General features: G+C 49.4%; 54 protein-coding genes and 6 pseudogenes (1 of these 60 running past the window's edge). 51 read left to right on the top strand and 9 right to left on the bottom strand.

From position 1 onward, the window contains the following. The 4 genes from DWZ60_RS11370 to DWZ60_RS11355 all read left to right on the top strand — a co-directional run. Positions 1–748: the 3' portion of an NAD(P)/FAD-dependent oxidoreductase gene (locus DWZ60_RS11370; protein WP_117804071.1), read on the top strand. 500 nt of this gene lie to the left of the window's left edge; only the last 748 of its 1,248 coding nucleotides appear in the window; its start codon lies off the left edge, out of view; the stop codon is at positions 746–748. Positions 749–792: 44 nt separating this feature from the next. Beyond that, positions 793–1,458, top strand: coding sequence for a (d)CMP kinase (gene cmk / locus DWZ60_RS11365; RefSeq protein WP_022462337.1), 666 nt, complete (start codon positions 793–795; stop codon positions 1,456–1,458). Between the two features lie 32 nt (positions 1,459–1,490). Then, entirely contained in the window at positions 1,491–3,392 is a 1,902-nt protein-coding gene (locus tag DWZ60_RS11360) for a bifunctional 4-hydroxy-3-methylbut-2-enyl diphosphate reductase/30S ribosomal protein S1 (protein WP_118659150.1), read from the top strand. A 149-nt stretch (positions 3,393–3,541) separates the two neighbouring features. Continuing rightward, positions 3,542–4,615, top strand: coding sequence for a putative ABC transporter permease (locus DWZ60_RS11355; RefSeq protein ID WP_158576389.1), 1,074 nt, complete (start codon positions 3,542–3,544; stop codon positions 4,613–4,615). Positions 4,616–4,679: 64 nt separating this feature from the next. Here the strand turns inward: DWZ60_RS11355 and DWZ60_RS11350 are convergent, their stop codons facing one another. Next, entirely contained in the window at positions 4,680–5,768 is a 1,089-nt protein-coding gene (locus DWZ60_RS11350; RefSeq protein WP_117801021.1) for a ribonuclease H-like domain-containing protein, read from the bottom strand. Positions 5,769–5,940: 172 nt separating this feature from the next. Here DWZ60_RS11350 and ruvA point away from each other — a divergent pair, with 172 nt between their 5' ends. The 14 genes from ruvA to DWZ60_RS17540 all read left to right on the top strand — a co-directional run bounded on the left by ruvA (position 5,941) and on the right by DWZ60_RS17540 (position 15,924). After that, a complete protein-coding gene (gene ruvA, locus DWZ60_RS11345) occupies positions 5,941–6,555 on the top strand; it encodes a Holliday junction branch migration protein RuvA (RefSeq protein WP_117508999.1) in 615 nt (204 codons plus the stop codon). Between the two features lie 40 nt (positions 6,556–6,595). Beyond that, positions 6,596–7,606, top strand: coding sequence for a Holliday junction branch migration DNA helicase RuvB (ruvB, locus tag DWZ60_RS11340; RefSeq protein ID WP_022461905.1), 1,011 nt, complete (start codon positions 6,596–6,598; stop codon positions 7,604–7,606). A 130-nt stretch (positions 7,607–7,736) separates the two neighbouring features. Then, on the top strand, positions 7,737–8,168 hold the full coding sequence (gene zapA, locus DWZ60_RS11335; protein WP_055226374.1) for a cell division protein ZapA: 432 nt from the start codon (positions 7,737–7,739) through the stop codon (positions 8,166–8,168). Positions 8,169–8,225: 57 nt separating this feature from the next. After that, positions 8,226–8,768, top strand: a complete 543-nt coding sequence (locus DWZ60_RS18230; protein WP_243038305.1) for a peptidase U32 family protein — start codon at positions 8,226–8,228, stop codon at positions 8,766–8,768. After that, positions 8,669–10,438, top strand: coding sequence for a U32 family peptidase (locus DWZ60_RS11330; RefSeq protein ID WP_243038307.1), 1,770 nt, complete (start codon positions 8,669–8,671; stop codon positions 10,436–10,438). The genes DWZ60_RS18230 and DWZ60_RS11330 overlap by 100 nt, the downstream gene beginning before the upstream one ends. Before the next feature lie 26 nt (positions 10,439–10,464). Then, positions 10,465–11,355 (top strand): FtsW/RodA/SpoVE family cell cycle protein, encoded by an 891-nt coding sequence (locus tag DWZ60_RS18685; protein ID WP_279220335.1) that lies wholly within the window; start codon positions 10,465–10,467, stop codon positions 11,353–11,355. Positions 11,356–11,372: 17 nt separating this feature from the next. Beyond that, the gene (locus DWZ60_RS18680) at positions 11,373–11,978 is read left to right on the top strand and encodes an FtsW/RodA/SpoVE family cell cycle protein (RefSeq protein WP_279220334.1); all 606 of its coding nucleotides are present in this window, start codon (positions 11,373–11,375) and stop codon (positions 11,976–11,978) included. Continuing rightward, positions 11,926–12,216 (top strand): hypothetical protein, encoded by a 291-nt coding sequence (locus DWZ60_RS17120; RefSeq protein ID WP_147397742.1) that lies wholly within the window; start codon positions 11,926–11,928, stop codon positions 12,214–12,216. The genes DWZ60_RS18680 and DWZ60_RS17120 overlap by 53 nt, the downstream gene beginning before the upstream one ends. Beyond that, positions 12,177–13,391 carry a peptidoglycan D,D-transpeptidase FtsI family protein gene (locus tag DWZ60_RS11320; protein WP_442857799.1) on the top strand — a complete coding sequence of 405 codons (1,215 nt, stop codon included), beginning with the start codon at positions 12,177–12,179 and terminating at the stop codon, positions 13,389–13,391. Before DWZ60_RS17120 ends, DWZ60_RS11320 begins: the two co-directional genes overlap by 40 nt. A gap of 203 nt (positions 13,392–13,594) precedes the next feature. Continuing rightward, positions 13,595–14,071, top strand: a complete 477-nt coding sequence (locus tag DWZ60_RS11315) for an NUDIX hydrolase (protein WP_117508996.1) — start codon at positions 13,595–13,597, stop codon at positions 14,069–14,071. Further along, positions 14,055–14,339 carry a hypothetical protein gene (locus DWZ60_RS11310; RefSeq protein WP_119199120.1) on the top strand — a complete coding sequence of 95 codons (285 nt, stop codon included), beginning with the start codon at positions 14,055–14,057 and terminating at the stop codon, positions 14,337–14,339. The genes DWZ60_RS11315 and DWZ60_RS11310 overlap by 17 nt, the downstream gene beginning before the upstream one ends. 40 nt (positions 14,340–14,379) lie before the next feature. Beyond that, on the top strand, positions 14,380–15,363 hold the full coding sequence (locus tag DWZ60_RS11305) for a DUF2953 domain-containing protein (protein ID WP_119221643.1): 984 nt from the start codon (positions 14,380–14,382) through the stop codon (positions 15,361–15,363). A 3-nt stretch (positions 15,364–15,366) separates the two neighbouring features. After that, the gene (locus DWZ60_RS11300) at positions 15,367–15,771 is read left to right on the top strand and encodes a GerW family sporulation protein (RefSeq protein ID WP_022461897.1); all 405 of its coding nucleotides are present in this window, start codon (positions 15,367–15,369) and stop codon (positions 15,769–15,771) included. Positions 15,772–15,777: 6 nt separating this feature from the next. Continuing rightward, positions 15,778–15,924: a hypothetical protein gene (locus DWZ60_RS17540; RefSeq protein ID WP_167622772.1), complete on the top strand. Its 147-nt coding sequence runs from the start codon at positions 15,778–15,780 to the stop codon at positions 15,922–15,924. Positions 15,925–16,316: 392 nt separating this feature from the next. Here DWZ60_RS17540 and rpmB read toward each other — a convergent pair whose 3' ends face one another. Next, positions 16,317–16,502 carry a 50S ribosomal protein L28 gene (rpmB, locus tag DWZ60_RS11295; protein WP_119221642.1) on the bottom strand — a complete coding sequence of 62 codons (186 nt, stop codon included), beginning with the start codon at positions 16,500–16,502 and terminating at the stop codon, positions 16,317–16,319. A 244-nt stretch (positions 16,503–16,746) separates the two neighbouring features. Between rpmB and DWZ60_RS11290 the strand changes: the two genes are divergently transcribed. The 4 genes and pseudogenes from DWZ60_RS11290 (at position 16,747) to DWZ60_RS11275 (ending at position 21,660) form a co-directional block, all read left to right on the top strand. After that, the gene (locus tag DWZ60_RS11290; RefSeq protein WP_022461895.1) at positions 16,747–17,103 is read left to right on the top strand and encodes an Asp23/Gls24 family envelope stress response protein; all 357 of its coding nucleotides are present in this window, start codon (positions 16,747–16,749) and stop codon (positions 17,101–17,103) included. Between the two features lie 24 nt (positions 17,104–17,127). Continuing rightward, positions 17,128–18,806: pseudogene (locus tag DWZ60_RS11285) on the top strand (DAK2 domain-containing protein). An 18-nt stretch (positions 18,807–18,824) separates the two neighbouring features. Further along, a pseudogene (gene recG, locus DWZ60_RS11280) lies at positions 18,825–20,878 on the top strand (ATP-dependent DNA helicase RecG). Between the two features lie 263 nt (positions 20,879–21,141). Next, positions 21,142–21,660, top strand: coding sequence for a DUF6465 family protein (locus tag DWZ60_RS11275; RefSeq protein ID WP_119188458.1), 519 nt, complete (start codon positions 21,142–21,144; stop codon positions 21,658–21,660). Between the two features lie 112 nt (positions 21,661–21,772). On the opposite strand, the gene DWZ60_RS11270 is transcribed toward DWZ60_RS11275, so the two are convergent. Continuing rightward, positions 21,773–21,994: an alpha/beta-type small acid-soluble spore protein gene (locus DWZ60_RS11270; protein WP_022461891.1), complete on the bottom strand. Its 222-nt coding sequence runs from the start codon at positions 21,992–21,994 to the stop codon at positions 21,773–21,775. Between the two features lie 296 nt (positions 21,995–22,290). Here DWZ60_RS11270 and DWZ60_RS11260 point away from each other — a divergent pair, with 296 nt between their 5' ends. From DWZ60_RS11260 to DWZ60_RS11245, 4 genes are read left to right on the top strand one after another with little or no spacing between them, the layout of a single operon-like run. Continuing rightward, positions 22,291–22,692: a methylglyoxal synthase gene (locus DWZ60_RS11260; RefSeq protein ID WP_022461890.1), complete on the top strand. Its 402-nt coding sequence runs from the start codon at positions 22,291–22,293 to the stop codon at positions 22,690–22,692. 40 nt (positions 22,693–22,732) lie between these two features. Then, a complete protein-coding gene (rsmD, locus tag DWZ60_RS11255) occupies positions 22,733–23,311 on the top strand; it encodes a 16S rRNA (guanine(966)-N(2))-methyltransferase RsmD (protein WP_022461889.1) in 579 nt (192 codons plus the stop codon). Beyond that, positions 23,308–23,820, top strand: a complete 513-nt coding sequence (gene coaD, locus DWZ60_RS11250; RefSeq protein ID WP_055265195.1) for a pantetheine-phosphate adenylyltransferase — start codon at positions 23,308–23,310, stop codon at positions 23,818–23,820. The genes rsmD and coaD overlap by 4 nt, the downstream gene beginning before the upstream one ends. 11 nt (positions 23,821–23,831) lie before the next feature. Further along, complete coding sequence (locus DWZ60_RS11245; RefSeq protein ID WP_055265193.1) at positions 23,832–24,455, top strand: hypothetical protein; 624 nt, start codon at positions 23,832–23,834, stop codon at positions 24,453–24,455. Here DWZ60_RS11245 and DWZ60_RS11240 read toward each other — a convergent pair. Next, on the bottom strand, positions 24,429–25,379 hold the full coding sequence (locus DWZ60_RS11240) for a nucleoside recognition domain-containing protein (protein ID WP_055265191.1): 951 nt from the start codon (positions 25,377–25,379) through the stop codon (positions 24,429–24,431). The genes DWZ60_RS11245 and DWZ60_RS11240 overlap by 27 nt on opposite strands. Positions 25,380–25,455: 76 nt before the next feature. Here DWZ60_RS11240 and DWZ60_RS20060 point away from each other — a divergent pair, with 76 nt between their 5' ends. The 15 genes and pseudogenes from DWZ60_RS20060 to hisI form a co-directional block, all read left to right on the top strand. Continuing rightward, positions 25,456–26,187 carry a hypothetical protein gene (locus tag DWZ60_RS20060; protein WP_330422288.1) on the top strand — a complete coding sequence of 244 codons (732 nt, stop codon included), beginning with the start codon at positions 25,456–25,458 and terminating at the stop codon, positions 26,185–26,187. A gap of 50 nt (positions 26,188–26,237) precedes the next feature. Beyond that, entirely contained in the window at positions 26,238–26,915 is a 678-nt protein-coding gene (locus DWZ60_RS20055; protein ID WP_330422287.1) for a M20/M25/M40 family metallo-hydrolase, read from the top strand. Positions 26,916–27,073: 158 nt separating this feature from the next. Then, positions 27,074–27,885 (top strand): annotated as a pseudogene (locus DWZ60_RS11230) (GTP pyrophosphokinase). A gap of 24 nt (positions 27,886–27,909) precedes the next feature. Continuing rightward, positions 27,910–29,283 (top strand): RsmB/NOP family class I SAM-dependent RNA methyltransferase, encoded by a 1,374-nt coding sequence (locus DWZ60_RS11225; RefSeq protein WP_119221648.1) that lies wholly within the window; start codon positions 27,910–27,912, stop codon positions 29,281–29,283. Next, entirely contained in the window at positions 29,280–30,038 is a 759-nt protein-coding gene (locus DWZ60_RS11220; RefSeq protein WP_119221641.1) for a pseudouridine synthase, read from the top strand. The genes DWZ60_RS11225 and DWZ60_RS11220 overlap by 4 nt, the downstream gene beginning before the upstream one ends. 3 nt (positions 30,039–30,041) lie before the next feature. Then, positions 30,042–31,985 carry a YgiQ family radical SAM protein gene (locus DWZ60_RS11215; protein WP_055218016.1) on the top strand — a complete coding sequence of 648 codons (1,944 nt, stop codon included), beginning with the start codon at positions 30,042–30,044 and terminating at the stop codon, positions 31,983–31,985. Positions 31,986–32,036: 51 nt separating this feature from the next. Further along, positions 32,037–32,654 (top strand): DUF4191 family protein, encoded by a 618-nt coding sequence (locus DWZ60_RS11210; RefSeq protein ID WP_022461880.1) that lies wholly within the window; start codon positions 32,037–32,039, stop codon positions 32,652–32,654. 12 nt (positions 32,655–32,666) lie between these two features. Beyond that, on the top strand, positions 32,667–33,653 hold the full coding sequence (locus tag DWZ60_RS11205; RefSeq protein ID WP_055226359.1) for an RluA family pseudouridine synthase: 987 nt from the start codon (positions 32,667–32,669) through the stop codon (positions 33,651–33,653). After that, the gene (gene lepB / locus DWZ60_RS11200) at positions 33,650–34,228 is read left to right on the top strand and encodes a signal peptidase I (protein ID WP_119221640.1); all 579 of its coding nucleotides are present in this window, start codon (positions 33,650–33,652) and stop codon (positions 34,226–34,228) included. Before DWZ60_RS11205 ends, lepB begins: the two co-directional genes overlap by 4 nt. Before the next feature lie 25 nt (positions 34,229–34,253). After that, positions 34,254–34,802: a Holliday junction resolvase RecU gene (locus tag DWZ60_RS11195; protein ID WP_117509155.1), complete on the top strand. Its 549-nt coding sequence runs from the start codon at positions 34,254–34,256 to the stop codon at positions 34,800–34,802. Positions 34,803–35,073: 271 nt separating this feature from the next. Next, entirely contained in the window at positions 35,074–36,150 is a 1,077-nt protein-coding gene (hisZ, locus tag DWZ60_RS11190) for an ATP phosphoribosyltransferase regulatory subunit (RefSeq protein ID WP_334294883.1), read from the top strand. Positions 36,151–36,171: 21 nt separating this feature from the next. Further along, complete coding sequence (hisG, locus tag DWZ60_RS11185) at positions 36,172–36,810, top strand: ATP phosphoribosyltransferase (protein ID WP_022461875.1); 639 nt, start codon at positions 36,172–36,174, stop codon at positions 36,808–36,810. After that, positions 36,807–38,105 (top strand): histidinol dehydrogenase, encoded by a 1,299-nt coding sequence (gene hisD / locus DWZ60_RS11180; RefSeq protein ID WP_055226357.1) that lies wholly within the window; start codon positions 36,807–36,809, stop codon positions 38,103–38,105. The genes hisG and hisD overlap by 4 nt, the downstream gene beginning before the upstream one ends. A 54-nt stretch (positions 38,106–38,159) precedes the next feature. Further along, positions 38,160–38,696 (top strand): imidazoleglycerol-phosphate dehydratase HisB, encoded by a 537-nt coding sequence (gene hisB / locus DWZ60_RS11175; protein WP_242991106.1) that lies wholly within the window; start codon positions 38,160–38,162, stop codon positions 38,694–38,696. Between the two features lie 55 nt (positions 38,697–38,751). Further along, positions 38,752–39,063 (top strand): annotated as a pseudogene (hisI, locus tag DWZ60_RS11170) (phosphoribosyl-AMP cyclohydrolase); the annotation flags it as partial. Between the two features lie 101 nt (positions 39,064–39,164). On the opposite strand, the pseudogene DWZ60_RS11165 reads toward hisI, so the two are convergent. Beyond that, positions 39,165–40,579, bottom strand: a pseudogene (locus tag DWZ60_RS11165) (NCS2 family permease). A gap of 312 nt (positions 40,580–40,891) precedes the next feature. Here DWZ60_RS11165 and DWZ60_RS11160 point away from each other — a divergent pair. Further along, on the top strand, positions 40,892–42,553 hold the full coding sequence (locus tag DWZ60_RS11160) for a Na/Pi cotransporter family protein (protein ID WP_117508987.1): 1,662 nt from the start codon (positions 40,892–40,894) through the stop codon (positions 42,551–42,553). A gap of 118 nt (positions 42,554–42,671) precedes the next feature. Here the strand turns inward: DWZ60_RS11160 and DWZ60_RS11155 are convergent, their stop codons facing one another. Beyond that, positions 42,672–44,150 (bottom strand): S1C family serine protease, encoded by a 1,479-nt coding sequence (locus DWZ60_RS11155; protein ID WP_118640395.1) that lies wholly within the window; start codon positions 44,148–44,150, stop codon positions 42,672–42,674. A gap of 213 nt (positions 44,151–44,363) precedes the next feature. Here DWZ60_RS11155 and DWZ60_RS11150 point away from each other — a divergent pair, with 213 nt between their 5' ends. Both DWZ60_RS11150 and feoB read left to right on the top strand, forming a co-directional pair. Further along, positions 44,364–45,893, top strand: a complete 1,530-nt coding sequence (locus DWZ60_RS11150) for an ASKHA domain-containing protein (protein WP_119221639.1) — start codon at positions 44,364–44,366, stop codon at positions 45,891–45,893. A gap of 76 nt (positions 45,894–45,969) precedes the next feature. Further along, a complete protein-coding gene (gene feoB / locus DWZ60_RS11145; protein WP_118719030.1) occupies positions 45,970–48,315 on the top strand; it encodes a ferrous iron transport protein B in 2,346 nt (781 codons plus the stop codon). Positions 48,316–48,411: 96 nt separating this feature from the next. On the opposite strand, the gene DWZ60_RS11140 is transcribed toward feoB, so the two are convergent. Then, positions 48,412–49,107, bottom strand: coding sequence for a hypothetical protein (locus DWZ60_RS11140; RefSeq protein WP_243038304.1), 696 nt, complete (start codon positions 49,105–49,107; stop codon positions 48,412–48,414). Positions 49,108–49,556: 449 nt separating this feature from the next. On the opposite strand from DWZ60_RS11140, the gene pfkB reads away from it, so the two are divergent. The 5 genes and pseudogenes from pfkB (at position 49,557) to DWZ60_RS11115 (ending at position 55,380) form a co-directional block, all read left to right on the top strand. After that, on the top strand, positions 49,557–50,465 hold the full coding sequence (gene pfkB / locus DWZ60_RS11135; protein WP_055265175.1) for a 1-phosphofructokinase: 909 nt from the start codon (positions 49,557–49,559) through the stop codon (positions 50,463–50,465). A gap of 15 nt (positions 50,466–50,480) precedes the next feature. Then, a pseudogene (locus DWZ60_RS11130) lies at positions 50,481–52,393 on the top strand (PTS fructose transporter subunit IIABC). Positions 52,394–52,461: 68 nt separating this feature from the next. Then, complete coding sequence (locus tag DWZ60_RS11125; protein ID WP_022463097.1) at positions 52,462–52,719, top strand: HPr family phosphocarrier protein; 258 nt, start codon at positions 52,462–52,464, stop codon at positions 52,717–52,719. Positions 52,720–52,981: 262 nt separating this feature from the next. Then, positions 52,982–54,631: a phosphoenolpyruvate--protein phosphotransferase gene (ptsP, locus tag DWZ60_RS11120; protein ID WP_119221638.1), complete on the top strand. Its 1,650-nt coding sequence runs from the start codon at positions 52,982–52,984 to the stop codon at positions 54,629–54,631. Continuing rightward, the gene (locus DWZ60_RS11115) at positions 54,625–55,380 is read left to right on the top strand and encodes a DeoR/GlpR family DNA-binding transcription regulator (protein WP_119221637.1); all 756 of its coding nucleotides are present in this window, start codon (positions 54,625–54,627) and stop codon (positions 55,378–55,380) included. Before ptsP ends, DWZ60_RS11115 begins: the two co-directional genes overlap by 7 nt. An 89-nt stretch (positions 55,381–55,469) precedes the next feature. Here DWZ60_RS11115 and DWZ60_RS11110 read toward each other — a convergent pair whose 3' ends face one another. Both DWZ60_RS11110 and DWZ60_RS18675 read right to left on the bottom strand, forming a co-directional pair. After that, positions 55,470–55,916 (bottom strand): hypothetical protein, encoded by a 447-nt coding sequence (locus DWZ60_RS11110; protein ID WP_117760316.1) that lies wholly within the window; start codon positions 55,914–55,916, stop codon positions 55,470–55,472. Positions 55,917–55,975: 59 nt separating this feature from the next. Next, positions 55,976–56,101, bottom strand: coding sequence for a hypothetical protein (locus DWZ60_RS18675; protein ID WP_256359687.1), 126 nt, complete (start codon positions 56,099–56,101; stop codon positions 55,976–55,978). A gap of 203 nt (positions 56,102–56,304) precedes the next feature. Between DWZ60_RS18675 and DWZ60_RS18225 the strand changes: the two genes are divergently transcribed. Next, complete coding sequence (locus DWZ60_RS18225; RefSeq protein WP_243038303.1) at positions 56,305–57,126, top strand: transposase; 822 nt, start codon at positions 56,305–56,307, stop codon at positions 57,124–57,126. Next, positions 57,123–57,593, top strand: a complete 471-nt coding sequence (locus DWZ60_RS11100; RefSeq protein ID WP_119221636.1) for a hypothetical protein — start codon at positions 57,123–57,125, stop codon at positions 57,591–57,593. The genes DWZ60_RS18225 and DWZ60_RS11100 overlap by 4 nt, the downstream gene beginning before the upstream one ends. The last annotated feature ends 78 nt before the right edge of the window (positions 57,594–57,671 follow it).

Raw genomic sequence — 57,671 nt, 5'->3', positions numbered from 1 at the left:
CCAGACGACGGGGTCGGATGGAGACGGCTACCGTTTCGCAGAAGAGGCAGGACTTGCCGTCACTCCGCTCCGCCCGGCGCTGGTTCCGCTGGAAACAGAGGAAGCGTACATCCGTGAGCTGCAGGGACTCTCCCTGAAAAATGTGACGATGACGATTAAAAACGGCAAAAAGACGCTGTTCGATGGATTCGGCGAGATGCTGTTTACACATTTCGGAATTTCCGGCCCGCTGGGGCTTTCTGCGAGCTCCTACATCGGAAAAGCACTGGAACAGCAGCCGCTGAAAGGATATCTGAACCTGAAGCCGGCACTCACGGAAGAACAGCTGGATGCGCGGATCCTGCGTGAATTTGAGGAAAACCGGAACAAACAGTTCCGCAACGTGATCAACAGTCTGTTCCCGGCGAAACTGCTTCCGGTGATGCTCTCTCTTGGCGGGATCGACCCGTACAAACAGGTCAATGCCGTATCGAAAGCGGAGCGTCAGCACTTTGAAGAGCTGATCACGCATTTCCCGTTTACAGTAACCGGAACACGGGGTTTCCGTGAAGCAATTATCACACAGGGTGGTGTTTCCGTGAAAGAGATCCGTCCGGGCACGATGGAGGCAAAGAAAAAAGAAGGTCTGTACTTCGTAGGAGAAGTGCTCGATCTCGATGCACTGACCGGCGGCTTCAATCTGCAGATTGCCTGGGTAAGTGCCCATGCTGCAGCCGAAGAGATCCGGGCAAAGGAAGAACAGGAATAAAATATGGATCACAGATTTTAGAATTTTCAGGAGGAAGAGAGAAGATGAGATTTAATCTTGCAATTGACGGACCGGCAGGCGCTGGCAAAAGTACAATCGCAAAACGTGTGGCAAAGGAGCTTTCGTTTGTCTACGTTGATACAGGAGCAATGTACCGTGCCATGGGCATCTATTTTTCAGATCTTGGCATTGCACCGGAAGAGCAGGAAAAAATTGAGGCAGCCTGCAAAGATGTGAAAATTTCCATTTCCTACGAAAACGGAGAGCAGCAGGTTTATTTAAACGGCGTCAATGTCACCGGAAGACTGCGCACCGAGGAGGCTGGAAAGATGGCATCCGCGACAAGCGCCTATCTGGAAGTACGGAAAAAACTCGTGGAGCTGCAGCAGGAGATGGCGGAGAATACGGATCTTGTGATGGACGGCCGCGATATCGGAACTGCTGTTCTGCCGAACGCACCGTTGAAAGTCTATCTGACAGCAAGTGCCCATGTCCGCGCACTGCGCCGCTGGAAAGAGCTGACCGAAAAGGGACAGACAGCCGATCTTGCGAAAATCGAGGAAGATATCAATGAGCGTGATTATCAGGACATGCACAGAGAGCATTCCCCGCTAGTACAGGCAGAAGACGCCGTACTCGTTGACAGCTCTGAAATGACGATCGATGAGGTTGTGGAAAAGATCTTAAGCCTTGCCCGCGAGCGCATGTAAACGCGGCAGAGAAAAGAGGAGAAGAAAAACAGATGGAAGTAACTGTTGCAAAAAGTGCAGGCTTCTGCTTCGGCGTCAAACGGGCGGTCGATACGGTATACCGTGAAATTGAGAGCGGTGAAAAGCCGGTCTACACCTTCGGGCCGATTATTCACAACGAACAGGTTGTGGAGGATCTCGAAAACCGCGGCGTGCAGGTGATCCATTCGGAAGATGAACTAGAGGGGCTTTCCGGCGGAACCGTTGTGATCAGGTCGCATGGCGTGTCGCGGGATGTCTGCGAAAAGATCGAAGCGCGCGGCATGAAGATTGTAGATGCGACGTGCCCGTTTGTCAAGAAGATCCACCGGATTGTGGACGAGGAGGGCAGAAAAGGCCGCCACGTCGTCATCATCGGAAGCGCGGATCATCCGGAGGTACAGGGCATCATGGGATGGGCGAGCGGCCCGGTTACCGTGATGCATACCGCCGAAGAAGCGGAAATTTTTGTGCCCGAAAATGGAAAACCAATATCTATTGTGGCACAGACGACATTTAATTACAACAAATTTAAAGATTTAGTTGAAATTTTTTTGAAAAAGAGTTATGATAGTACTGTTTTAAAGACTATCTGCAACGCTACCGAGGAAAGACAGACGGAAGCGAGAGCAATTGCCAGGAAGGTTGATGCCATGTTTGTCGTGGGAGGCAGACATAGTTCAAACACGCAAAAGCTGTATGAGATATGTAAAGAAGAATGTAAAAATACTTACTTTATAGAGACACTCGTTGATTTGGAATCTAAGCCTTTTCAATCATTTGGTCGCGTAGGTATTACAGCTGGGGCATCCACCCCGAATAAAATAATTGAGGAGGTTCAAAAAATGTCAGAAATGAGTTTTGAACAAATGCTGGATGAATCATTTAAAACAATCAGAAACGGAGAAGTCGTTGAGGGTACTGTAATCGATGTCAAAGACGATCAGATTATCCTGAATATCGGATACAAAGCCGATGGTATTCTTACCAAAAACGAATATTCCAACGATTCTTCCATCGATCTTCACACCGTTGCACAGCCAGGTGACAAAATGGAAGTCAAAGTTCTGAAAGTAAATGATGGAGAGGGACAGGTCCTTCTTACTTACAAGAGACTTGCTGCTGAAAAAGGCAACAAGAGACTCGAGGAAGCATTCGAGAATCATGAAGTTCTGAAAGCAAAAGTAACACAGGTACTGAACGGAGGATTATCCGTAGTTGTTGAGGAGACCAGAGTATTCATTCCGGCCAGCCTTGTATCTGATGTATATGAAAAAGATCTGTCTAAATATGCAGATCAGGAAATTGAATTCGTTATTACCGAGTTCAACCCGAGAAGAAGACGCATCATCGGTGACCGCAAACAGCTCATCGTTGCTGAGAAGAAGAAACTGCAGGAAGAACTGTTCGCACGCATTGCAGTTGGCGATGTTGTAGAGGGAACTGTTAAGAATGTTACCGATTTCGGCGCATTCATCGATCTGGGCGGAGCTGACGGACTGCTTCACATCTCTGAGATGTCCTGGGGCCGCGTAGAGAACCCGAAAAAAGTATTCAAAGTTGGTGAGACTGTAAAAGTTCTGATCAAAGACATCAACGGCGACAAGATCGCTCTTTCCTTAAAATTCCCGGAAGAGAATCCGTGGCTGAACGCTGCTGACAAATACGCTGTAGGCAACGTAGTAGAAGGCTGTGTTGCCCGTATGACTGACTTTGGTGCATTCGTTGAGCTTGAGCCGGGCGTAGATGCTCTGCTTCATGTTTCCCAGATCTCCAGAGAGCACGTTGAGAAACCGTCTGATGCACTGAAAATCGGACAGGAAATCACTGCAAAAGTAGTTGATTTCAACGAGGAAGACAAAAAAATCTCTCTGAGCATGAAAGCTCTGGAAAACGAAGAGCCAGTAGAAGAGTAAGAATAATTTAACTTGCAGGTGCTGCAGTTGGATGATTAGAATGCCGTAGACAACCGGGTTTCCTGAACAGACAGGAAACCTGTTGCCTGCGGTATTTTCTTATCATCCTGTTTTTGGCACCAGAAAAGAAAAAGGGGATGAAAGTTTATGTGGGAGACGAAGATTCTGGGTGTGGATCTGTACCACGTTCTAGCATGGTTCTGGCTGTACAGCTTCTGCGGATGGATCTGGGAGAGTTCCTATGTATCGATCCGGCAGAAAAACTGGTCAACCGCGGTTTTGTCAATGGTCCGCTGCTGACACTGTACGGCACCGGCGCTGTTATGGTATACTTGATCCTGCGCCCGTTTGAAGCGAACGTCTGGGCACTGTATTTCGGAGGTGTCATTGTAGCGACGGTTCTGGAATATGTAACCGGCGTGCTGATGGAGACCATTTTTCATGCGCACTGGTGGGACTACAGCAATCAGAAGTTTAATTTTCAGGGAAAGATCTGCCTCAGCAGTTCGATTGCCTGGGGATTCTTTACACTGGGGCTGTTCTATATTCTGCAGCCGATTGCCGTGAAAGTAGTGAATCTTGTTTCGGATACTACAGGAGAGATCATTGTTTCCGTTGTTACCGTCTGCTATCTGGTAGATTTTGGATTTTCCGCAGCCGCAGCATTCCAGCTGGGACAGAAGATGCGCAGTCTGGAGAAAACGTGGGGAGAATTTATGAAATATCTGCAGAAATCCCGCTTTAACCAGCTTGCCGAGGAGATGAATGCGAAAGTACAGCAGTATCGTGCAGAGTATTCCAGAGATAAGATGAAAGAATATCTGGCCGAGAAACGCCAGACACTGTCTGAGGCAATGGAGCAGATGCAGAAGCTGGAGAAGGAGCGGAAAGAAGCCGAGGGAAGAAGAAATCCGCTTTCCGAGTCGAAGAACCGCCTGATGGAGTTCGGAGCAGAGCAGAAGGAACGCCTGACCGAGTTCGGAGCAGAGCAGAAAGAACGGTTTGCGGCACTTGGATTTGATGTGCGCAGCGATAAGATGCCGGATCTTAAAGAGCTGCTGGAGCGCTTTGACCAGATGACAAAACCGCAGCTTCCGACCAACTGGCTGATGCGCCTGACAACGAAACGTTATCTGCGCGCCTATCCGCATCTGCAGGGAACGCATCATGCTTCTCTGAAAAAGGAAGAAAAAAAGGTAGAAGAGAAAGAAGAGAAAAAATAAAGGACTGCTTGGAAAGGACAGTCCCGGAAAAACGGCCGTGCATGCAAAAACGTGTACGGCTGTTTTATTTTCTGGTTTTGCTATCGTATTTGAAAAAGAGCTGAAGCTCGGAACAGAGATACTCTTTCAGGAGATTTTCCTGCGAAAGAAAGGCATCGGACCACTCAAAATAGTAAGGGCGGCTTTTGAAATCCTCGCGGAAGGCCGGGGTGAAAAACTCTTTCTGCTGCGGAAGAAATGTACCGGTCCGCCGCTGATAGCAGTTGGCAGCCTTTGCTTTCTGACGGTGTTCCGGATCGACAAACGCGCCAACGCTCTTGTGAACAGCCTGATCCTCCAGCGGAAGATAATAGTAATTCTTATAGTCCGGGAAGAAATATTTCAGCTCCGCCGTATGCGTCTGCAGGGAGAGAGAAACCCGTGAACCAAAGGCTGTAAGAGAACCATCCGCGCAGACACGGGAGAGGAAAACCGGAACTTCCCGCTCGGGCTGCAGTGAAACTTCCAGTGTCTGTCCGGTAAAACGACACGACTGGACAGAAAAATCGCCGTGAAACAGGGCAGGAAGCGCGAGCAGTTCCAGAACAGAACCCATGCCGAGGACATCCTCATAATTGTGAAGGAAAAGCAGTTCCAGTTTCTTTTCATCCAGTGTCTGAAGATAGTCGTGGTAAACAGAAATCAACTGTTTTCCGTTAAGTTGATCCTTCCGTGGGAATGAGAGATACTGTTCCACATTTTTCTGTTTCATTGAAGAAAGTCCCAGGATTGACTGAAACGGGCGGAGTGCCTGATAAAGATCCAGGGATGCGATTGACGAAAGCGGATCTTCCATCTGATAAAACAGTGCTTTGTGTGTGAGGTAAGGAAGATCAAATGTCGTTCCATTAAAATGCACCAGCTGCTTCACGTCGGAAAGAAACGTGAAAAAAGAGACAAGCATCTCTTTTTCTTCGGTCGGTCGATCAAGAAACCACTGGCGCAGTGTGAAAGCATCCGCGGCCGGGTCAAAGAACAGCGCACCAATCAGATAGAGATGCGAGGTACGCCAGGAAAGGCCGGTCGTCTCAATATCGAAAAAGACATCGCCGTTTCTCAGATACATCTGAAGATTGGCAGAGAGAGCAGCGGGGGTAGAATCTATGATCTGCATAAGGTTTTTTGTCTCCTTTGAAAAACTTTTTTGAATCTAAAGATATTATAAGACGAAAAAATCTGACATGCAAGAAAGACAGCGACTAATCGTTGCGTGATGAGAAAAGTTCTGCTATAATAGAATGTGCGTTCGCTTTCGAAAAAAGAAAACGGCGCTTTGGAGGAAAAACATGATTGCATTTATCAAAGGAACTGTAGATTCTCTTTCGGAAGGAAAAATGATTCTCGAAAGCCATGGAATCGGCTATGAGCTGAATATTCCAGCGAGTATGTTCGACGCAGGCATCCGGGAGGGAGAAGAGTTAAAGATATATACCCATATGAGTGTGCGGGAAGACGGAATTTCCCTATTCGGCTTTCTGTCCCGTGAAGATCTTGAAATATACCGTATGCTGATCGGCGTAAGCGGCATCGGACCAAAAGCGGCGCTTGCGGTGCTGTCCACGCTTACTGCAGACAATCTGCGCTTTGCCGTCCTCTCGGAAGATGTCCAGGCGATTGCCAAAACACCGGGCATCGGAAAGAAGACCGCGCAGAAGCTGATTCTGGAATTAAAAGACAAATTCGACCTGCAGGAAGCGTTCGAGCAGAAGCTGGCAGGAAATCAGGCGGCTGCGGCGGTACGGCAGACAGGCGAACCGGATGCCTTCCAGGATGCGGTACAGGCGCTGACTGCGCTTGGCTACTCCGGAACGGAAGCACTGCAGGCAGTAAAGAAAGTCGAAATCACCGAAGGCATGGACAGCGAGGCTGTGCTGAAAGCGGCATTGAAGCATATGTTTTAGCAGCTGGTCCTAAATTGTGGAAGAAGGAAACCTTATAACGATGGAAAGAAGAATTATCACAACTGACGTTCTCGAGGAGGACGTGAAAATCGAAGGTTCGCTCCGTCCCCAGCACCTGGACGACTACATCGGACAGGAAAAGACGAAAAAGAACCTGAAAGTATATATTGAAGCAGCAAAACAGCGAAGTGATGTTCTCGATCATGTGCTGTTTTACGGTCCTCCGGGACTTGGAAAAACAACGCTGGCGGGCATCATTGCAAATGAGATGGGAACCCATATGAAGGTAACGAGCGGCCCGGCGATCGAAAAACCGGGTGAGATGGCAGCGATCCTCAACAATCTGCAGGAGGGCGACGTCCTGTTTGTTGATGAGATCCACCGCCTGAACCGCCAGGTCGAGGAGGTTCTTTACCCAGCGATGGAGGATTTTGCGATTGATATCATGATCGGAAAAGGCTCTTCGGCGCGCTCGATCCGCCTGGATCTGCCGAAGTTTACGCTGGTCGGCGCAACAACGCGTGCAGGTCTTTTGACTGCCCCGCTCCGCGACCGGTTCGGTGTCATCCACCATCTGGAATTTTACACGGAGGAAGAATTGGCCAACATTATCCTGCACTCCTCAAAAGTACTGAATGTGGAGGTGGACCCGCAGGGAGCGCTTGAGATGGCGCGCCGTTCCAGGGGAACACCGCGTCTGGCAAACCGGATTTTAAAGCGTGTCCGCGACTTTGCCCAGGTGAAATACGATGGAAGAATCACAAAAGAGGTCGCATCATTTGCTCTCGATCTGCTGGAAGTAGACCGTTACGGACTGGATCAGACTGACCGGCTGCTTCTTACCACCATTATGGAAAAGTTCCAGGGCGGTCCGGTGGGACTCGATACCCTGGCAGCATCGATTGGAGAAGATGCCGGCACCATCGAAGATGTCTACGAGCCGTTCCTGATCAAATCCGGATTTATCAACCGCACTCCGCGCGGAAGAGTGGCAACGGAATTTGCCTGGCACCACCTGGGGCTGGAGGCACCGCGTAAGATCGAAGAGTAAAAGCCCTGAATCTTTCATTTTCTGTCGCTTTTTGCAGAAAAAGGTTGTTTTTCTTCCATTTTCGGTATATGATAGGTTATATTAGCCGGAAGTTTGGTCCGGTTAAATTCAGTGGAGGAAAAGCAAAAGAATGGCTGTAAAAAATACAACACAGGTTTTAATAGATGGAAAAATTATCACACTGGGAGGCTATGAGAGCCCGGAATATCTGCAGAAAGTAGCTGCTTATCTGAATCAGAAGATCAGCGAACTTTCCCAGTCAGCCGGATACAACCGCCTGTCGGTGGATACGAAGCACACACTGCTTGCACTGAACATTGCAGACGACTATTTCAAAGCAAAAAGCCAGGTAGATACCCTCGAAGAGGATATGGAAGCCAAAGACCGGGAAACCTACGATATGAAGCACGATCTGATCGCAGCGGAAATCCAGGCCGGCGATCTGAAAAAAGAGCTGGAAGAGAAACGAATCGAGCTGGAACATGTGCGCGGCGAGATGGAAGAACTGCAGCGGCAGCTTGATAAGGCAAATAAGGATCTGGAAGATTTATTAAAAGCGTAAAAGAAGGAAAAACGGGGGATTGCGGAACAGGTAATCGCCCGTTTTTAGGAGATAAAGATGAAGACAGAATTATTAGCACCAGCCGGTTCGATGGAAGCGTTAAAAGCGGCGGTTTCCGCCGGTGCGGATGCCGTCTATCTCGGCGGAGCCGCATTCGGCGCAAGAGCGTATGCAAAAAATCTGGATGAGCAGGAGATTCTCTCAGCCATCGATTACGTCCATCTGCGGAACCGGAAACTGTATCTGACGGTCAACACCCTCTTAAAAGAGGAGGAACTGGAAGAGAAACTGTATCCGTATCTGCGTCCGTACTATGAGCAGGGACTGGATGCCGTGATTGTCCAGGATATGGGCGTTTTAAAGGCGGTCCGCTCCTGGTTCCCGGATCTCGACATTCATGCGAGCACACAGATGACAGTGACAGGATCTGCGGGAGCGCGTTTCCTGGAGAGCTTGGCGCGACGCGTGTGGTACCAGCCCGTGAGCTTTCGTTTGCGGAGATCCAGAAAATCCACCGGACGACCAACCTTGAAATTGAATGCTTCGTCCACGGGGCGCTCTGCTACTGCTATTCGGGACAGTGCCTTTTTTCCAGCCTGATCGGCGGGAGAAGCGGAAACCGCGGAAGATGCGCGCAGCCGTGCCGTCTGCCGTACGAAGCGTACGATAAAGACAACCACCGCATGGGGGAGCCGGGCGACCGCTATCCGTTAAGCCCGAAGGATATGTGTACGGTAGAACTGCTGCCGGAGATTGTAAAATCCGGGATTATGTCCCTCAAAATCGAAGGCAGAATGAAAAAGCCGGAGTATACAGCGGGCGTTGTCAGCATTTACCGCAAATACCTCGATCTGTACGAAAAAAAGCCGTCCCGTTTCCACGTTCTGCCGGAGGACATGAAAAAGCTGTATGAGCTGTATAACCGTGACGGTTTCAACAAAAGCTATTATACCGTAAGAAACGGACGCGATATGATGGCGCTGAAGAACGAAAAAGAGCAGGAAAATAAAAAGAAACAGCGCAGAAATGAGCAGCTCTTTTATGAGATCCAGAGAGATTATATCGAGACTGAGGCAAAAGAGCCGATTTCCGGCTTTCTGACCCTGTATCCGGGCCAGCCGGCGTTCTTAAGTGCAGAAAGCGGAAAATACAGCGTAACAGCAGAGGCGGGCATGGTAGAACCGGCAAAGAAGCAGCCGCTGACAGAGGAACGCGTAAAAACACAGCTGGAAAAGACAGGCGAGACACCATTCTATTTCAAAGAACTCGATGTCTGTATGGATGACAACTGTTTCGTGCCGATGCAGACGTTAAACGAGCTGCGGAGAGGCGTTTCGGACCAGCTGGTGAAAGAGATGACAGAGCCATACCGCAGAAAAGCAGCGGAAAAGCCGGAACAGGAAGCAAAAGCATCTGGAAAACCGGACCAGGAGAACAGGGCAGAAAAGAAAATGGAGCTGACCGCATCTGCCGAGACGAGAGCCCAGTGGAATGCGCTGCTCGAGATTCCGGAGATCACGACGATCTACGCCGGCATGGGATGCTTCAAACGGGAAATCTTCGAAGAACAGGCGGAAAAAGGAATCCTACAGGCGAAAGAACTGGGAAAACAGGTTTATCTGATGCTGCCGCACGTTGTGCGTGAAGGCGATCTGAAGGAATACCGCGACACGTTCCGCTGTCTGAAGGAGATCGGTCTTGGCGGTTTCCTGATCCGCAATCTCGAAAGCTTTTCATTTTTGAAAGAGATGGGAATGGAAAAGGATATCCGGCTCGATTACAGCGTTTACACGTACAACAGCCGTGCGCAGGCATTCTGGCAGGAGCAGGGCGTGCAGCGTGATACCGTTCCGTATGAGCTGAACGAGCGGGAAATCGGAAAACGTGACAATACGAACAGCGAAATGGTGGTCTACGGCTACCTTCCGATGATGGTTTCCGCCCAGTGTGTCCAGAAGAACCTGAACGGCTGCAATCACAGTTATTCTCTGGTACGCTTAAAAGACCGGATGGGAAAATACTTCCCGGTGAAGAGTTACTGCACCTCGTGCTACAGTGTGATCTACAACAGCCTTCCGCTCGGCCTGGTAAAAGAAGCCGATGAGATCCGGTCCATGCATCCGGCTGCGGTGCGGCTGAATTTTACCATCGAGACACTGGAGGAGACAAAAGAAATCGCCGCTGCGTTTGCTGGAACGTACTGTAAAGGAATCGCAGTTCCGGCCGAACAGGAATATACCAAAGGCCATTTCCGCCGGAAAGTAGAGTAAACGGTGAGAAAAAATAAGGGGAATTTATGGAAAATACCATTGTTCAGTTATCAAAATATGTGATTACCTTCCTCATGATCTGTTTTACCGTGCAGTCGTTTGCTGCACTCAAAGAGCGGGATGAGGATGAGCGCCATTACATTCTGATGCGGCAGATCATCATGATCATTCTGATGAATTTCATCTGTTTCTTCGTGATGTTCCTGCAGGAAGGCGAAGTATCAACGATTCAGATGTTTCTGCTCACGATGGCGTATATCCTGGGCGTACAGATCCTGTACCGCCTGATTTACCGGAAGGCATCGATGATCCTGGTAAACAACATGTGTATGCTGCTCTCGATCAGCATGATTATTCTGACGAGACTGAGCGTGTCAAAGGCGATGTCCCAGTACAAAATTCTGGCGGCATCCACACTGCTCTGCTTCATCATTCCGGTCATTGTCCGAAAGGGCAAGTTTCTGAAAAATCTGACCTGGATTTACGCTGTGCTCGGAATTGCCATGCTTTCCGTCGTTATGGTGCTTGGCTTTACTTCCGGCGGTGCGAAGCTGTCGATCGAAATCCACGGCATTACGTTCCAGCTCTCCGAGATTGCCAAGATCACACTCGTGTTCTTTATGGCAGGCATGCTGCGCGAGGATAATTCCTTTGGAAACGTTGTGAAAGCAACGGTCGTTGCGGCAGTTCATGTGCTGATCCTTGTTGCATCCACCGACCTTGGAACTGCGTTCGTCTTCTTTATGGCGTACGTGGTTGTAATCTATGTGGCAACGAGAAAAGCCAGATATCCGCTTTTGGGACTTGCGGGAATGAGTGCCGCCTGCGTTGTGGCGTATTTCCTGTTTTCCCATGTACGGAACCGTGTGGCACTCTGGCAGGATCGATCGGAAACTGGGATATCAGCAGCCAGTTAGCACAGGGACTCTTCGGCATGTGCTCCGGCGGATGGTTCGGAACCGGCCTTTTCGAGGGACGGCCTGACATTATCCCGGTTGCAACGAAAGACTTTATTTTCTGTGCGATCTGTGAGGAGATGGGCATTATCTTCGGAATCTGCCTGATTCTGCTGTGCATGTCCACATTCCTTCTGATTATCAATATTTCCATGAAGATGAGCAAACGGTTCTACAAACTGATTGCCATGGGTCTTGGAACGGAATATGCGACACAGGTGTTCCTCACCATCGGAGGAACCATTAAATTTATTCCTATGACAGGTATCACGCTGCCGCTGGTCAGCTATGGAGGAAGCTCTATGTTCTCCACGGTGCTGATGCTGTCGATCATTCAGGGATTGTACATCTTAAGGGAAGATGAAGGTGAGGAGCTTGAGAAAAGACAAAACAAGAAGAAACGAAACCAGCAGAAAAACGACCCAGGCGCCAAGAAAAAACGACGCCCGGACGAAGAGACCGAAAGACGAAAGAAGAGCGGCAGCCGGAACGACGGACAGGGAACCCGCCAGAAGTACCGCGAGCAGCCGGATGAATTCGAACGGCGGATCGAAGAGCAGACCGAGAACAGCCTCCACTGGTAAGGCGGCAAACAACGGCGCAGGGCCGTATCTGATCGTTTCGTTCCTGTTCGTGGCCATGTTTCTTGGGCTGATCGCGTATCTCGTTTACTTTAATGTCGTGCGGAAAGAAGAATTTCTGAATAGTTCTTACAATACGAGACAGAATAACTATGCAGAGCGCGTGATCCGCGGAACAATCTATTCTGCGGACGCCAGGAACTGGCAAAGACGACGACAGATGAAAACGGGGATGAGGTAAGAACGTATCCGTTCGGCAGCCTGTTTGCGCAGGTGGTTGGCTACACGGGAAAAGGAAACAGCGGCCTCGAATCTTCCTACAACTATATGCTGATGGAGTCCCATACAAGTAAGTTAAAGCAGGTAAAGAATGAATTCAGCGATGCGAAGAACCCGGGAGACAGTCTCTATACAACGCTGAATACAACACTCCAGCAGGCCGCGGCCGATGCACTGGACGGATACCGCGGTGCAGTTGTCGTGCTGGAGGCAAAAACGGGCCGTGTACTTGCCAATGTGAGCAATCCGGTTTTTAATCCTAATACGATTGATGAGGACTGGGAGGCACTGAACGCAGACGATGAGAGCGGCGTGTTTCTGAACCGCGGTCTGCAGGGAAGATATCCGCCGGGATCTACGTTCAAGATTGTTACTTCGCTTGCGTATCTCCGTCAGAACGGTACACTGGACGGTTTTTCGTTCGACTGTGACGGTGAGCTGACAGCAGGAAACTATACGATTCACTGCTCCGGCGGTGAAGTGCATGGACCGGAAGATTTTGCAGGTGCGTTTGCACATTCGTGCAACTCTGCCTTTGCACAGATTGGCCTTGGGCTGGATAAAGATGCCTTCCGCTCGCTGGCGGATTCCCTGTATCTGAACAGCCGTCTGGATCTGGAGCTTCCGACCAGCAAAAGTTCTTTCGACCTTGATTCGACAACGGCGGATGCTCTTGTGATGCAGACCTCCATTGGCCAGGGTGATACGCTGGTAACACCGATGGAGATGGCACTGATCGCCTCCGCGGTTGCAAATGACGGAGAAATGATCAAACCGCGTTATGTGGACAACATTGTGTCTGCGGACGGACAGGCAGTCAAAACCTTTTACAAAGAGTCTCTTGGCACGGTAATGTCCGAGAGCGAAGCCAATACGCTGACAGAGCTGATGAAAGGCGTTGTCCAGAGCGGAACTGCAGTTTCACTTTCGGATCTGCCGTACAATATCGCCGGTAAAACAGGAACCGCAGAACACGGAAGCGACGGAGAGACACCGCATTCCTGGTTTGTCGGATTCTCCAATGCGGATGATCCTGATATTGTCATTGCTGTTGTGGCAGAAAACGGCGGATATTCGAGTGAAGTCGCTGTACCGATTGCAAGACAGGTAATTGAAGCATATTATGCACAGCAGTAAACGATGAAAAAAACGCGTTCGAACCGGAAAGGATGGGTTCGGGCGCGTTTTCTGAATTTTTAGAAAAATGTTAGAAAAAGGATGCGGTTTTAAGGTTGCGCGGGGGCGGGAAAAGAGGTATACTTTTTAACAGAAGATCTGGCGGCAAGCGGGAAGAAAAGAGCTGTCAGGGAATGGAAAAAGCCAGAAGGAGCTTAAAACGTATGATCGAAGCAGTAAGCTGCGGAGGTATCGTAATCTACCGTGGAAAAATATTGACGCTTTACAAAAGCTACCGCAACAAATATGAAGGCTGGGTTCTGCCGAAAGGAACCGTTGAGCCGGGAGAAACCCATGAACAGACTGCTGTCCGCGAGGTATATGAGGAGTCCGGCGTACACGGCACCATCATCAAGTACGTGGGAAAAAGCCAGTACAGCTTCAGCATTCCGGAGGACACCGTGGAAAAAGAGGTGCACTGGTATCTGATGGTCTCATCCGGCTACTACAGCCGTCCACAGAGAGAAGAATACTTTGTGGATTCGGGCTATTACAAGTATCACGAAGCATATCATCTGCTGAAGTTTTCCAATGAACGGCAGATTCTGGAAAAGGCCTATCAGGAGTATCTGGAACTGAAGAGAGCAAATTTATGGAAGGTTCAGCCACAGGCTCAGGGAAAATATGGTAAACTGGTATAAAAATCTGTACGTCGGGGATACTGCAAAAAAGAAACAGAAAAAATGGATGCGCCGGATTGAGAACAAAAAAGCAGTTCCGGGAGTCTGGCTCCTCACACTGCCTTCCAATCAGCAGAACAATCTGGATGTAATTCCGGCGGATCTGCTTTTGCAGCCGGCCGTGCGGAGAAACTGTCCGATGATTGTCGGACTTGCCGTGTCGCGCGAGGAAGCTTTTGAGCTTGTGGAGCGATCGCATTGGAAACTTATCGGGAAACCGGAGAAGTAAAAATCCGGGAATGGCTGCTGAACCGGATTGAGGGATGTGAATGATACATATACTATTCATGATTTTGAAGGCACTGGGGATTTTACTCCTTGTTTTACTGTTTCTCGTGCTTCTTATCGTCTGCACCGTCCTGTTTCTTCCTTTTTGCTACCGGGCGCAGGTTCTGAAAGAAGAAGAGGGATTTGCCTGCGTAAAAGCGAGCGGAAGAGTATCGTGGCTTTTCGGAGCTGTCGCGCTGACGGCCTCGTATGAGGAACAGAAGCCGGAGGCGCAGATTCTGCTTTTCGGGGCATCACTGGAAACATGGAAACGGCGGCTGAAAAAGATCCGCCGGGGAGAAGCGTCCGTGCCCCGGACGGAGGAAAATGAGACAGAAAATGCGCTGGAAGCAGAAAAAACAGCAGAGCAGAAAGCACCGGACCAGAAAGAAAAGCAGCAGAAGGTGACAGCACAGAAGGAGCAGCCAGAGCAAGAGCAGGAACCGGATGCGCCGAAAAAAAGCATTCTGGAACGGTTTTTCGGAAGGATCGAATATCTTCCGGAAAAACTGCTGAATCTTGCCAGCCGTCTGCTGCAGACAGCTTTCCGGCTGTTGGAACTTCCGTTCCGTCTGCTTGAAAAACTGGAGCAGAAAATCCAGGCAGGCAGACGGTTAAAAAGAAAGTGGGAGAGTGTGAAAAAATTCTTCCGTTCGAAGATGTTCCGTGAGGCGCTGCTCCATGCAAAGAAAGAAGTGCTTTATTTCCTGAAGAAAGCAGCACCGAAAAAAGTAACCGGCACAGTCCGGTTCGGATTTGACGATCCGGCACTGACCGGAGAGACACTCGGCATTCTGGGTATGATTTATGGAAAACTGCCGAAAGACCTTTCCATCCAGCCGGATTTCGAACAGGAAATTCTCCAGGGCGATGTCCGGATGAAAGGAAGTTTTCAGGCTGTGACAGCAGCCGGCATTGCACTTCGATTATTCCGGGATCAGAATCTTCGGAAAACCATACGACATTTCAAACACAAGGAGGCCTAAAAGATGGCAGAAAAGGACAACACATTTCAGAATACCGTAGAAGCACTGTTCCGCGGAATGGACAGTTTTATCACAACAAAGACGGTCGTAGGTGAGGCGATCCACATTGATGATACGATTCTTCTGCCGCTGGTAGACGTTTCCTTCGGCGTGGGAGCGGGTGCATTCGCAGAAAATGCAAAGAACAATGCAGGAGGCGGTATGGGCGGAAAAATTTCTCCGAGCGCCGTTCTTGTCATCAGCAAAAACGGAACGCGTCTGGTCAACATCAAAAACCAGGATGCTGTCACCAAAATCATTGACATGGCTCCGGATCTGATCAGCCGCTTTACCGGCAAAAAGGAAGAGGACGGGTATACCGCAGAGAAAGTAGAGCATATAATAAACCAAGAGGCGGATAAGGAGTAAGCTCGTTTGTGCAGAATTTTAGGTTTTCTGCTGTTTTGGATGGGGGTCGGGCTTCTCATCAGCCTGATGATCCGCAGCTCATTTCTTACGGTTCTTGCGGCCGCTCTGCTGCTGTGCGTGGGATATCATCTGTTCTGCAATACAGGGGAATAGTGAAAGATGCACAAAAAGATCGGAAATGAACTGGCTGATTTGTACAGAGAAATACTTGCAAAATGAAGAAGCTGCGCTATAATAAGTCCATCTTAAATGAATCAGCCAACTATACTAATATCATAGATCAAGACGAGGGCGTCTTACCAGAACGAAAGTTTCGGTAGGATGCTCTTTTTCTTTTGCTAAGCATATGGATCGTTGGCAGGTTCAGCTTAAGAGACCACGCTATTTTTTTCTCCCTTTTAAAATATAAAAAATAGAGCACAACAGGGCATAAGCGAAAACTTATGTCCTGTTTGCTCTTACCAGAACTTTTTTTAAAATCTTAATTCTATTTTTGAACAGCAAAAAAGCCTTCCCGGACTGGAAAGGCCTTTTAACCATTCAACTTATGCACGCTCTACTTTTCCGGATTTTAAGCAGGAAGTACATACGTACATTTTCTGCGGTACACCGTCAACTTTAACTTTGACAGATTTTACGTTAGATTTCCACATTTTATTGCTTCTTCTATGTGAATGACTTACGTTGTTTCCGAAATGAGCACCCTTCTCACAAATTGCACACTTTGCCATGATTGCACCTCCTTGACATACGTACTTGAGTCAAAACGCATTTTAGACTCACAACATAAGTCATTCTAACAGATCTATACCGGTTTTGCAAGTAAAAAATGAAAAAATTATATGAATTTTGAAGGTTTTTCATTTTAAACTTTCTTTTTTGCGGAAAAGCGGTTATAATGTATCGTAGAGTGGAGTCAGTTATTCCTGTCTCCATGTGTTTTGAATAGTATGATGGAATTGGAGGATACAAGGCATGAAAGGTCGTATGAATACAGGCTTGGGAGAAATCGTAATCAATCCGGATGTAATCGCCCTGTACGCGGGCAGCGTTGCTGTGGAGTGCTTCGGCATTGTCGGAATGGCAGCGGTAAACATGAAAGATGGACTGGTCAAACTTCTGAAAAAAGAGAGTCTGACACACGGAATTAATGTATCGATTTCGGAAAATAAAATTTCCCTGGATTTCCACGTGATTGTTTCTTACGGAGTCAGTATTTCTGCCGTAACAGATAACCTGATCAATAATGTGAAATACAAGGTGGAAGAGTTCACCGGAATGGAAATTGAAAAAATCAACATCCTGGTTGAAGGCGTTCGCGTCATCGACTGATGGTAATAGGAGGAAATGAAGAAAGTGGCTACAAATACAATTGATGCCGGCTTACTGGCAAAAATGTTTCTGGCTGGTGCAAAAAATCTGGAAGTAAAGAAAGAGTGGATCAATGAGCTGAACGTGTTCCCGGTACCGGACGGCGACACAGGTACCAACATGACGCTGACGATCATGTCCGCAGTCAAGGAAGTAAATTCGCTCACAGAAGTGAACATGTACAACCTTTCCAAGGCAATCTCTTCCGGTTCTCTGCGCGGTGCCAGAGGTAACTCTGGCGTTATTCTTTCCCAGCTCCTTCGTGGCTTTACCAAGAAGATCCGCGACTATGAAGAGCTGAATGCAGAGATTCTTGCAGAGGCAATGGAAAAAGCAGTCGAGACTGCATACAAAGCCGTTATGAAGCCAAAAGAAGGCACCATCCTGACCGTGGCAAAGGGAGCAGCAGAGAAAGCAGCAGAGCTTGCACCGGAAAGCGAAGATCTGAACGCATTCATCGAGGACGTTCTCGCGCATGCAGAGTACGTGCTCTCCCAGACACCAGAGATGCTGCCGGTATTAAAAGAGGCAGGCGTTGTGGATTCCGGCGGACAGGGTCTCTTAACCGTACTGCAGGGCGCATATGACGCGTTCCTCGGGAAAGAGATTGATCTGAATTTCGAGATGCCGGAAGCAAAGACAGAATTTGTCAGACCGTCCAAAGAGACAGAAAAAGAAATCAAATTCGGCTACTGCACCGAGTTTATCATTATGCTGGAAAACCCGCTTCCGGATGAAGAGGTTTATGCATTCAAAGATTTCCTGAACGGAATCGGAGATTCGATCGTTCTCGTTGCAGACGACGAGCTGGTTAAGGTACACGTACATACCAACGATCCTGGAAAAGCAATTTCCAAGGCGCTGACGTACGGACAGCTGACCAGAATGAAGATCGACAACATGCGTGAGGAGCATCAGGAGCGCCTGATCAAGAACGCAGAAAAGATCGCAGCACAGCAGGCAGAGGAAGATAAGAAGAGAAAAGAAGCAGCAAAACAGCCGCCGAAGGAGAACGGATTCATCGCCGTGTCCATCGGAGAGGGAATCAAAGAGATCTTCCAGGGACTCGGTGTTGATTACTTGATCGAGGGCGGTCAGACCATGAACCCGAGCACCGAGGATATGCTGACTGCAATTGAGAAGGTCAATGCAAAGAATATCTTTATTCTGCCGAACAACAAAAATATCATCCTCGCAGCAAATCAGGCAAAAGCCATGACTGAGGACAAAAATATCATCGTTGTTCCGACCAAAACCGTTCCGCAGGGCATCACAGCCATGATCAGCTATGTGCCGGAGAAATCTGCAGAAGAGAACGAGGAGGCCATGACAGAGGGCATCCAGATGGTGAAAACCGGTCAGGTAACGTACGCGGTACGTGATACCCACATCGATGAGAAAGAGATCCATCAGGGCGACATCATGGGACTTGGCGATCACGGACTTCTCGCTGTCGGACAGGATATTCTTACCGTTGCAGAAGAAACCATCCGCGCCATGGTCGATGAGGACAGCGAGCTGATCAGCATCTACTACGGTGAAGATATGAGTGAGGAAGATGCCGAAAGCCTTGGCGAAAAAATCGAGCAGGCATATCCGGACTGCGATGTGGAAGTAAACTATGGCGGACAGCGATTTACTACTGTGTCGTTTCGGTTGAATAAGAGTAAGGAAAGAAAAATATGAATACGGAACCCCTGACAACACTGAAGGGGATCGGTGAAAAAACGGAGAAGCTGTTTGCAAAAATAGGAATCTACAATTTGCAGCAGCTTCTGCATTATTATCCAAGAGATTATGACTGCTATGCAGAGCCGGTTCCCCTTCGCGAATGCAGACAAGAGGAAAAGAATGCGGTATACGGAAGAATTGTCCACAGTCCGTCGGTAAAAGGAAACCAGAGAAAGAGCGTCGTTGTCCTGGAACTCTACGAGGAGCCGGTGCGGCTGCAGCTTACCTGGTTTAATATGCCGTTTCTGCGGAGCACGCTGAAGAAAGGCAGTGTTTTTATCTTCCGCGGAAGATACAGGAAAAATCAGGCCGTCTCGTGATGGAGCAGCCGGAAATCTTCACTCCTGCCGCATACCATGAGCTTCTGGCAAGTCTTCAGCCGGTTTATGGACTGACAGCCGGTCTCACGAACAAGATGGTGAGCAAGGCCGTCGCACAGGTGCTGGAACGATGCGCACCTGCGCAGGACTATCTGCCGGAAAAAATCCGTGCCCGGTATGAACTCTGTGAAATCAATTATGCCCTCCATGAGGTTCATTTTCCAAAAGACCAGGAGCATCTGAAAACGGCGCGGCGCAGAATTGTGTTCGAAGAGTTTTTTCTCTTCATCCTGTCCCTGCGGCAGTTAAAAGAGCAGACGGAGGGAATTACCAATGCGTTCCCGATCCGCGCCGTCTGGAAGACGGAGGAAGTCATCGAAAATATGCCGTACCGTCTCACGAATGCACAGATGCGTGTGTGGGGTGAACTGGAGCGGGACTTAAAAGGTCATACCCGCATGGCGCGGCTGGTACAGGGAGATGTCGGAAGCGGAAAGACGATTCTGGCATTCCTTGCAATGATTATGACAGCTGAGAACGGCTACCAGTCGGCGCTGATGGTTCCGACGGAGGTTCTGGCGCGGCAGCATTATGAATCGCTCTGCACTCTGTTGAAAGAAAACAATCTGACGGAATACAATCCCCGCCTTCTGACTGGATCCACGAAAGCAAAAGAACGCCGGGAAATCTATGCCAGTCTGGAAGACGGAAGCTGCAAAATGGTGATCGGCACACATGCACTGATTCAGGAAAAGGTACAGTACAAAAATCTGGCGCTTGTCATCACAGACGAACAGCACCGCTTCGGTGTCCGGCAGAGAACGGCACTTGCTGAAAAAGGGGAACCGCCGAATGTTCTCGTTATGAGTGCAACGCCGATTCCAAGAACCCTGGCTATCATTCTGTACGGAGATCTTTCGATTTCTGTGATTGATGAACTTCCGGCGAAGCGTCTGCCGATCAAAAACTGTGTGGTGGATACGTCTTACCGTCCAAAAGCTTACCGCTTTATCACGCGTCAGGTCGAACTGGGCCGTCAGGCGTATGTGATCTGCCCGATGGTGGAGGAGAGCGAGGGTCTGGAAGCGGAAAACGTCACCGACTATACACAGCTCCTGAAAAAAGAGCTGCCGGGCATCACAGTAGAGATGCTGCACGGACAGATGAAGGCGGCGCAGAAAAACGAGATCATGGAGCGGTTCGCCAGCGGAGAAATCCAGGTACTCGTCTCGACGACAGTCGTGGAGGTCGGTGTCAACGTGCCGAATGCGACGGTGATGATGGTGGAAAATGCCGAACGGTTCGGCCTTGCGCAACTCCATCAGCTCCGCGGACGTGTCGGAAGAGGAGAGCATCAGTCCTACTGTATTTTCATCCGCGGAAACAAAGATCAGGAGACCGCCAAACGTCTGGAAATCCTGAACCATTCGAACGACGGGTTTTATATTGCTTCGGAAGATTTGAAACTGCGCGGCAGCGGCGATCTGCTGGGAACGCGCCAGAGCGGGGATATGGAATTCCGGATGGCAGATATTTTCCGGGATGCCGATATCCTGCAGAAAGCGAGTGAGGCGGCTTCAGAAATGCTTGCCGACGATCCTTATTTTGAAAAACCGGAGCATGAACTGCTGAAAAAGGTAATGAAATCGTATCTTGATCTGGAAAACCACGACATTGGATTGTGAAAAGTTACAAAAAAATCCGGCTTTAAAATGCAAAATCGGATAAAAATAACAGCCTGATTGGATAGTATGGAAAATGACTGTACAATTTCGTGGAAAATTCGTGCGAAATCAGATATTACTTGAAATGACAAAAAAATTCATGTATCATAAACAAGGAATCAAAAAATGTGCGGACCGTGAGTGTCAAGCGTTCGCCTGAATGATAGTTCGCAGGACGGCTCTTCCAAAATATACAGGGCCGGTCCAAATGGGAGGAAACAGATATGGTAAAGAAAAAACCAGCTGCCCAGGCTAAGACAGCAGAGAACGAGACAGTAAAAGTAGAGACCAAAGCAGCAGAAAAAACAACCGCAGCAGAGAAAGAAACTGTAAAAGAAGTTGCAAAAGAAGTTGTAAAGGAAACTGCAGCAGCAGAGGAAGCACCTGCAAAAGCAGAAGAAAAACCGGCAGCAAAAGCTGCAAAAACAACCCGCACAACAGCAAAGAAAACAACGACAAAGAAAGCGGCTGCACCGAAAAAACCAGCAGCAGTGAAAAAGCCGGCAGAGAAAAAAGCACCTGCAAAAGCAGCAAAGAAAGAAGCGGAGCAGGAGATGATTCTGCAGTTCGGCGGAAGAGAAATCAAGGAGAAAGATCTGTACGAGAGAATCCAGCAGATCTGGATCGAAGGATATGGCAAGAAAGCAGAGGAATTAAAGAGCCTGAAGGTTTATGTAAAACCGGAGGAATTTACTGCTTACTACGTAATCAATGATGATGTAACCGGAAGCATTGATCTGTAAGTATTATGTACCAGCTCTGCAGGAGCAAGAAAAAAGCGTGAGCTTTTCCGAAAAGAAAAGAGCTCACGCTTTTTGATGCCTGTTCCGGCATCAGGATGTTATACCGGGATGATTAGTACTGGCCAGAAGAACCGCCGGACATCTGGCGTTCCTGCTGCTCAATCATCTTTTTGACCATATAACCTCCGACAGAACCATTCTGTTTGGAAGTCAGGTTACCGTTGTAGCCATCACTGAGCGGCACGCCGAGTTCGCTTGCCACCTCAAATTTGAATTTGTCCAGAGCGCCTTTTGCTTCTGGTACTGCTGCGGTATTCGATGAACGATTCGCCATGTTCATTCCCTCCTTTATCTTTGTGCTTGTTAAAAGCTGCTGTGAAGCAGATCCGGATGTGTTTTTCATCTGTTCTGCTACGGTCATAGTATGTGGAAAGAAAACAAAAATAAACTTCCAGATTCTGTATTTTTTCCGGAAAAGCGGAGAAAGTAAAAGAAGAAGGAAAAATGGAACGGCAGAAAAAAATATAAAAACTGTGTAAAAAATTCACAAAAAGAATTGCGTATTGAAAATAAATTTGTTATAATTGCTGTACATGGTAGTAAAAACAGGAGAAGGGGCGGTTTGCAGTAATGAATATTGGAATCATAGCACACAACAGCAAGAAGAGTCTGATCGAGGATTTCTGTATTGCATACAAGGGAATCCTCATGAAACATGAGGTGTACGCCACCGGAACCACCGGACGGCGGATTGAAGAGGTGACGAACCTTCATGTACACAAGTTTCTGCCTGGAAGCGTAGGCGGAGACAAACAGTTTACCGAGATGATTGAACGCGGCGATATGGATATGGTAATTTTCTTTTACAATCCGACGATGATCAATCCGAAAGAGCCGGATGTCTACAAAATTATCCGTACCTGCGACCAGTACAATATCCCGATTGCAACAAATATCGGAACCGCGGAGTCTCTGATTTTGGGACTTGCAAGAGGAGATCTGGACTGGAGAGAGCAGTTGAAAGCCGACTGATCCATCAAACAAAAACAGTAAGGACGAAAATAAGACCAACATGAGAGTAATAGCAGGAAAATGCCGGAGTCTTCCATTAAAGACGGTTCCCGGCAGACAGACCCGGCCGACGACGGACCGGATCAAAGAAACCTTATTTAATATGCTTCAGCCGTATCTGCCGGATGCGCGTTTTCTCGATCTGTTCGCCGGAAGCGGGGCGATCGGAATCGAGGCGTTGAGCCGCGGCGCCGAGCGCGCGTGGTTCGTAGAGCAGAACAAAGCTGCAGCAGACTGTATCCGGCAGAATTTAAAATTTACGAAGCTGGAACAGCAGGCAGTGCTCCTGCCCATGGAAGCGCATGCAGCTCTGCAGTCGCTTCAGGGACAGGAGCCTTTTGACTGCATTTTTATGGACCCGCCATACGATAAGGGACTGGAAAAGGACGTGCTGTATGCGTTCCGCGACGCCTCTTTTATCGGTGAGGATACCTTAATTATTGTAGAAGCATCGCTGAATACTGATTTCGACTGGGCGGAGGATGCCGGATACGAAATTCTGAAGAAAAAAATCTATAAGACAAATGTCCATGTATTCCTTACCCCGAAAAGCAAACACGAAGGAGTAAAAGAATCATGAAGACAGCCGTATACCCGGGAACTTTTGACCCTGTAACGTATGGTCATCTGGATGTTATCTTGCGTGCATCCAAGCTTTTTGACCGCGTAATCGTGGGAGTTTTACATAATTCCTCAAAATCTCCGTTGTTTTCTGTGGAAGAACGTGTTAATATACTAAAGAAAGCGACCCAGGACATTCCAAATGTCGAAGTCCGTTCTTTCAGCGGGCTCGCTGTTGATTTTGCGAAGGAATGCCAGGCGCATACGATCGTCCGCGGACTCCGCGCGATCACAGACTTTGAATATGAACTGCAGATGGCACAGACGAACCGCGTTCTGGAACCGGAAGTAGATACCACGTTTCTGATTACCTCGCTGGAGTATGCGTACCTCAGCTCCACGGTAGTAAAAGAAGTAGCTGCTTTTGGCGGCGACATTCACAAATTTGTTCCGGATTTTGTGGAAAAAGAAATCCGCGCAAAGTATGCCGCCCGAAATTCAGAAGGAATGCCGCAGGATAAAAGATAAGGAGAATTAAAATGAGCAGCAGAATTGAACAGATCATCGAAGAAATTGAGGAGTATGTAGAGAGCTGTAAATATCAGCCGCTGTCTACCACCAAAATCGTTGTAAATAAAGAAGAATTAGAAGAGCTTCTCCGTGAGCTCCGTCTGAAAACACCGGACGAGATCAAACGGTACCAGAAGATCATCAGCAACAAAGATGCGATTCTGGCAGATGCACAGAACAAGGCAGATGCCATCATTGCAGAGGCACAGGCAAAGGCAAGAGAGATGGTAGAGCAGAGTGAAGTGATGCAGTCAGCATACGCACAGGCAAATGAGACCGTCAACAATGCAAACCAGCAGGCACAGGAAATCCTGGATGCTGCAACCAACGATGCCAACAGCATCCGTCTCGGTGCCATCGGATATACCGATGATATGCTTGCCAACTTAAGCAATATTATGACGACTGCATTAAACGATGCAGGAGAGAAATACAACAGCTTTGTAGAATCCCTGACAAGCTGCTACAATACCGTTGTTCAGAACAGAAGTGAGCTCTCCCCGCAGGGTGCTCCGGAAGAAGAGCAGCCAGAGGAAGAAGTTGTCGTACCGGAATATGATCCGGCATCAGAAGAGGAAAGCGAAGAGGAATAAACCAAGCGTTCCTGCGAAAGCAGCACAGCAGAGCTTCCCGGCAAGATAAGGCCAGAGGGGCAGACCGCTGTTATGGATCATACAGTTTGTCTGGGCAGCGACAGAGAGACCGCCGAAGGCGGCGCAGGTAAGGATAGCAGAGACTTTTCCGGCGTAAGGAAGAGAGGACGCGGCAAGCTGTGCGATTCCCGTCGTGATTTCCAGCACGCCGCAGAGCAGGGGCGAGGCGGAACCAAACGGATGCAGATCCATCAGAAGTCCGGACAGAATGGAAAACAGGATGATGTATCCGCCAAGCTGTGTAATGATTTCAAATCCGTTCATGATAGAGGTGTCCAGCAGGTTTCCTTTGGAAGTCTGTTTTGACATCTCTTTTTTTTCCACGGAATGTGTCCGATGGGCGGTGTGCCGGTGCAGGCGGAAGCGGCGGAAAACAAGCCGGAACAGAAAACCAGTTAGAAAATTGGAACCGTAGAGCACGCCGAAGACGAACCCGGGATGGATCTGTCCGGAAAACGCAGTTAAGATAACATAGGAAGACAGAAAAGCAGGACTCGGACTGCTGCAGAAGGTTAAAAGATAGCACGCTTCGTTCCGGTCAATTTCTTCTGCCTCATAGAGCTGGGCAGTGATGCGCGCTCCCATGGGAAAACCGCAGAAAAGACCGAGAAAAAGTGCATAAAACCCAGCCGGGGAAAGACCGAAAACCGTTTGAAAAAAAACTTCTGCACGGGCAGAGATCCGCCGCGCGGCTCCTGTTTCCAGAAGAAGAGATGTCAGAATCAGAAACGGCAGAAGTGACGGAAGAATGGTATGAAACCAGAGATTGACACCCTCGCAGGCATAGAAAAAAGTCCGCGCGGGAAAGATAAGAAGACAGAAAAAAAGAAGCAGGGAAGAGAGAAATAAAAGTGATTTTTTCATGACGTTCGAACCTCCTCCCGCTTTCTAAAATAGAGTATGATGAAGCTTTGAAAAAAAGAAGATGGGAGAAGAAAAAATGAGCGTATTAGCAGGATTAAAACCAGAACGTGTATTTTATTATTTTGAAGAGCTCTGCCGCATTCCGCACGGCTCCGGAAACACAAAAGAAGTGAGCGACTATCTGGTTCAGTTTGCAAGGGACCATGAATTATCCTGGTATCAGGATGCGTCCAACAACGTGGTCATCCGCCGCCCGGCATCGAAGGGATGTGAATTGGCTCCGACCGTGATTCTGCAGGGCCACTGCGATATGGTCTGCGAGAAGAAGCCGGGCAGCAGCCACGATTTTACGAAGGACGGCCTTGAGCTTCACATCGACGGCGATGAGATTTATGCCAGGGACACGACGCTTGGCGGAGACGACGGAATTGCCGTTGCCTATATGCTGGCTGTGCTGGAATCGGATGATCTGCAGCTTCCGGCCATCGAGGCACTGATTACGACGGATGAAGAGATCGGACTGCTCGGCGCAGCAGCATTAAACGGGAATGAGTTAAAGGGAAGAACACTGTTAAATATGGATTCTGAAGAGGAAGGCATTCTCACCGTATCGTGCGCAGGCGGTATGACAGCCATGATGGATCTGCCGGTGCGCAGAAGCGAAGTGATGGGTGAGCAGATGGAAGTGACGATTTCCGGTCTTGCCGGTGGCCATTCCGGTACGGAAATCCACAAAAACCGTGCCAACTCCAACATTCTGGCGGGCCGTTTCCTGTACGAACTGGCAGGAAAGATGGATTATGCCTGATCGAGCTGGAGGGCGGTTTAAAAGACAACGCCATTCCGCGGACAACCCGCATGCTTCTTGCCATCGACGGCGGAGAGAAAGAGATCTTAAAAGAGGAAGCATTACGCTTCACCGAAAATCTTTGCAGAGAGTACAGCGGAACAGATGACGGTATTACCGTTACGGTAGAGAAAACAGGCGAGGGCGCTGCACCGGCGCTTCATCCGGTCAGCCTGCAGAAAACCGTCTTTTTCCTGATGAATCTTCCGAACGGGGTACAGAAGATGAGCGGCCAGATCCCGGGACTGGTGGAAACATCCCTGAACCTTGGTATTCTGAAATTAGAGCCGGATCACCTGCATGCGTGTGCAAGTGTGCGGAGCTCCGTGGGAAGTGCAAAAGAAGCCCTTTCCGACAAGCTGGAGTATCTGATCGGTTTCCTGGGCGGTGAGTTCCACGTAGAGGGCGCGTACCCGGCATGGGAGTATAAAGAGGATTCTGCCCTCCGCGATCTGATGGTGGCGGAATATGAAGCCATGTATGGACAGAAACCGGCAGTGGAAGCGATTCATGCCGGACTGGAATGCGGTCTGTTCTATGAAAAGCTTTCCGGTCTTGACTGTGTATCTTTCGGTCCGAACATGAAAGCAATCCACACGACCGAGGAGCGGCTTTCGATTTCCTCCGTGAAGAGAACGTATCAGTACCTGTGCCGCGTTCTGGAGCAGCTTTCGAAACGGCAGGCATAAAAAACTGCCCGTGTCTATTTCAAAAAAGTTTCTGAAAAACAGTCATAAAACAGAAAAGACAGGCATAAAGTAACAGGGTGGGGATTGAATTTCCAAAACGTTTACCATCCGATAAGAAAAATGGCTGAAAGCAGGAGCAAAAAAGGAGATTAGGGGACATGGATATACTGTTATGGCATGAGATTCTGGAACCATACGAGCTGGCTGTCAAGGAATTACAGGTGAAATTCCGGCATCTGATCAAGGAGCACCACGGAAAAGGGCTGTACTCACCGATCGAGAGCGTGAGCGGCCGTGTGAAGAGTGTTTCCAGTATTCTGGAAAAAATGCAGAGAAAGGGCATTGTGCCCGAAGAGATGGAGGAGCAGGTGGAGGATATCGCGGGCATCCGCATCATCTGCCAGTTCGTTGAAGATATCGAAAAGGTTGCCGACCTGATCCAGAAGCGGTCGGATATTGAGATTAAGAGCGAGAAAGACTACATCCGCCACATGAAGGACAGCGGTTACCGGAGCTATCACCTCATTGTTTACTATACCGTGGAGACGATGAACGGCCCGAAGCGCATCCAGGTGGAAATCCAGATCCGCACGATGGCGATGGATTTCTGGGCGACGATTGAGCACTCGCTGCAGTACAAATATAAGGCAAACATTCCGGATCACATCCGGGAGCGCTTAAGCGCAGCTGCAAAGGCGATTATTGTGCTGGATAATGAGATGTCCTCTGTGCGGAGTGAGATTATGGATGCACAGAATTCCTCCCAGATACAGCGGAATCTGATCACGGATATCCTGAATAATATCGAGAATCTTTACAAGGTGACGAACAAACGCGAAGTAGAAAAAATTCAGGATGAGTTTTATCACATCTATGCGCAGAACGATCTGCAGGAGTAAAACGGTTCCACAAAGAACTGGATCTGATTGCAGAGGGATACCGCGCACAGGCAATTACAGACGAACTTTAGAACAAAAGGGGATAAACGGATATGATCACACTGCCGGAAGCCTTTGAGCAGGAGATGAAACAGCTGATCGGTGAGGAAGAATATGAGGCATACTGCAAGACATTTGACGAGGCGGTACATAGAGGACTGCGGGTAAACAACGGAAAAATTTCGACAGAAGAGTTTCTTAGGCGGACCGATATTCCGCTTAAGAAGGTTCCGTGGATCCCAAATGGATTTTATTACGATGAAGAGAGCTGCAATCCGGCAAAGGATGCCGATTACTATGCGGGCCTGTATTATCTGCAGGAGCCGAGTGCGATGACACCGGCATCCCGCCTTCCAATTGAGCCGGATGACCGTGTGCTCGATCTCTGTGCGGCACCGGGCGGAAAGGCAACGGAGCTGGGAAGCCGGATCGGTGAGGGCGGCATGCTGCTGGCAAACGATATCAGCAATTCGCGGGCGAAGGCGCTGCTGCGCAACCTGGAAATCCAGGGAGTGGGACGTCTTCTCGTGACGAGCGAGGATCCGGAAAAATTAGTAACCTTGTATCCGGCCTTTTTTGACAAGATTCTTCTTGACGCGCCGTGCTCTGGGGAGGGCATGTTCCGAAAAGAGAGCTCAATGCTGCGCTACTACAGTGAAAATGGGCCGGAGCATTATGTGCCGATCCAGAAAAAACTGATCGAGCAGGCGTATCAGATGCTTGTAGAGGGCGGAGAGCTGCTGTACTCTACCTGTACATTTTCTGTAAAGGAGAACGAAGAGGTCATCGCAGGGCTGCTGGATGCGCATCCGGATATGGAAGTGCAGGAAATTACCCCGGGTTACGAAGGGTTTGCGCCGGGAGTATCCGTGAATGGCCGCGATCTTTCCCGGTGCGTTCATATTTTCCCGCAGCGGATGGAGGGAGAAGGCCATTTCGTGGCGCTCCTGAAAAAGCAGGGAGAGAGCCGGAAACGGCAGCCGTCCCGACTTTTGGAAACGACAAAGAAGCTGCCGAAAGAGGCGGAAGAGTTTCTTGCTGGCGTGCGCATGGACTGGAAGAATGGTTCGTTTGCCCTTGTGAAAGACCAGCTCTATTTTCTGCCGGAAGGTGTCTGTGCGGCAAAGGGTCTGCGCTATCTGCGGACCGGACTTTCGCTTGGCACCGTAAAGAAAAACCGCTTCGAGCCGTCCCAGGCGCTGGCGGCGTATCTGAAAAAAGAAGAATACGTTTCGTGTTTGACCATTCCCAAGGGAGATGACCGTGTCATGCGCTACTTAAAGGGTGAGACACTCTCGTTTTCCGAGGAAGAGTGTCAGGGGAAAAAGGGCTGGGTGCTTGTGTGCCTGGATGATTTCCCACTTGGCTGGGGAAAAATAAACAACGGAACGTTAAAGAATAAATATTATGCAGGATGGCGGATGGTATGAGTAAATTACGACTCGATAAATATCTGGCGGACATGGGTGTGGGAACACGCCAGGAAGTAAAGGCCCTGATCCGGAAGGGACGGGTGGCCGTAGACGGAATTACGGCAAAAGCCCCGGAACTGAAAGTCGACCCGGATGAAGCGCAGGTGACTGTGGACGGAAACAACATTTCCTATGTGAAAATGGAATACTGGATGCTCCACAAACCGGCGGGTGTCGTCTCTGCGACGGAGGACCGCCGTGACCGGACCGTACTCGATCTTTTAAGTGATGCGGCAAGAAAAGACCTCTTTCCGGTCGGACGGCTCGACAAGGACACCGAAGGGCTGCTGCTGATTACGAACGACGGAGCCCTTTCCCACCGGCTGCTCTCTCCGAAATCGCATGTCTCGAAAGTGTATGAGGCCGTGATTGACGGAAAAGTGACAGAAGAAGATCGGCAGGCATTTGCCGAAGGGCTCGACATTGGGGACGACAAACCGACACTTCCGGCCAAGCTTACCATTCTGGAAACGACTGAAAAAGAGCCTGGCATTTTTGAAAGCCGGATCCGCATTACCATCTGTGAGGGCCGCTTCCACCAGATCAAGCGCATGTTTGAGAAGGTCGGAAAAACGGTCGTCTATTTGAAACGGCTGTCGATGGGGAGCCTGGAACTTGATCCGGCGCTGCCAAAGGGCAGTGCCCGTCTCCTGACGCAGAAAGAAAAAGCGGCGCTTGGCATAGCGGACGCCGAAACACAGAAAGGAAAGTAAAGCATGCCTTTTTTACCAATTACAAGAGAAGAGATGAAGGAACGGGGAATCGAACAGTTTGACTTTGTCTATGTCATCGGAGATGCCTACGTGGACCATTCCTCGTTCGGACCGGCAATCATCAGCCGTGTGCTCGAGGCGAACGGCTATTCCGTCGGCATCATCTCACAGCCGGACTGGAAGGACGAGAACAGCATTTCGATTTTCGGTGAACCGCGTCTTGGCTTTCTTGTCTCTTCCGGAAATATGGATTCCATGGTCAACCATTATACCGTGGCGAAAAAGCACCGAAAAACAGATGCCTTTACGCCGGGCGGTGTCATGGGAAAACGGCCGGACCGCGCGGTTACCGTGTACGGCAATCTGATTCGGAGAACGTATAAACATACACCGATGATCCTCGGCGGCATCGAGGCATCACTCCGGCGCCTTTCGCATTACGATTACTGGTCTGACCAGGTGCGCCGCTCCGTCCTTCTCGATTCCGGTGCGGATCTGATTTCGTACGGAATGGGAGAACTTTCGATCGTAGCGATTGCAGATGCACTTGCGGCCGGCATTGACGTTCATGATATCACCTTTATTCCGGGAACCGTTTATCGGAGCAAAACGCTGGATCACCTGATTGACCCGGTGGTGCTGCCGTCATTCGAGGAGGTGCGGGAGAGCAAGCGGACGTATGCGGAGAGCTTTGCGATTCAGTATAAAAATACCGATGCCATCAATGCGAAGCCGATGGCAGAGCCGTATGAGGGCCAGGGCTACATTGTACAGAATCCGCCTTCCCGTCCTTTGACAGAGCAGGAGATGGATGATGTCTATGCGCTTCCATACATGCGCGCCTATCACCCAAGCTATGAAAAAGACGGCGGTGTGCCGGCGCTTGGAGAAATCAAATACAGTCTGACGAGCAACCGCGGCTGCTTTGGATCCTGCAGTTTCTGCGCGCTGACGTTCCACGAGGGACGCGTTGTGCAGACAAGAAGCCACGAATCCATTCTGGCGGAAGCGCGGCAGATGGTTCAGGAAAAAGAATTTAAAGGCTATATTCACGATGTCGGCGGCCCGACGGCGGATTTCCGCGGTCCGGCATGCAAAAAGCAGCTCACCAAAGGCGCCTGCCCGAACCGGAACTGTCTCTTCCCGGAGCCGTGTAAAAATATGGTGGCAGATCACAGAGATTATGTGAAGCTGCTGCGGGAATTAAAAGACATTCCGGGCGTGAAGAAAGTCTTTATCCGCTCCGGCATCCGTTTTGACTATGTCCTGGCCGATAAAGACCAGACGTTCCTTTCCGAGCTGGTAAAGGATCACGTCAGCGGTCAGCTCCGCGTTGCGCCGGAGCACGTTTCGAACCGTGTGCTTTCCTATATGGGAAAACCGCGCCACGAAGTATATCAGGAATTTATCCGCCGCTTCGATGCGTGCAACAAAAAGACGGGGAAGCAGCAGTACGCACTTCCGTATTTTATGTCGTCCCATCCGGGGTGTGACTTGGAGGATGCGGTGGAGCTTGCCGAGTACATCCGCGATATGGGATTTATCCCGGAGCAGGCACAGGACTTCTATCCGACGCCTTCCACACTTTCCACCTGTATGTACTATACCGGTCTTGACCCGCGGACGATGGATCCGGTTTACGTGCCGAAATCGCCGCATGAGAAGGCGATGCAGCGTGCGCTGATTCAGTACCGGAATCCGGAGAACTATGAGCTCGTCTGCGAGGCACTGCGCCGGACACACCGGGAGGATCTGATCGGATTCGGACCGAAATGTCTCGTACGGCCGAGAAAGATGGCCGGGGAGGCAGGAAAACCGTCAAGAGGAAAAGGGTCCAACGGAAAAGGCTTTGGCCAGAAGACGGCGAATGACCGTTCCGGACAGGGAAAAGCCAAAACAGGCGGACGGCCGAAAAAGACGCTCCGCAACGTGCACAAAAAGAAATAAACACGCAGAAGATGAGCGGGGATCTTATCGAAGAAGGGAAATGACAGAAGAATGAAGATCAGAAAAGGGGATTACGGCTATATCCGCCGGGAAAAGAAAAAAAGACTGCTTGTGACACTGGGACTGTTCGTCCTTCCGGCCATCGTTTTTATTGTTGGGCTTGTGCTTGCAGACGGAAACAAGAGCAACATTTTTACGGTTGTCGCCGTAGTAGGCTGTCTGCCGGGCTGCCGCGCCGCCGTCGGTTTTATCATGATGGTTATGCAAAAGCCAGTGGACAAAGCAGTGTACGATGCCATTGAGGCAAAAAAAGGAAAACTGCTGATGGGATATGAAATGTATATCACACAGGAAAAATCGAGTCTGATGATCGAAGCAGCGGCGTTCTGCGGTGAGGAGATCGCCTGCTACACCACGCGCGCCAAAGACCAGAAACAGATCGAGGACTGCACTACGTATCTGAACAAGATCATCCGTGCCAACGGCTACAAATGCCATGTGAAGATTTTTGATCGGGAAAAAGCATTTCTGGAGCGCCTCGATTCCCTGAACCGCAACTACGATGAGCTGGAAAAGAGCGCCAGTGAAAACTTCAAACCGGATGAGCGGTACCCGGATCTGTCCCGCACGGAACTGGTGAAACACACGATGCTGGCGCTGGCACTGTAGGAGACCATTGCTATGAGAGAACTGACCGTGACAGAAAAAGACTGCGCGCAGCAGCTCATCAAATATCTGTCCAAATATATGGAGGAGGCGCCAAAGAGTTTCTTCTATAAAATGCTGCGAAAGAAAAACATTGTGCTGAACCAGAAAAAGGCGGACGGCAGTGAAAAGCTGAAAACAGGCGATACGATCCGGCTGTATCTGGCGGAAGAGACCATCGAAAAATTTCGGAAAACACCGGAAAAACCGGCGGCTGGAAAACAGGTAAAGTATCCGAAGCTGGATATCGTCTATGAAGACGAAAAAGTAATTTTCCTGAACAAGCCGGCAGGTGTCCTCTCACAGAAAGCGAAAGAGACGGATGTGAGCCTTACCGAAGCGCTCGGCGCCTATCTTTCGGAAAAAAATGCCGGGGAGGAGACCATGTTCCGCGCCGGACTCTGCAATCGTCTGGACCGGAACACCAGCGGTCTGATTCTTGCCGGAAAAACCGTTGCGGCGACGCAGCAGCTTTCAGAACTGATCGCAGAGCGGGCTGTTGGAAAATACTATCTGACGGTTGTAAAAGGAACCGTGACAGAGACAGAGCGGATACGCGGATATCTCACAAAAAATGAGAGGACAAACCGTGTTTCGATTCAGAGAGAGCAGCAGGGAGATGCTGTTTACATAGAAACCGCATACCGGCCGCTCTGTGCCGGAAGAGGCTGTACGCTGCTGGAGGTTGAGCTGGTGACCGGAAAGAGCCATCAGATCCGCAGCCATCTCGCGAGCATCGGTCATCCGCTTGCGGGAGATACGAAATACGGGGATGCGGAGTTTAACCGCCGCTTCCGGGAAAAATACGGACTGAAATACCAACTTCTCCATTCGTGGAAGGCGGTATTTCCAGAGCTTACGGGCACCTTATCGGATCTGTCCGGAAAAACCTTTACAGCGCCCCTGCCATCATCCGTGCGCCGGATTTTACAGGGAGAACATTTGACGGGAGAAGGATTATGAGCCGAAAAGACAACGAAAAGAAAGAAACAAAACCAAGAAAAACGGAGGAGACGAGCATCGGACGGGAAATCTGGGAATATGTAAAAATGATCGCCATTGTCGTGGCAGTCGTCGTTTTTGTGGAGCAGGTCATTGTCATCAACGCAAGAATCCCATCTCCTTCCATGGAAAACACGATTATGACCGGAGACCAGATCTTCGGTAACCGCCTTGCTTATGTAAAGAGCGATCCGCAGCGGTATGACATCGTTATTTTCTATTATCCGGACGACGAGAAGCAGAAGTTTATCAAGCGCGTCATCGGACTGCCGGGAGAGACGGTTACGATCCGCGACGGAAAGGTGTATATCAACGATTCCACCGAGCCGCTGCGCGATGATTTCTGCCCGGAAACACCGGTCGGCGATTTCGGAGCGTATGAGGTGCCGGAGGGCTGCTACTTTATGCTCGGCGACAACCGGAACGTATCAAAGGATTCCCGCTACTGGCTGAATCCGTACGTAGAGAAAGACAAGATCATCGGCAAGGCCTTTCTGCGCTACTGGCCGCTGAACAAAATTTCTCTGATTGAATAAGAACAGAACGAAGACGAGGACAGGAATTATGGCATGGACATCGAGGGGACTCCGCGGATCAACGCTGGAGGAAATGATCAACCGCACAAACGAGCAGTACCGTGACAAGCATCTGGCACTGATCCAGAAGGTGCCGACGCCGATCACCCCGATCAAAATAGATAAGGAGAGCAGACACATCACGCTGGCTTATTTTGAAAAGAAGAGTACCGTTGATTACATCGGTGCTGTACAGGGCATTCCCGTCTGCTTCGATGCCAAAGAGTGCAAAACGGATTCCTTTCCGCTCGCAAACATCCACGAGCACCAGGTCACGTTTATGAAAGATTTCGAGCAGCAGGGGGGGATTTCCTTCCTGCTGCTGTATTTTACGGCGCGGGACGAATATTATTACCTGCGGTATGAGACGATGAAAACCTTCTGGGACCGCGGACAGAACGGCGGAAAGAAGCATTTTTCCTACACCGAGCTTGAAACGTCATTCTTCCTTCCCAGAACGGGAAGCAGCGTTCTCGTCCCGTACCTGAACGGAATCCAGAAGGATCTGGAGATACGGGATTCGAAAGCGGATTAAAATTTTGGGTTGACAGGGAAAATGTTTTCCGATATACTAACCATAGTTTTAAATTTAATATGGTAATATGGTAGCGAACTAAAGCGAAAAAGTGAGGACAACAAAACATGGATCGATTAATTCATACACCGGAAGGCGTCCGGGATGTCTACAATCAGGAATGTACGAAAAAATTATACCTGGAGAATCAGATTGAGCAGGTATTTCATGCGTTTGGATATCAGGATATTGAAACACCGACGTCGAGTTTTTTGATGTATTCGGAAGAGAAGTGGGAACAACACCGTCCCGCGAGCTCTACAAATTCTTTGACCGCGACGGCAACACCCTTGTGCTCCGTCCGGACTTTACCCCGTCGATTGCACGCGCAGCCTCCATGTATTTCATGGAAGAGACGATGCCGATCCGCCTTTGCTACAGAGGAAGCAGCTTCGTCAACAGCAGCAGCTATCAGGGCCGCTTAAAAGAGTCCACCCAGATGGGCGTCGAGCTCTTAAACGATGATTCCGCAATGGCAGACGCAGAGATCATTGCGATGACCGTAAAAGTTATGCTGGATGCCGGTCTTACCGATTTCCAGATCAGCATCGGCCACGTAGGTTTCTTCCAGGCGCTCGCCGAGGAAGCTGCGCTCGCCGAGGATGTTCTGAACGAATTAAAAGAACTGATTTCCATTAAAAATCATTTTGGCGCCGAGGAGCTGCTGGCAAAACAGAACCTTCGAAGTGATCTGTTTGAAGCACTCCGTGATGTTCCGCAACTGTTCGGAAATGCAGAGATTCTCGAAAAGGCAAAAGGCCTTACAAGAAATCCGGCGGCAAGAGAGGCACTCGATCGTCTGGCTACGATCTATGAGATCGTTAAAGATTACGGCTATGAAAAATACGTCTTCTTCGATCTCGGCCTTTTAAGCAAATTCCATTACTACACCGGTATTATTTTCCAGGCCTACACCTACGGCACCGGCGAGCCGATCGTAAAAGGCGGCCGCTACGATGCACTGCTGCAGCACTTCGGAAAGAAAGCGCCGGCGATCGGATTCTGTACTGTCATGGAATCTCTGATGAATGCACTGGAGCGCCAGAAAATTTCTCTTCCGATTGCCAATACGAAAACGATGCTACTCTACCCGGATTTTCTTCAGCCGCTGGCCGTAAAACTTGCTAACGAGCACAGAAGCAAGGGCATGGATGTCGCGCTGGTCTGCTTTGCAAGGGACAAGGTTCTTGCAGATTATGAAGAATACGGCAGAAAGAACCAGTTCGGCGGCATTGTCTATATTCAGAAGAGCGATTCGGTGCTTGCTATCGATTTGTCGACAGGAGAAGTACAGCCGGTGGAGCTGTAGGAGAGGAAGGGTACGAAAAAGATGAGATATTTGACCATTGCACTGACAAAAGGACGCCTGGCGTACCAGACGCTGGAGCTGCTGGAAAAAGTCGGCATCACCTGCGATGAAATGAAAAATAAAGATACGAGAAAGCTGATTTTCACGGACGAAGAGCATAAGCTCCGTTTCTTCCTCGCCAAAGGTCCGGATGTGCCGACCTATGTGGAGTACGGCGCAGCGGATATCGGAATCGTCGGAAAGGACACGATTCTGGAGGAAGGAAGACGCCTCTACGAGGTATTGGACCTTGGCTACGGCAAGTGCCGCATGTGTGTCTGCGGACCGGAATCCGCGCGTGAGCTGCTGCAGCACAACCAGCAGATCCGTGTGGCAACGAAGTACCCAAACATTGCCAAGGATTACTTCTACAACCGCAAGCACCAGACCGTTGAGATGATCAAGCTGAACGGCTCGATCGAGCTGGCACCGATTGTCGGACTTTCCGAAGTGATTGTGGATATTGTAGAGACAGGAAGCACTTTACGGGAAAACGGCCTGACCGTTCTCGAGGAGGTCTGCCCGCTGTCTGCGCGCATGGTTGTCAACCAGGTGAGCATGCGGATGGAAAATGAGAGAATTACCAAATTAATTCAGGATCTGAAAGGAGCACTGGTATGAGAATCGTAAAACTGACAAAAGAGACCACAGAAAATATTCTGGAGAATATGCTGAAACGAAGCCCGACACAGTACGGAACGTACGAGGCTTCCGTGCAGGAGATCATTGAGAATGTAAAAACAAGAAAAGACGCAGCCGTTTTCGAATATACCGAGAAATTCGACCACGCGGTACTCGATGCTTCTACCGTAGAAGTAACACAGGAAGAGATTGATGAGGCGTACAACATCGTAGATCCAGAGCTGATCGGTGTCATCCGCAGATCCATGAAAAATATCCGTGAGTTCCACGAAAAACAGAAACAGAACAGCTGGTTCACCTCTACCGAGAACGGAACGATGCTTGGCCAGAAGCTGACCGCCCTGAACCGTGTCGGCGTATACGTTCCGGGAGGAAAGGCAGCGTATCCGTCCTCTGTTCTGATGAACATTCTTCCGGCAAAAGTGGCAGGAGTCAAAGAAATCTGCATGACAACGCCGTGCGGCAGAGACGGAAAAGTCAACCCGGTTGTCCTTGCGGCAGCAAAAGAAGCCGGTGCGGACCGCGTCTTTAAAATCGGCGGTGCACAGGCAATTGCAGCCCTTGCTTACGGAACCGAGAGCATTCCAAAAGTCGATAAAATCGTAGGACCTGGAAACATCTACGTTGCCCTTGCAAAGAAAGCCGTATACGGAAATGTCAGCATCGACTCCATCGCAGGCCCAAGTGAGATTCTTGTCCTTGCTGATGAGACTGCAAATCCGCGGTTCGTGGCAGCCGATCTCTTAAGCCAGGCTGAGCATGATGAGCTTGCAAGTGCGATCCTCATTACCACCTCCCAGGAACTGGCAGAGAAGGTAAGTGAAGAGGTAGACGGTTTCTTAAAAGTCCTCTCCAGAAGCGACATCATCTCCAAATCACTGGACAACTTCGGCTACATCCTTGTCACCGATTCGCATCAGGAAGCGATCGACACCGTAGATGCCATCGCACCGGAGCACCTCGAGATCGTGACGAAGAACCCGTTTGAGGATATGATGAAGGTACATAACGCCGGTGCTATTTTCCTCGGCGAGAACTCCAGCGAGCCTCTCGGTGACTATTTTGCCGGCCCGAACCATATCCTGCCGACGAACGGAACCGCAAAATTCTTCTCCCCGCTGTCCGTAGACGATTTCGTGAAGAAATCCAGCATCATCTATTATTCCAGAGAAGCCCTTTCCGAGATCCACGAGGATATCGAGAGCTTTGCAAAATCAGAGAGCTTGACGGCACACGCCAATTCGATTGCCGTCCGTTTTGAGGGGGAAGAGTAAGTGGAGAACAGAACAGCCAGCGTAGAACGCGTGACAAAAGAAACAAAGATCCGCATGACATTAAATCTGGATGGAACGGGAAAGAGCGACATCCACACCGGCATCGGCTTTTTTGACCATATGCTCGACGGCTTTGCCCGCCACGGTCTTTTCGACCTTTCCGTTTCTGTAGATGGAGACCTTGATATAGACGGCCACCACACGATCGAGGACACCGGTATCGTGCTCGGAACTGCAATCCGCGAGGCAGTCGGCGACAAACAGGGCATCCGCCGCTACGGCGACAAAATCCTTCCGATGGACGAGACACTGGTGCTCTCGGCCGTTGACCTCTGCGGCAGACCGTATCTCTCTTTCCAGGCAGAATTTACGCGGGAGAAAGTAGGAGAGATGGAGACCGAGATGGTAAAAGAATTCTTCTACGCCGTTTCCTATGCGGCGCAGATGAATCTGCATATCAAAGTGCTTGACGGCGGAAATAACCACCACATCATCGAGGCGATGTTCAAAGCATTTGCGAAGGCACTCGATGAGGCAACTTCCTTCGATCCGAGAATTGCCGGCGTGCTCTCGACCAAGGGCAGCCTGTAAGAGCAGAAAAAGAGGAGAACAAGAGATGAAACAAGCATTAAAATGTGATTTTACCTGGGCGGATTTTAAGACAAACAGCGACGGCATGGTTCCGGTTGTTGTACAGGATGCGGAAAATGACGAAGTGCTGATGCTCGCCTACATGAATGAAGAAGCGTTTGAGACGACACTGCGCCTTGGAAAAATGACGTACTGGAGCAGAAGCCGCAATGAGCTCTGGACGAAAGGACTGAGCTCCGGCCATGTGCAGTATGTAAAACAGCTTCTGATCGACTGCGACAACGATACAATTCTTGCCAAAGTAGAACAGGTCGGCGCAGCGTGCCACACCGGAAACCGCACCTGCTTTTACCGGACCCTGGCAGAATAAAAATTTTTGATTCAGAGCATAAAAAGAGCTCCTGTTTCACAGAATAAAATCTGTGGGACAGGAGCCTTTTTATGCAGTTCTGTATCGTTAAAAAGCCATTACAGAAGAAGGTATTTTAAGATAAACAGAACAGCCAGGATGTACATGATCACGCTGATCTTTTTTTCTTTTGCTTTTCCGCTCAGGATCTGGATTGCAACGTAGGAGATAACTCCCATGGCAATACCTCGGAAATGCTGTAGAAGAATGGCATTGCTCCGATGCAGATGTAGCACGGAATCGCCTCGGAAAGATCGCTGAAATCAATGTTGACTACGTTGGTCAGCATGTAGAAGCCTACCACGATCAGTGCCGGAGCCGTTGCAAAGGACGGGATGGCAAGGAAGATCGGGGAGAGGAACAGAGCGAGGCCGAAGAGGATTGCAGTGGTAACAGCGGTAAGACCGGTACGGCCGCCTTCGGAAACGCCGGAAGCACTCTCAACGAAAGTCGTTGTGGTAGAAGTACCAAGAACAGCACCTGCGCAGGTAGCAACAGCATCTGCCATCAGCGCGCCCTTGATGCGCGGAAGTTTTCCGTTTTTGTCGAGCATGTTTGCCTTGGAAGATACACCGATCAGAGTTCCGATGGTATCAAACATATCGACAAACAGGAATGCAAACATGATCACGAAGAACTCGCCTGTTTTCAGAATGGAGAAATCCAGTTTTCCGAAAATCGGGGCAAGGCTTGGAATGGAAAGTCCGTTGGAAAAATCCGGGAACAGGCTGTAGAAGCCGTTTGCCGGGTTCGGAACGTAGAGACCGCATGCCTGGCAGATCATGCCGAGGATCCAGGTTGCAAGAATTCCCCAGAGGATGTTTCCTTTTACATTGCGTACGACAAGAACAGCGGTGAGGATAACACCGATGACTGCGAGCAGAACGGTGATTCCGACATCGTTAAACGTTCCTGCCACATACTCCGTTCCGTTTAATGTGGCTGCAGACTGCAGGTTGGCATTGTAGGAAGACAGGGAATAGAGGCCTGCCACGGTTGAAGAGTTCGGCAGTACAATTTTTGCATTCTGAAGTCCGATGAATGCGATGAACAGACCGATGCCGACGCTGACTGCAGATTTCAGGCTGACCGGAATGGAGTTGAAGATCGCCTCACGGACGTTGGTCAGAGAAAGTACAATAAAGATGATACCTTCTGCAAAAACGGCGGTCAGGGCTGCCTGCCAGCTATATCCGTATCCGAGAACAACGGTGTAGGCGAAATAGGCGTTGAGGCCCATTCCAGGTGCCAGAGCGAATGGATAATTGGCAAAAAGTGCCATGAGCAGGGTGCCAAGGAAGGCTGCCAGAGCCGTTGCGGTAAAGACAGCGCCGTGGTCCATGCCGGTGGAGGAAAGGATGTTCGGGTTGACGGCAAGAATGTACGCCATCGTCATGAACGTGGTGACACCGGCGATGATCTCGGTTTTGACCGTTGTTCCATTTTCCCGCAGCTTGAATGTGTTTTCCATCAGCTTGCTAAACTTTTCCATAGTTTTCTCTCCTTTTGAATTTTGTAGGCGGAAATGTCGCCTCATAATATGGAAACATCCTAAATGTTACAATATTATCAAGTAGAATGCAAGAAAGAAACGAAAAGAATCTGAAAATTTCTTGTCGAAATTTTTAATTTTTCTATAGACAAATGTCATGATTTCTTTTATGATAAAAAAGGTGTCTTGTAAAATCTGCGTTAAGGAAATGTAAAATATTGAGACCAAAACATGAAAATGCTTTGACAGGGATTTTGAAAAGACATCAGAAAAAGACAAGGAAGAAAAAAGAATATGAGTGTAATAGTGTCTTTGATGGGCGGTCTGGGCTTCTTCTTATATGGAATGAAGCTGATGAGTGAAGGACTGCAGAAGGTTGCCGGATCCAAGATGAGAAGCATTCTGGAGGTATTTACGAAGAACCGTGTGATCGGTCTTCTGGTCGGTATTTTCTTTACCGCGCTGATTCAGTCCTCCAACGCTACAACCGTTATGGTGGTCAGCTTCGTAAACTCCGGTCTGATGAAACTGGCACAGGCTCCTGGAATTATCCTCGGAGCAAACATCGGTACGACAGTTACCGGACAGCTGATTGCGTTTGACCTTGCGGATATCGCGCCGCTGTTTGTCATCATCGGTGTTCTGATGGTTATGTTCGTAAAGAACAATCTGACGATCAGCCGTCTCGGCGAGGTTATCTTGGGATTTGGTATTCTGTTTATGGGTATCTCCGGTATCTCAGGAGCCCTGAACGAAGCAAAAGAGATCCCGGCAGTCGTTAACGCCCTCGGATCCCTGACGAATCCGTTTCTTGCGTTCTTAGTCGGCTGGGTGGCTACCGCGATTCTGCAGAGTAACTCTGCAACGGTCGGAATCATCATGCTTCTTGCAAGAGAGGGCTTGATGGGACTTCCGATCTGTCTGTTTATGATGCTTGGATGCAACATCGGATGTACGATGTCCGCTATTCTTGCCAGCTTCGGCTGCAAAAAAGATGCAAAACGTGCGGCATGTGTCCACCTGCTGTTCAACATCTCCGGAACGATTGTCTGCTCCATTATTTTCCTGCTGTTTGGAAATCAGGTAGTTGACTTCTTTATGGGTATTTCCGGAAACGAAGCAGGCCGTATGATCGCAAATGCAAACTCGATCATCAAAGTATGCCAGGTACTCCTGATGCTGCCGTTTACCCCGCTTCTGGTGAAGGCAACGTACTTTATCATCCGCGGAAATGACGAGGAAGACAAAAAGTTCGAGCTTGCCTACATCAGCTCGAAACACGCGATGTCCCCGACGACTGCAGTTCTGCAGGCTGTCCGTGAGATGGAGCGTATGGCACAGATGGCAGAGACCAACCTGATTCGCGCGATGAATACGCTGGTGACCCGCGATCAGAAAGAAATCGATGAGGTCTACCGTGTCGAGGAAAATATTAATTTCCTGAACAAAGAGATTACGAACTATCTGGTTCACTTAAATCAGGCATCGCTGCCGACATCAGACGTTATGCGCATCGGAGCGCTGTTCCATGTGGTCAATGATATCGAGCGGATTGGTGATCATGCCGAGAATGTCGCAGATTCTGCTGTGCAGATGACGAATGACAATGTGACCTTCAGCAAACAGGGCGAACTGGATCTTTCCGAGATGCTGGATATGGTATTAAAAATTCTCGATGAGTCGATCGAAATGTTTGCAAAGAATGATCTGCAGCACCTGCAGGAGATCATTGATATTGAAAATTCCATTGATCAGGAGGAGCGGGATCTGCAGCAGAAGCATGTAGAGCGTCTGACCCGCAACGAATGTACGCCGGAAGCCGGCATGATCTTCTCCGATCTTGTATCCGGACTCGAGCGTGTCGCGGACCATGCAACCAATATTGCATTCTCCATTCTGGATGAAGATCCGGAAGAGAAAGCAGCCCGCGAGGCAGTTGCAGGAGCAGAAAAATAAGAAATGGATTAAGAGAATAGGAGAAAGGCCCCGAAACATTGGAGTTATGTTTCGGGGCCTTTCTTTCATGCTTATGATGTTTTTTATTTATGGATTTCTTTCACGGGAGAGCGGGCAGTCAGATCGAAGGAGTAGCGGAGGTCAGGGTATTTCCACCCTCTGCAGAGCGGGATGAACCCGCATTCTGCTGGGAATCGCTCTGCTGATCATCTGAAGAGCTGGTGCTCGTTCCGAGGGTCAGTGAGAAGGTCTTTGTCTCATAGGATCCGTTGTCTGGAACCTGTACTTCCACCTCAACGGTTTCGCCGGCAGAGTAATACTGCAGCAGGGATTTCAGCTCGCTGGTGGAGGTGATGGAATGTCCGTCAAAGCTGGTCAGAACGTATCCGGATTTCAGACCTGCATTTTCAGCGGCACCGCCGGAGGTTACTTCGGAGATATAGATGCCGGCCGGCATATTGTATGCCTGCTGGATCTGGCTGCTGACATCGAGGCATTTGATGCCGATCGTTCCCTGATCTTCTGCGGCAACCTTTGTTCTGGTCTGCTCATTCATCAGATTTTCAATGATATCGGAAACACGGGAGACCGGGATTGCATAGCCCATGCCCTCTACCTCTGTAGAAGCAAGTTTTGCGGAGTTGATACCGATGACCTCTCCGTTCATGTTCAGAAGAGCGCCGCCGCTGTTGCCAGGGTTGATGGCTGCATCGGTCTGTAAGTAGGTCTTTCCGGTTGTATCAGTGGAAGAAGTATCTGCCGTTGTTCCATCGGAGCTTCCGTCAGAAGAGGAATCGCTGTCGATCACACGGTTTGCAGCACTGATGATACCGGTCGTAACGGACTGGCCGTAGCCGAGTGCGTTGCCGATCGCAACGACCTGCTCGCCGACCTCAACGGAATCAGAATCGCCCATCGTGGCAACAGCGATGCTGCTCATCGTGTCATCCGGGATCTCGGAGAGCGGAACGGCGATGACGGCAAGATCGTTATCGGCATCGGTACCTTTGATATTTGCCTTGCAGACCTGATTGTTTACAAAACTAACAGAAAGAGTATCGGCATCTTCTACTACATGGTTATTGGTGACGATCAGAAGCTCGGTGTCATTCTTTCCGATGATGATACCGGAACCGCAGCTTGTGGTCTCCTCGGTCTGCGGAGTCTGGGCACCGTAACCGAACATGCTGAAGTAGTTCTGTACTTCCTGTACGGACTGGTTTGTGATGGAGACGATCGACGGCATTGCGTTTTTCGCAATCGTGGAAACATCCATCGTTCCGGTGGAAGTGGAGCTTGAGGATGTGGCAGCGGCTTTTAAGAGGCTGCTGTTGGAAGTCGTCTGCTGTGCAGTGGTTGTTGTTGCAGTGGCTGTCGTGCTTCCGGCAAAGTGGTTGACTGCCTGGAAGGTACCGCCGGCAACACCGCCGAACAGAACTGCGCTTAAGGCGATGGCTCCGATTTTTTTTGCAAGCTTAGCAGCTTTTTTATTTTTGGAAGAAGGTTTCTTTCCGTTGAAGTTGTTCTGCTCTGCTGCCATCATGTTCTCATTATTGGTTTCGTTTTCGTTATTGTAGTTGTTTCTGTAGTCCATCATAATAAATGCTTCCTTTCTGGTATCTGTATTTTAAACTGTGTTCCGGAATCGGCTTCCGGTTTTGTTTGCTTCCTTTTTTGTTTCTATGCTTTGCAGTATAATGGGAATCTGTGATGGAAATGTAGTAAAAATGTGAAAAAAATAAGTTCTCTGGAAAAGAGAAAAGTGCTACAATAAGAAACAGAAAAATGATCAGGAAATGAGGAGGTAATAATGAATAGAGGAATAACACAGAAACAGTATCTGGGGTTGGTCCCGCCGACGGAGGAGGACGCCCGCTCCAGCCAGATGCGGATACTGGATGCATTAAAAGAGAAAGGAATCACCGCATCATTTACCCTTCCAGCGCTGCAGAAACTGTATCCCATCTGCGATGAGGCAGACTATAACATAACGGTTTCCCTCGCATGGAATGGAAGCATCTGGCAGGCGGTTGATCTGGAAGCGGGCGATACAGCAGCAGAGCATTACGGCTATGCCGCTGATCTTGGAAGTACGACCGTCGTTGTGCGCTTGGTAAACTGCAGCGACGGTACCGTGCTTGCCGAAGAGAGCGAATACAACCGCCAGACTGCCTATGGAACCGATATTCTGACGAGAATCTTTGCCTGTAAGGATAAACCGGAGGTACTGCAGGACATCCGTGCGTGTACGATGGAGACATTTACACTGCTCTTTGAAAAACTTCGCCAAAAGACAGGAATTGCGCCGTCGGATGTTCTCTCAATGGTCGTATCCGGCAACACAACGATGATCCATTTCCTGCTGGGACTGGATCCGTTCTGCGTCTTTTCATCCCCGTACGCCGTGCGCGCAGACCGCGTCGGATTCCTTCCGGCGAAAGAGATGGGATTTCCCATGAAGGGATGTGTCTACTGCGTGCCGGGAAAATCCAATTACCTGGGCGGTGATATATTAAGCGGTATGATCGCAACGGAACTCTATAAAAAAGAAACGATCAGCGTTTTTTTTGATATCGGAACGAACGGCGAGCTTGTCGTCGGAAACCGGGAATTTCTGCTCTGCGGCGCAGGCGCTGCCGGTCCGGCGCTCGAGGGCGGCGTGGTCAAAACCGGCATGCGAGCTGCAGAAGGCGCTGTTGATACGGTAAAAATAGAAGACGGGAAAATCCAGTGCCATGTAATCGGAGAGGGTAAGCCAAAGGGCATCTGCGGTTCCGGCATTATCGATCTGCTCGCGGAATTATTCCTAAATGGATGGATCAACCTGTTCGGTACCCTGCAGCCGGAGCGGTCCGAAAAGATCAAGGAAGACCCGGAGACGGGAGAGTGGTGCGTTGAATATAGTGAAGGGCTGTGCTTCTATCAGAGTGATATCGCCGAATTCCTTCGTACAAAGTCAGCGGCCTACACGATGGTTGAGTACATGATGCGTGAATCCGGCATTTCCATGGAAGAAATTGACCGGTTTTACGCGGCTGGTGCATTTGGAAAGCACGTTTCAAAGGAATCCGCCATCACGATCGGCATGTACCCGGATATGGACCGCAGCCGCCTGATCTGCGCCGGAAATACGTCGCTTGCGGGAGCAGAAAAAATCCTGCTGGATCGGACCTGCATCGACGATATTGACCGCATTCTGGACGAGATGGTCTACATCCAGTTCGGCCAGGTCGCCGCTTTCATCTCTATGATGAAAGCGGCCCAGGCAATCCCACACACGGATCTGGAGCTGTTTCCGAGTGTACAGAAGAAGCTCGAAGAAAAACAAAAAGAGAAATAATGGCAATTGCTTGACCACAGTCGAATTGTGTCATATACTTACTATTGATAATGAGAATCAATAAGGAGTGAAATATATGACACTGAAAGAACTGCCGATCGGCAAAACAGCGACCGTCCGCACGGTAGGAGGAGAGGGCGCGCTGCGGCAGCACTTCCTCGATATGGGAATCATTCCGGGGGCAGAAGTGACGATGGTAAAATATGCACCGATGGGAGACCCTGTGGAAGTGCGGATTCACAGCTATGAACTGACACTCCGCCTCGCCGATGCCGGACGGATTGCCATTGATGAGATGCGGGACGCTGTAAAAGAAAAAGAGCAGCCGGATGCGAAAGCAATTCCGCATCCCGGCTTTGGAGAGGGCGGAAAGTACCACAATAAGGCAGAGGAGCATCCGCTGCCGGAAGGAGAGCTGTTGTCCTTTGCGCTGGCCGGAAACCAGAACTGCGGCAAGACCACCCTGTTCAACCAATTAACGGGATCCAACCAGCACGTCGGAAACTTCCCCGGCGTGACCGTAGACCGGAAGGACGGTGAAATCCGCGGCCAGAAAAACACGCTGGTCACCGATCTTCCCGGCATTTATTCGATGTCGCCGTATTCAAGCGAAGAGATCGTCACCCGGAATTTCGTTCTGAACGAGCATCCGCGCGGCATCATCAATATTGTAGATGCGACAAATATCGAACGAAACCTGTATCTGACGATGCAGCTGATGGAACTCGACGTTCCGATGGTACTGGCCCTCAACATGATGGATGAGGTACGCGAAAACGGCGGTTCTGTGCTCGTGAACCAGATGGAAGAGAGACTTGGCATCCCGGTTATCCCGATTTCCGCTGCAAAAAACGAGGGAATCGATGAACTGGTTGCCCATGCTGTCCATGTGGCCAAATACCAGGAAAAACCGGGCAGAAAGGACTTCTGTGAGGCGAATGACCACGGCGGTGCCGTCCACCGTGCGTTGCATGCGATCATGCATCTGATCGAGGATCACGCCGCAAGGGCGGATATTCCGGTGCGGTTTGCGGCGAGCAAGCTGGCAGAGGGCGATGCGCTGATCCTGGAGCAGCTGGCCCTCGATGAAAACGAGAAAGAGATGCTCGAACATATCGTCTGTCAGATGGAGACGGAGCGCGGCCTGGACCGCGCGGCGGCGATTGCGGATATGCGTTTTAATTTTATTGAAAAAGTCTGCCGTGAGACCGTGGTAAAACCAAAAGAGAGCCGCGAGCATGTGCGGAGCACAGAAATTGACCGTGTGCTGACCGGAAAATATACGGCTCTGCCATGTTTTGCCGGGATTATGGCGGCTGTCTTTTTCCTGACCTTCCATGTGATCGGAGCATCGCTGCAGAGTGTGCTGGAGATTCTGATCGGAAAACTGACCGAGCTCGTGGACAGCGCCATGACAGCATGGGGCGTCAATCCGGTGCTTCATTCCCTTGTGATTGACGGTATTTTTAACGGCGTCGGAAGTGTCTTAAGCTTCCTTCCGATCATCGTCACCCTGTTTTTCTTCCTGTCCATTCTGGAAGACAGCGGCTATATGGCGCGCGTGGCATTTGTGATGGATAAGCTGCTCCGGAAAATCGGCCTCTCCGGCCGCAGTATCGTGCCGATGCTGGTCGGTTTTGGCTGTACCGTGCCGGGCGTCATGGCGAGCCGCACCCTGCCTTCCGAGCGTGACCGGAAAATGACGATCCTATTAACTCCGTTTATGAGCTGTTCGGCAAAACTTCCGATTTACGCGTTCTTTACCGCCGCATTCTTCCCGAAATACAGTGCCCTTGTGATGGTTCTTCTGTATTTCGGTGGTATCTTCATGGCTGTCCTGATGGCGATGCTGATGCAGGGAACTTTATTCCAGGGGGAAGCCGTTCCGTTTGTCATGGAGCTTCCAAACTACCGCATGCCGGGGGCAAAAAATGTCGGACAGCTTTTGTGGGATAAGGCAAAAGACTTCCTGCAGCGGGCATTCACCGTCATTTTTGTTGCCACGATTGTGATCTGGTTTTTACAGACCTTTGGAACGCATCTCAATGTCGTGGAGGACTCCAAGGACAGCATTCTCGCCGTTGTCTCCGGCCGTCTCGCCCCGGTTTTTCGGCCGCTTGGATTTGGAGACTGGAGAGTATCGACCGCCCTTCTAACCGGATTTATGGCAAAGGAGAGTGTCGTCTCCACACTTTCCGTACTGTTCGGCACGACCGCGCAGCTGACCGAAATTCTGACACCGGTTTCCGCATTAAGCCTTCTGGTTTTCTGCCTCCTCTATACGCCGTGTGTGGCGGCAGTCGCTTCCATCAAGCGGGAGCTTGGCGGCAGATGGGCAGCCGGTGTTGTCGTTTCCCAGTGTGTGATCGCCTGGCTGGCAGCTTTTGTCGTACATGGCTTTGCACTGCTGTTTGGCATGTAAAAAAGAACATTAAATAAGAAAAGCTCTGCAGAACAGAAAATGCAAAATTCTGATCTGCAGAGCTTTTGATATATGGCTGGTAAAAAAATGCCGGTTTTAAATTTTTCGTATCACATGCTTTAAAATTCTTGTCTTGTGGAGCAGAAAGATCGAGCAGTCCATAAACAGATGGGCAAGAAAGGTGCTCAAAATGACGCCATTTGATTTCAGCAGAAAGCCGACATGGAACCCATACCAGCACACGAAACCGGAGTAGGCGCTCATGATGACAAGAAGCGGTAGATTTTCCAACACGCCCCGCATCGTTTCAAGAAAACTCTTGACCGTAAAGTCGAAATACAGGAAGCGGCCGACCGTCAGCGTCAGGAAATAGAGAATCAGCCCGTCATAATTCGTGTCCTCGTAGATAAAGCGGATGTACAGGAGAATCAGTACAATATAGAAGACCGAAATCAGCCGCACCGATGCTTTCTGCTCCGGCTCAAGATGCGTGAGCTTTACGAGAACCACATCGAGCCAGCTTGTCAGAAAGACGGAGAGCACGATAAAGACAAGAAGCACCACATCCTGATACTTCTCCCAGTACATCGAAATCTGCGGCAGACGCTCGTCGATAATGTAGTAGAGGGAGAGGAAGAGAAGAATCGAAGTGCCGGAGAAAACCAGCTCATAAAAGCTTTCCACAATCTGATACTGCCTGCGCTGGTGTTTCTTCCGGCGTATTTTTTTCGCTTTTTCCTCTGTCTCCTCTTTTAGCTGCCGCTGAATCTGCAATTTTGCAATCAGAAGCACAAGGGCAAGCACCAGAATCAGCCGAGCAGTGAGACAAGCAGAAAACTGCCCACATTGGCGGGATCAAAATAGTGAAGAATATAGTATCGTTTCAAATAAAATCACCTCTTCTGGAAATTCTTTTTTTGATTTCTCTTCACTTTAGTACCAAATCCGGAAAAAGTAAAGTACAAAAATGAGAACAGAAAGAAAGTGTCTGATAAAAAATGACCGAAATGGAGAGAATAAAGTGATCAATGCGTGACAGGGAAGAAAAGATGACGATCAGTCAAAGTCGGTCAAAACAGGGCGATAAACCGGGAAAATCCGTCACAAAACTCTAAACTTATGCAAATGTGACAAAAAGAGAAGGGAAAATTCATGAAATATTAATGATTGATTTTGAATGAATATGACGATATGATAATCTTATCAAAGCAAACACGATCAAAATAAAGCAGGAGGGAAATATGATTTACACAGTGACATTCAATCCGTCTCTGGACTACATTGTATCGGTGGAAGACTTCAAGCTCGGCCTTACCAACCGCACAAGCTCCGAGCTGATGCTTCCGGGCGGAAAAGGAATCAACGTATCGACCGTACTTGGAAACCTTGGAATTGAGAGCACAGCGCTCGGATTTCTGGCAGGCTTTACCGGAAAAGAAATCGCGGGACGGCTCGACCAGATGGGAATTAAAAACGGCTGCATCTGGCTGGAAGAAGGATATTCCCGCATCAACGTCAAATTAAAGAGCATTGACGGAACTGAGATCAACGGACAGGGACCCGAAATCCCGGAGAAAAAAGTGGAAGAGCTGATGAAACAGCTTTCCGCACTCGGCGAGGGCGACGTTCTCTTCCTCGCAGGCAGCATCCCGTCATCCATGGCAGATGATGCCTATCAGAAAATTATGGAAATGCTCGACAGCAAGGGCATCCGCATCGTCGTAGACGCGACCCGTGATCTGCTGATGAAGGTTCTGCCGTACCACCCGTTCCTCATCAAACCGAACAATCACGAACTCGGCGAGATTTTCGGTGTGGAATTAAAGACAAGAGAGTCGGTTGTTCCGTATGCAAAACAGCTGCAGAAAAAGGGCGCACAGAACGTTCTGGTTTCCATGGCAGGCGAAGGAGCCGTTCTCGTTGCCGCATCCGGTGAGGTCTTTGAAGCTCCGGCCCCGAAAGGAAAGCTTATCAACGGCGTCGGCGCAGGAGACTCGATGGTAGCCGGATTCATGGCAGGCTACATGGAAAAAGAAGATTACCTCCATGCGTTCCATATGGGAATCGCAGCGGGAAGTGCAAGTGCTTTTTCTGAAAACCTTGCAACCCGGGAGGAAATTGCATCTGTCTACGAACAGATTACAAAATAAAAGGGAGGACGTCTCATGAGAATCACAGAGTTGCTGGACATCCGCAGTATTGCGCTGGATGCCGCACCGAAAAGCAAACAGGAAACGCTTGATGCAGCCGTAGCGCTGATGGTCAAAAGCGGAAAGATCACAGACGAAGATGCGTACCGCGCACAGGTTTACGCAAGAGAAGAAGAGAGCACCACAGGAATCGGAGAGGGAATTGCGATTCCGCACGGAAAATGTGATGCAGTAAACAAACCGGGCCTTGCAGCCATGGTGATCCCGAACGGCGTTGATTTTGATTCTCTCGATGGAGAGCCGGTCACCCTGCTGTTCCTCATCGCAGCGCCGAACACAAAAGACAACGTTCACCTCGATGTCTTAAGTAAACTTTCCATGATGCTGATGGATGAAGAGTTCACCAAGAGCCTTCGAAACGCAAGGACACCGGAAGAGTTCCTTGCCATTATCGACCGCGCCGATGAAGAGAAAAAGAGCGTAGATGAGCGTCTTGCAGAACCGGTGGAAGCAAAAGAAAATCAGGTGAAGATTCTCGCCGTTACTTCCTGCCCGACCGGTATTGCCCACACTTACATGGCAGCCGAGGGAATCGAGAAAGCAGCGAAAGCAAAAGGATGCTTCGTAAAAGTCGAGACACGAGCTCCGGCGGAGCGAAAAACGTGCTGACTGCACAGGAAATCGCCGATGCGGACTGCATCATCGTTGCAGCCGACGCACAGGTTCCGATGGATCGTTTCGACGGAAAGAAAGTCATCCAGCGCCAGGTATCCGACGGTATCAGCAAAGCAGATGAGCTGATCGAGCTTGCGATGTCCGGAAACGCACCGGTTTACAAGAGCGGCAATGCGCAGACAGCCGCAGCAAGCACGAAGAAGAACAGCGGCGGTATCGGCCACCAGCTGTACACCCAGCTGATGAATGGTGTTTCCCATATGCTTCCGTTCGTTGTCGGCGGCGGTATTCTGATCGCAATTGCATTCCTGATCGACGGACTTCTTGTTGATATGAACTCCCTTGATGCCGCAGCCAGATCAAACTTCGGTACGATTACCCCGGCTGCAGCGATGTTCAAACAGATCGGCGGCGTGGCATTCGGCTTCATGCTCCCGGTTCTTGCAGGCTACATCGCCATGGCAATCGGCGACCGGCCGGCACTTGCCCTTGGTTTTGTCGGCGGTATGATGGCATCGAGCGGAACCTCCGGTTTCCTTGGAGCACTTGTTGCCGGTTTTGCAGCAGGCTACATTATCCTTGTCCTCCGCAAAGCATGTGAGAAACTTCCGGAAGCACTCGAAAAGATTGCGCCGGTTCTGATTTACCCGGTAGTCGGCATCCTTGCGATGGGACTTCTGATGCTCTTCATTGTAGAGCCGATCATGGGAACCGTCAACACGGTACTGAACAATGGTCTTGCTTCCATGGGCGGATCCAGCAAGCTGATCCTTGGCATGATCCTCGGCGGCATGATGGCCATCGACATGGGCGGCCCGTTCAACAAAGCAGCTTACGTATTCGGAACAGCAGCCATCGCAGCAGGAAACTACGACATTATGGCATCCGTTATGATCGGCGGTATGGTTCCTCCGTGTGCGATTGCACTTGCAACCCTGCTGTTCAAAGATAAATTTACAAAAGAAGAAAGAGAATCCGGTCCGACCAACTTCATCATGGGACTCGCCTTCATCACCGAGGGTGCGATTCCATTCGCAGCAGCAGACCCGATCCACGTTCTTCCGGCCTGCATCATCGGCTCCGGCCTCGCAGGTGCGCTCTCCATGGCATTTGGCTGTACCTTAATGGCACCGCACGGCGGCATCTTCGTTGTACCGGTTATGGGAAATGCGCTGCTTTATCTGGTGGCAGTTGTCATCGGAACAGTGGTATCCGCAGTTCTGCTTGGAGTTTTAAAGAAAAAAGTTGCATAAAAGAGTAGAAAAAAGACAGAAAACAAAGTAAAATAAAAATATCAAAGATCCTATGGGAGGAAAAAATCATGAAAGAATTTAAGTATGTTGTAACAGATCCAGAAGGAATCCACGCTCGTCCGGCAGGAATGCTGGTAAAAGCAGTCAAAGAATTTTCCTGTGATATCAAGATCGCAAAAGACGGAAAAGCCATGAACTGCAAAGCCATCTTCGGCATCATGGGACTGGCTGTAAAACAGGGCGAAGAAGTTACCCTGACCTTCGATGGAGCAGATGAAGATGCTGCATACGAAGCAATCAGCAATTTCATGAAAGAGAACTTGTAATTCTACAGAGCCATGCGGAATGGAAGAAAAAAGTGCGAATCATGCTTGCATGAATGAGTGCTTTTTCTGGAATTCCATATGGCGAGAAGCCACATCGAAATGGAGCGTAAGCGGAATTGAGATGGGGCTCTGGAGAATTACAATATAGTAATCGGCAGGAGCGTGTTTGAAAAACTTTCTGAAACTAAGAAATCCTTTTTGAACACGCTCCGGCTGTCTGGACAGAAAATTCGGATATCGAGAACAAAGGTGGAGAAAACTTATGCAGATTTATCAGGGAAAAAGCGTATTTTCCGGCATTGCGATCGGAAAGATCCGCGTATACAAAAAGAATGAGCGTCAGGTAAAACGTGTGAAAGTAGAAAATCCGGATGCGGAGATGGCACGGTTTGAGGAAGCAAAGGCAAAAGGAATCGCACAGCTTGGCGTTCTGTATGAAAAAGCATGCAAAGAGGTTGGCGAGGCCAATGCAGCGATCTTCGAGGTACATCAGATGATGATGGAGGACGACGGCTACAACGAGTCCGTCGAGAATATTATCAAGAGCCAGGGCGTCAACGCTGAGTATGCCGTTGCAACGACAGGCGACAACTTTGCGCAGATGTTTTCTGCCATGGACGATGATTACATGAGAGAGCGCGCGGCAGACGTAAAGGATATTTCCGAGCGTCTGATCTCCATCTTAAACGGAGACGACACCGACGCATCCTTAAACGACGAACCGGCGATCATCGTGGCAGATGACCTTGCGCCGTCTGAGACGGTACAGATGGATAAGGACAAAGTTCTTTCTTTTGTTACCGTACACGGTTCTTTAAATTCCCACACCGCTATCCTTGCAAGAACCATGGCGATTCCGGCACTGGTCGGAACACCGCTTCCGCTGGATGAGAGCGTAGACGGAAAGCTCGGCATCGTGGACGGATCCGATGGAACCATCTATGTTGATCCGGACGAGGAGACTCTTGCTGCCATGCAGAAGCGCCGCACCGAGGAGGAGGAAAAGAAAAAACTGCTCCTCACCTTAAAGGGAAAAGAAAATATTACACTGGACGGACAGAAAATTCTGCTGTATGCTAATATCGGAAACATCAAAGACCTTGCGGCTGTCATGCAGAACGACGCGGGCGGCATCGGCCTGTTCCGAAGCGAGTTTATCTATCTTGAGCAGGATCACTATCCAACAGAGGAGGAGCAGTTCCGTATCTACAAACAGGCAGCAGAGATGATGGCGGGAAAACGCGTCATCATCCGTACCCTCGATATCGGTGCCGATAAACAGTGCGATTATTTCGAGATGGAAAAAGAGGAGAACCCGGCACTTGGCTGCCGTGCGATCCGCATCTGCCTGACGCGGCCGGAGATCTTCAAGACACAGCTTCGCGCGCTGTTCCGCGCAAGCGCATATGGAAAAATTGCCATTATGTATCCAATGATCACAAGTGTCGGCGAGGTTCGCCAGATCAAAGCGATTGTGGAGGAAGTAAAAGCTTCTCTCGCTGAGCAGGGCATTGAGTACGGAAATCCAGAGCAGGGTATCATGATCGAGACCCCGGCGGCTGCCATCATCAGCGATGAGCTGGCAAAAGAGGTTGATTTCTTCAGTATCGGAACGAACGACCTCAGTCAGTACACCCTCGCGATCGACCGCCAGAACACAAAGCTGGATCCGTTCTTTGATCCGCATCACCCGGCGATCCTGCGCATGATTCAGATGGTTGTGGAGAATGCACACAAAGCCGGCATCTGGGCCGGTATCTGCGGCGAGCTCGGCGCTGACCAGGAGCTGACAAAAGAGTTCCTTGCGATGGGCGTAGATGAACTTTCCGTTTCTCCGGGAAGCATCCTTCCGCTCCGCAAGATCATTCTGGAAACAAACGTGGCAGAATATAAGGCAGGAAAGAAATGTTAACACAGCAGAGACATGAGATAATTTTGAAACTGTTAAAAGAAAAGGGAAGCATCACCGTGACGGAAGTCCGGGATCTTCTCGATACATCGGAGTCCACGGTACGCCGCGATATCACAGCGCTCGACAAGGAGGGCAAGCTGGAAAAGGTATTCGGCGGCGCCGTGGAGGCCGGTCAGAAGGTGACGGCACACGAGTACACCGTTGCGCAGAAAAATGAGCTGAACTGCGACGCCAAACGGAAAATCGCAGAATATGCGGCCTCCCTCATTGAGCCGGACGATTTCATTTTTCTCGACGCGGGAACGACAACAGCGCATATGATCGATTTCATCCGGGCAACCTCCGCCGTTTTCGTGACAAACGCCGTTGACCACGCACGGCGGCTGGCATCACGCGGGTTTAAGGTCATTCTGGTAGGCGGCGAGCTCAAAAGCTCCACAGAAGCCGTCGTCGGAAACCAGGCAATCCGCACGATCCAGGAGTATCATTTCACCAAAGGCTTTTTCGGCACCAACGGTGTCACAAGAAGAAGCGGCTGCACAACGCCGGATGTCAATGAAGCAGTAATCAAAAAGACCGCCATGGAGCAGTGCCGCCAGTGCTACGTCCTCTGTGACGCAAGCAAATTTAACAGCATCAGTTCCGTTACCTTCGCAGACTTTGAAAAACCGATTTTTATCACGGACCGGAAAGTTCCCGGGTATGAGAAGAGCAAACATATCATCGTATGCGAGACGGAGCGAAAATAAAAAGCCAACATCTTACACGCACATAAATTGCAAAGCGCCCCGGCCCTGCAGATCATTTGGATGCAGGACCGGGGGCGCCGTTTACAGACTTATTCTTTGATTTCCGCCAGCGTTACATCTGGATGATGATACTGCGGACGATGTTTCAAAAATGGAACTTTAAGCAGGGTAGCATTCTTGGGACACCAGTGAAGACAGGCATAACAGGCTGCACAGGAATGTCCTCCATAAAAATACGATGCAGTAACAAAATCTTCTTTTGGCAGACTTCCGTCAGATGTAAAGTTTGTTTTTTGTTCTTTTATAAAAGATATGATAGATTTTAACCGTTCCGGTGCTTTTTTCAGTCGTTCCAGATTTTCCTGCTCTGAGCTGATTAAACAGTTGCCTGGCATCTGCAGATCAAAGACAGCCGACAGGTTTGCACCGCTGCGGGAAAGTGCCTGACTTAGGCTGACAAAAGAATTTCCGCTTTTTCCATTGTTAGAAGTCATGACGACAAAAGTATAGCAGTCAGGATTGACCGTTAACTTCAATAAAAATTCTTTTACAATTCATGGCAGATCGCTCATGTAGGTAGGAAAGACAAAACCGATTATATCGTTTTTGCAGAAAAAATTGCTTTCTGTTTTATAATATTCTCAACAGGCTGATTCAGCTCTTTTCCAATTTCTTTTGCAGCCCAAAGCGAATTACCAGTTCCGGTAAAATAAAAAATCATAAGTTTTTCCCTCTCTTTTTGAAGTTTATGACGGAGAAAATATTTTTATCCGTTTGCTTTATATTATTTTAAAACTATGATGTTGGGGTCAAAAGCCCCTCTATAGTACCTTGAAAAGTTCATATATTTTGTAGTAAATACAAGCCTAAATGGTTTACTTGCTGTATAATAGAGATATCTTAGTAGGAAAGAAGGCAATCTCTATGTCATTCAAAGAAAATACTTACCAGCAAATGTCATTTACAGATAGTTTTTCTGGATTAACTGCCAGAGAACAAAAAGCATTGGAAAAATCCTGGGCAAAAGTCTTTGCCGATGAAATATTTCCTGCCATTGATGAAAAGCGTTTTTCTGTCTTATACAGCGATAAGGCATCCAGACCGAATACTCCGGTCAACGTGATTGTTGGTGCGCTCATTATCAAAGAGCTTTTTGATTATTCCGATGACGAGATGGTCGAAAATCTTATGCTGGATTTTCGAATTCAGTACGCACTGCACACAACAAGTTTTGAAGAACAGCCTTTGAGTGACAAGACCTTAAGCCGTTTCCGCAAGAGGTGCTATGATTATGAAACACTTCACAACAAGGATCTTTACCATGATTGTGTGAAAGATTTAAGTGCTTCCATTGCAAAACTGATGGGAATCAGCGGTAAAGTCAGACGTATGGATTCCATGATGATCGAATCCAACGTCCGCAGGCTCAGCCGAATGGAACTGATATACACCTGCATTGTAAAGCTGGCGATGTATGTGAATAAAATCAATGGTTCCGTTCTGTCTGACGATTTAAAACATTATATCGATCCTAACGATTTTAACAGAGTGATTTATCATCAGCGCAGTACCGATGCAGATGAGCGCATGAAGCAACTCTTAACGGATGCGGATAAACTTCTTGCCCTGTGTGAGTCTGATTACAATGATTCAACAGAGTATGATCTGTTTGTCAGATGCCTGTCAGAACAGACCATTGTTGAAAATGAAAACCGAGACTCCGCACGAAAGAAGACGGCGGCATGAAATCAACCATGCTGCAGAATCCTTCTGACCCTGAAGCGACATTCCGGAATAAAGCAGGAAAAGAGCATCGAGGATATGCTGCTAATCTTGAAGAATCCGTTGGAGCCGATGGTTCTGTTGTAACAGAGTACCAGTATGAGCAAAACAACCATAGTGACAGTCAGTTTATCCAGGAGCACCTTGCGCAGATGGATAACCAGGAAGAACGGACTGTTATAGTCACGGATGGAGCATATAGTGGAACAGAAAACACACAACTTGCAGCTCATAAAAACGTAGAACTGATTACCACAAGTCTGACGGGGAAACCGGCTCCGGATATCCTTGCTGATTTTGAATTCAACGAAGAGGGAACAAAAGTCCTCCGATGTCCAGCCGGCCATGCACCGAAAAGCTGTTCTTATATGAAACCAAGCAATCAGTGTGCCGTTTCCTCTCTGCATGAGCAGTGTGCCAACTGTCCGTAGCAGGATCAATGCAAGCCGAAGATCTTTAAGAAGGTTGCAAAAATAGTAACATCCAAAGCAGCGCATGAACGTGCGAAA

This window comes from Blautia sp. AF34-10 (genome assembly GCF_003477865.1).
GTDB classification, from domain to species: Bacteria; Bacillota; Clostridia; order Lachnospirales; family Lachnospiraceae; genus Fusicatenibacter; species Fusicatenibacter saccharivorans.
Note: the sequence above shows the minus strand (reverse complement) of the source record. Positions and strands in the feature narration are given on the sequence as shown.

Coding starts and splice junctions, on each gene's coding strand:
- cmk (WP_022462337.1), top strand. CDS start 793: ATGAGATTTAATCTTGCAATTGACGGACCGGCAGGCGCTGGCAAAAGT.
- DWZ60_RS11360 (WP_118659150.1), top strand. CDS start 1,491: ATGGAAGTAACTGTTGCAAAAAGTGCAGGCTTCTGCTTCGGCGTCAAA.
- DWZ60_RS11350 (WP_117801021.1), bottom strand. CDS start 5,768: ATGCAGATCATAGATTCTACCCCCGCTGCTCTCTCTGCCAATCTTCAG.
- ruvA (WP_117508999.1), top strand. CDS start 5,941: ATGATTGCATTTATCAAAGGAACTGTAGATTCTCTTTCGGAAGGAAAA.
- ruvB (WP_022461905.1), top strand. CDS start 6,596: ATGGAAAGAAGAATTATCACAACTGACGTTCTCGAGGAGGACGTGAAA.
- zapA (WP_055226374.1), top strand. CDS start 7,737: ATGGCTGTAAAAAATACAACACAGGTTTTAATAGATGGAAAAATTATC.
- DWZ60_RS18230 (WP_243038305.1), top strand. CDS start 8,226: ATGAAGACAGAATTATTAGCACCAGCCGGTTCGATGGAAGCGTTAAAA.
- DWZ60_RS18685 (WP_279220335.1), top strand. CDS start 10,465: ATGGAAAATACCATTGTTCAGTTATCAAAATATGTGATTACCTTCCTC.
- DWZ60_RS18680 (WP_279220334.1), top strand. CDS start 11,373: ATGTGCTCCGGCGGATGGTTCGGAACCGGCCTTTTCGAGGGACGGCCT.
- DWZ60_RS17120 (WP_147397742.1), top strand. CDS start 11,926: ATGAATTCGAACGGCGGATCGAAGAGCAGACCGAGAACAGCCTCCACT.
- DWZ60_RS11315 (WP_117508996.1), top strand. CDS start 13,595: ATGATCGAAGCAGTAAGCTGCGGAGGTATCGTAATCTACCGTGGAAAA.
- DWZ60_RS11310 (WP_119199120.1), top strand. CDS start 14,055: ATGGTAAACTGGTATAAAAATCTGTACGTCGGGGATACTGCAAAAAAG.
- DWZ60_RS11305 (WP_119221643.1), top strand. CDS start 14,380: ATGATACATATACTATTCATGATTTTGAAGGCACTGGGGATTTTACTC.
- DWZ60_RS11300 (WP_022461897.1), top strand. CDS start 15,367: ATGGCAGAAAAGGACAACACATTTCAGAATACCGTAGAAGCACTGTTC.
- rpmB (WP_119221642.1), bottom strand. CDS start 16,502: ATGGCAAAGTGTGCAATTTGTGAGAAGGGTGCTCATTTCGGAAACAAC.
- DWZ60_RS11290 (WP_022461895.1), top strand. CDS start 16,747: ATGAAAGGTCGTATGAATACAGGCTTGGGAGAAATCGTAATCAATCCG.
- DWZ60_RS11275 (WP_119188458.1), top strand. CDS start 21,142: ATGGTAAAGAAAAAACCAGCTGCCCAGGCTAAGACAGCAGAGAACGAG.
- DWZ60_RS11270 (WP_022461891.1), bottom strand. CDS start 21,994: ATGGCGAATCGTTCATCGAATACCGCAGCAGTACCAGAAGCAAAAGGC.
- DWZ60_RS11260 (WP_022461890.1), top strand. CDS start 22,291: ATGAATATTGGAATCATAGCACACAACAGCAAGAAGAGTCTGATCGAG.
- rsmD (WP_022461889.1), top strand. CDS start 22,733: ATGAGAGTAATAGCAGGAAAATGCCGGAGTCTTCCATTAAAGACGGTT.
- coaD (WP_055265195.1), top strand. CDS start 23,308: ATGAAGACAGCCGTATACCCGGGAACTTTTGACCCTGTAACGTATGGT.
- DWZ60_RS11245 (WP_055265193.1), top strand. CDS start 23,832: ATGAGCAGCAGAATTGAACAGATCATCGAAGAAATTGAGGAGTATGTA.
- DWZ60_RS11240 (WP_055265191.1), bottom strand. CDS start 25,379: ATGAAAAAATCACTTTTATTTCTCTCTTCCCTGCTTCTTTTTTTCTGT.
- DWZ60_RS20060 (WP_330422288.1), top strand. CDS start 25,456: ATGAGCGTATTAGCAGGATTAAAACCAGAACGTGTATTTTATTATTTT.
- DWZ60_RS20055 (WP_330422287.1), top strand. CDS start 26,238: ATGCTTCTTGCCATCGACGGCGGAGAGAAAGAGATCTTAAAAGAGGAA.
- DWZ60_RS11220 (WP_119221641.1), top strand. CDS start 29,280: ATGAGTAAATTACGACTCGATAAATATCTGGCGGACATGGGTGTGGGA.
- DWZ60_RS11215 (WP_055218016.1), top strand. CDS start 30,042: ATGCCTTTTTTACCAATTACAAGAGAAGAGATGAAGGAACGGGGAATC.
- DWZ60_RS11210 (WP_022461880.1), top strand. CDS start 32,037: ATGAAGATCAGAAAAGGGGATTACGGCTATATCCGCCGGGAAAAGAAA.
- DWZ60_RS11205 (WP_055226359.1), top strand. CDS start 32,667: ATGAGAGAACTGACCGTGACAGAAAAAGACTGCGCGCAGCAGCTCATC.
- lepB (WP_119221640.1), top strand. CDS start 33,650: ATGAGCCGAAAAGACAACGAAAAGAAAGAAACAAAACCAAGAAAAACG.
- hisG (WP_022461875.1), top strand. CDS start 36,172: ATGAGATATTTGACCATTGCACTGACAAAAGGACGCCTGGCGTACCAG.
- hisD (WP_055226357.1), top strand. CDS start 36,807: ATGAGAATCGTAAAACTGACAAAAGAGACCACAGAAAATATTCTGGAG.
- hisB (WP_242991106.1), top strand. CDS start 38,160: ATGACATTAAATCTGGATGGAACGGGAAAGAGCGACATCCACACCGGC.
- DWZ60_RS11160 (WP_117508987.1), top strand. CDS start 40,892: ATGAGTGTAATAGTGTCTTTGATGGGCGGTCTGGGCTTCTTCTTATAT.
- DWZ60_RS11155 (WP_118640395.1), bottom strand. CDS start 44,150: ATGATGGACTACAGAAACAACTACAATAACGAAAACGAAACCAATAAT.
- DWZ60_RS11150 (WP_119221639.1), top strand. CDS start 44,364: ATGAATAGAGGAATAACACAGAAACAGTATCTGGGGTTGGTCCCGCCG.
- feoB (WP_118719030.1), top strand. CDS start 45,970: ATGACACTGAAAGAACTGCCGATCGGCAAAACAGCGACCGTCCGCACG.
- pfkB (WP_055265175.1), top strand. CDS start 49,557: ATGATTTACACAGTGACATTCAATCCGTCTCTGGACTACATTGTATCG.
- DWZ60_RS11125 (WP_022463097.1), top strand. CDS start 52,462: ATGAAAGAATTTAAGTATGTTGTAACAGATCCAGAAGGAATCCACGCT.
- ptsP (WP_119221638.1), top strand. CDS start 52,982: ATGCAGATTTATCAGGGAAAAAGCGTATTTTCCGGCATTGCGATCGGA.
- DWZ60_RS11115 (WP_119221637.1), top strand. CDS start 54,625: ATGTTAACACAGCAGAGACATGAGATAATTTTGAAACTGTTAAAAGAA.
- DWZ60_RS18675 (WP_256359687.1), bottom strand. CDS start 56,101: ATGATTTTTTATTTTACCGGAACTGGTAATTCGCTTTGGGCTGCAAAA.
- DWZ60_RS18225 (WP_243038303.1), top strand. CDS start 56,305: ATGTCATTCAAAGAAAATACTTACCAGCAAATGTCATTTACAGATAGT.
- DWZ60_RS11100 (WP_119221636.1), top strand. CDS start 57,123: ATGAAATCAACCATGCTGCAGAATCCTTCTGACCCTGAAGCGACATTC.